Source organism: Candidatus Eisenbacteria bacterium (assembly GCA_035712145.1).
In the GTDB taxonomy this organism is placed as follows: Bacteria; Eisenbacteria; RBG-16-71-46; order RBG-16-71-46; family RBG-16-71-46; genus DASTBI01.
Window position 1 is genome coordinate 1 of record DASTBI010000065.1, and the last position, 47,771, is coordinate 47,771.

General features: G+C 68.0%; 38 protein-coding genes. 2 read left to right on the forward strand and 36 right to left on the reverse strand.

Annotated elements, in window-relative coordinates; translation table 11 throughout:
- Window positions 1–678: 678 nt before the first annotated feature.
- From pyrF to VFQ05_03860, 16 genes are all read right to left on the reverse strand, one after another.
- Entirely contained in the window at window positions 679–1,419 is a 741-nt protein-coding gene (gene pyrF, locus VFQ05_03785) for an orotidine-5'-phosphate decarboxylase (protein ID HET9325870.1), read from the reverse strand.
- Window positions 1,419–2,420, reverse strand: coding sequence for a dihydroorotate dehydrogenase (locus VFQ05_03790; GenBank protein HET9325871.1), 1,002 nt, complete (start codon window positions 2,418–2,420; stop codon window positions 1,419–1,421). Before VFQ05_03790 ends, pyrF begins: the two co-directional genes overlap by 1 nt.
- Complete coding sequence (locus VFQ05_03795) at window positions 2,420–3,325, reverse strand: hypothetical protein (protein HET9325872.1); 906 nt, start codon at window positions 3,323–3,325, stop codon at window positions 2,420–2,422. The genes VFQ05_03790 and VFQ05_03795 overlap by 1 nt, the downstream gene beginning before the upstream one ends.
- Window positions 3,325–5,055: a tetratricopeptide repeat protein gene (locus VFQ05_03800; GenBank protein HET9325873.1), complete on the reverse strand. Its 1,731-nt coding sequence runs from the start codon at window positions 5,053–5,055 to the stop codon at window positions 3,325–3,327. The genes VFQ05_03795 and VFQ05_03800 overlap by 1 nt, the downstream gene beginning before the upstream one ends.
- A complete protein-coding gene (gene carB, locus VFQ05_03805) occupies window positions 5,052–8,264 on the reverse strand; it encodes a carbamoyl-phosphate synthase large subunit (GenBank protein ID HET9325874.1) in 3,213 nt (1,070 codons plus the stop codon). The genes VFQ05_03800 and carB overlap by 4 nt, the downstream gene beginning before the upstream one ends.
- A 94-nt stretch (window positions 8,265–8,358) precedes the next feature.
- Window positions 8,359–9,561, reverse strand: a complete 1,203-nt coding sequence (carA, locus tag VFQ05_03810; protein HET9325875.1) for a glutamine-hydrolyzing carbamoyl-phosphate synthase small subunit — start codon at window positions 9,559–9,561, stop codon at window positions 8,359–8,361.
- Window positions 9,558–10,856 carry a dihydroorotase gene (locus tag VFQ05_03815; protein HET9325876.1) on the reverse strand — a complete coding sequence of 433 codons (1,299 nt, stop codon included), beginning with the start codon at window positions 10,854–10,856 and terminating at the stop codon, window positions 9,558–9,560. Before VFQ05_03815 ends, carA begins: the two co-directional genes overlap by 4 nt.
- Window positions 10,853–11,851 carry an aspartate carbamoyltransferase catalytic subunit gene (locus VFQ05_03820; GenBank protein HET9325877.1) on the reverse strand — a complete coding sequence of 333 codons (999 nt, stop codon included), beginning with the start codon at window positions 11,849–11,851 and terminating at the stop codon, window positions 10,853–10,855. Before VFQ05_03820 ends, VFQ05_03815 begins: the two co-directional genes overlap by 4 nt.
- Before the next feature lie 128 nt (window positions 11,852–11,979).
- Window positions 11,980–12,528, reverse strand: coding sequence for a bifunctional pyr operon transcriptional regulator/uracil phosphoribosyltransferase PyrR (gene pyrR, locus VFQ05_03825; protein ID HET9325878.1), 549 nt, complete (start codon window positions 12,526–12,528; stop codon window positions 11,980–11,982).
- 40 nt (window positions 12,529–12,568) lie between these two features.
- Window positions 12,569–14,818 carry a glycine--tRNA ligase subunit beta gene (gene glyS / locus VFQ05_03830; GenBank protein ID HET9325879.1) on the reverse strand — a complete coding sequence of 750 codons (2,250 nt, stop codon included), beginning with the start codon at window positions 14,816–14,818 and terminating at the stop codon, window positions 12,569–12,571.
- Entirely contained in the window at window positions 14,815–15,714 is a 900-nt protein-coding gene (locus tag VFQ05_03835; GenBank protein HET9325880.1) for a glycine--tRNA ligase subunit alpha, read from the reverse strand. The genes glyS and VFQ05_03835 overlap by 4 nt, the downstream gene beginning before the upstream one ends.
- Before the next feature lie 23 nt (window positions 15,715–15,737).
- Window positions 15,738–16,526 (reverse strand): DNA repair protein RecO, encoded by a 789-nt coding sequence (gene recO, locus VFQ05_03840; protein HET9325881.1) that lies wholly within the window; start codon window positions 16,524–16,526, stop codon window positions 15,738–15,740.
- Window positions 16,507–17,181, reverse strand: a complete 675-nt coding sequence (locus tag VFQ05_03845; protein ID HET9325882.1) for a DUF502 domain-containing protein — start codon at window positions 17,179–17,181, stop codon at window positions 16,507–16,509. The genes recO and VFQ05_03845 overlap by 20 nt, the downstream gene beginning before the upstream one ends.
- 53 nt (window positions 17,182–17,234) lie before the next feature.
- Complete coding sequence (gene ybeY / locus VFQ05_03850) at window positions 17,235–17,648, reverse strand: rRNA maturation RNase YbeY (GenBank protein HET9325883.1); 414 nt, start codon at window positions 17,646–17,648, stop codon at window positions 17,235–17,237.
- A 47-nt stretch (window positions 17,649–17,695) separates the two neighbouring features.
- Window positions 17,696–18,550: an energy transducer TonB gene (locus tag VFQ05_03855; GenBank protein HET9325884.1), complete on the reverse strand. Its 855-nt coding sequence runs from the start codon at window positions 18,548–18,550 to the stop codon at window positions 17,696–17,698.
- 23 nt (window positions 18,551–18,573) lie between these two features.
- On the reverse strand, window positions 18,574–19,341 hold the full coding sequence (locus tag VFQ05_03860; protein HET9325885.1) for an energy transducer TonB: 768 nt from the start codon (window positions 19,339–19,341) through the stop codon (window positions 18,574–18,576).
- A 219-nt stretch (window positions 19,342–19,560) separates the two neighbouring features.
- Between VFQ05_03860 and VFQ05_03865 the strand changes: the two genes are divergently transcribed.
- Window positions 19,561–20,391, forward strand: coding sequence for a class I SAM-dependent methyltransferase (locus VFQ05_03865; GenBank protein ID HET9325886.1), 831 nt, complete (start codon window positions 19,561–19,563; stop codon window positions 20,389–20,391).
- Window positions 20,392–20,401: 10 nt separating this feature from the next.
- Here the strand turns inward: VFQ05_03865 and VFQ05_03870 are convergent, their stop codons facing one another.
- The 13 genes from VFQ05_03870 to VFQ05_03930 form a co-directional block, all read right to left on the reverse strand.
- On the reverse strand, window positions 20,402–22,627 hold the full coding sequence (locus VFQ05_03870; GenBank protein ID HET9325887.1) for an HDIG domain-containing protein: 2,226 nt from the start codon (window positions 22,625–22,627) through the stop codon (window positions 20,402–20,404).
- A gap of 27 nt (window positions 22,628–22,654) precedes the next feature.
- Window positions 22,655–23,722: a PhoH family protein gene (locus tag VFQ05_03875; GenBank protein HET9325888.1), complete on the reverse strand. Its 1,068-nt coding sequence runs from the start codon at window positions 23,720–23,722 to the stop codon at window positions 22,655–22,657.
- A 267-nt stretch (window positions 23,723–23,989) separates the two neighbouring features.
- Window positions 23,990–25,054, reverse strand: coding sequence for an AI-2E family transporter (locus VFQ05_03880; GenBank protein HET9325889.1), 1,065 nt, complete (start codon window positions 25,052–25,054; stop codon window positions 23,990–23,992).
- 8 nt (window positions 25,055–25,062) lie between these two features.
- The gene (locus VFQ05_03885; GenBank protein ID HET9325890.1) at window positions 25,063–25,557 is read right to left on the reverse strand and encodes a biotin/lipoyl-containing protein; all 495 of its coding nucleotides are present in this window, start codon (window positions 25,555–25,557) and stop codon (window positions 25,063–25,065) included.
- A 1-nt stretch (window position 25,558) separates the two neighbouring features.
- Entirely contained in the window at window positions 25,559–27,058 is a 1,500-nt protein-coding gene (locus VFQ05_03890; protein HET9325891.1) for a biotin carboxylase N-terminal domain-containing protein, read from the reverse strand.
- A gap of 57 nt (window positions 27,059–27,115) precedes the next feature.
- Entirely contained in the window at window positions 27,116–27,898 is a 783-nt protein-coding gene (locus VFQ05_03895) for an enoyl-CoA hydratase-related protein (protein ID HET9325892.1), read from the reverse strand.
- A 9-nt stretch (window positions 27,899–27,907) separates the two neighbouring features.
- Entirely contained in the window at window positions 27,908–30,124 is a 2,217-nt protein-coding gene (locus VFQ05_03900) for a glycosyltransferase family 39 protein (protein ID HET9325893.1), read from the reverse strand.
- A 92-nt stretch (window positions 30,125–30,216) separates the two neighbouring features.
- Entirely contained in the window at window positions 30,217–30,987 is a 771-nt protein-coding gene (locus tag VFQ05_03905; GenBank protein ID HET9325894.1) for a formyltransferase family protein, read from the reverse strand.
- Window positions 30,984–31,862, reverse strand: coding sequence for an XrtA system polysaccharide deacetylase (locus VFQ05_03910; protein HET9325895.1), 879 nt, complete (start codon window positions 31,860–31,862; stop codon window positions 30,984–30,986). Before VFQ05_03910 ends, VFQ05_03905 begins: the two co-directional genes overlap by 4 nt.
- A gap of 176 nt (window positions 31,863–32,038) precedes the next feature.
- Complete coding sequence (locus VFQ05_03915) at window positions 32,039–33,019, reverse strand: hypothetical protein (GenBank protein ID HET9325896.1); 981 nt, start codon at window positions 33,017–33,019, stop codon at window positions 32,039–32,041.
- 95 nt (window positions 33,020–33,114) lie between these two features.
- Window positions 33,115–34,869, reverse strand: a complete 1,755-nt coding sequence (locus VFQ05_03920; GenBank protein HET9325897.1) for a L,D-transpeptidase family protein — start codon at window positions 34,867–34,869, stop codon at window positions 33,115–33,117.
- Window positions 34,870–35,046: 177 nt separating this feature from the next.
- Entirely contained in the window at window positions 35,047–36,660 is a 1,614-nt protein-coding gene (locus VFQ05_03925) for a carboxyl transferase domain-containing protein (GenBank protein ID HET9325898.1), read from the reverse strand.
- Window positions 36,661–36,723: 63 nt separating this feature from the next.
- On the reverse strand, window positions 36,724–40,701 hold the full coding sequence (locus tag VFQ05_03930) for a S8 family serine peptidase (protein ID HET9325899.1): 3,978 nt from the start codon (window positions 40,699–40,701) through the stop codon (window positions 36,724–36,726).
- A gap of 123 nt (window positions 40,702–40,824) precedes the next feature.
- Here VFQ05_03930 and VFQ05_03935 point away from each other — a divergent pair, with 123 nt between their 5' ends.
- Complete coding sequence (locus tag VFQ05_03935) at window positions 40,825–42,642, forward strand: DUF4153 domain-containing protein (GenBank protein HET9325900.1); 1,818 nt, start codon at window positions 40,825–40,827, stop codon at window positions 42,640–42,642.
- Window positions 42,643–42,655: 13 nt separating this feature from the next.
- Here VFQ05_03935 and VFQ05_03940 read toward each other — a convergent pair whose 3' ends face one another.
- The 7 genes from VFQ05_03940 to VFQ05_03970 all read right to left on the reverse strand — a co-directional run.
- Entirely contained in the window at window positions 42,656–43,387 is a 732-nt protein-coding gene (locus tag VFQ05_03940) for a di-trans,poly-cis-decaprenylcistransferase (GenBank protein ID HET9325901.1), read from the reverse strand.
- Window positions 43,388–43,402: 15 nt separating this feature from the next.
- Complete coding sequence (locus VFQ05_03945; protein HET9325902.1) at window positions 43,403–43,696, reverse strand: transcriptional regulator; 294 nt, start codon at window positions 43,694–43,696, stop codon at window positions 43,403–43,405.
- Between the two features lie 91 nt (window positions 43,697–43,787).
- Window positions 43,788–44,411 carry a hypothetical protein gene (locus VFQ05_03950; GenBank protein ID HET9325903.1) on the reverse strand — a complete coding sequence of 208 codons (624 nt, stop codon included), beginning with the start codon at window positions 44,409–44,411 and terminating at the stop codon, window positions 43,788–43,790.
- 89 nt (window positions 44,412–44,500) lie between these two features.
- Complete coding sequence (locus VFQ05_03955; protein ID HET9325904.1) at window positions 44,501–45,469, reverse strand: NAD(P)-dependent oxidoreductase; 969 nt, start codon at window positions 45,467–45,469, stop codon at window positions 44,501–44,503.
- Window positions 45,470–45,648: 179 nt separating this feature from the next.
- Window positions 45,649–46,029, reverse strand: a complete 381-nt coding sequence (locus tag VFQ05_03960) for a hypothetical protein (protein HET9325905.1) — start codon at window positions 46,027–46,029, stop codon at window positions 45,649–45,651.
- A gap of 155 nt (window positions 46,030–46,184) precedes the next feature.
- Complete coding sequence (locus VFQ05_03965; GenBank protein ID HET9325906.1) at window positions 46,185–47,210, reverse strand: FecR domain-containing protein; 1,026 nt, start codon at window positions 47,208–47,210, stop codon at window positions 46,185–46,187.
- A partial coding sequence (locus tag VFQ05_03970; GenBank protein ID HET9325907.1) for a sigma-70 family RNA polymerase sigma factor occupies window positions 47,207–47,771 on the reverse strand: 565 nt, incomplete at its 5' end. The genes VFQ05_03970 and VFQ05_03965, both read right to left, overlap by 4 nt.

Sequence of the window (47,771 nt, forward strand, 5' to 3'; positions counted from 1 at the left end):
CCGACATGCAGTCCCGAGCCCGAGGGATACGGGAACATGTCGAGGCAGTAGAACTTGGGCTTGCCGGGATCGGTGCGGGTGACGAACGTCCCTCGCTCCTCCCAGTAGGCCTGCCACTTGGGCTCGACGTCTGCGAATGGAGAGCGGTTCATTGGGGCGAGGGAGGATAGCAGATCACGATTCCGCCGCTGCACGTGGCTGCTTCGCCACGTTGGCGTCGGAGCTGCTCGTCTCGGGCGTGTTCGCGAATTCGGAGCGTTTCTACGGTCGGGCAGCTCGTTTTGCTCCTCGCGCTCCGATCGCAAACACGCTACTCCGCGCTCGTCGCAAAACGACTGCCCGACACGCTTCTTGGCTCTTCGGTCATCCCCGTCTCACCAGTTGGGTCCCGTGCATCTAGCCAACCACCAAGAACCATTGCTCAAGTGGTGAGACGAGTAGAGATCACCGCAGACGAAGCACTGGTTCTTGGTCGGGAGGTAAGAGCACTTACCCGATGTTTGGTAAGGCGGACACTGAAGAACCGACAAGCGGGCGGGCATGTCGTTTTGCGACGAGCGCGGAGTAGCGTGTTTGCGATCGACGCGCGAGGAGCAAAACGAGCTGCCCGCCCGTGGAAACGCTGCGAGTTCGCGAACAAGCCCGAGATGTGCTCCCATCAGCCGCCGGAGTCGAGCTTCAGCGCTTCTTGGCGGCCTCGTCGCGCTCGGCTCGCGCGATCTCGAGCGCTTCGTGCGGATCGCTGGCGGAGGTAATGGCGCGGCCCATCACCAGAAGGCTCGAGCCCATCGCCACCGCTTCGGCGACGGTGGTGACACGAGCCTGATCGTGGGTGGCAGCGCCGGCCGGTCGGATGCCCGGCGTCACGGCGTAGACCGGGCGGCGGCGGAAGCCCATGACCGGCGGCAGGTCCGAGGCGGCGCACACGATCCCGTGAGCGCCCGCCGATTCCACCAGATCCGCGAGCTGCGCGATGACGATCATGGCGTGAAACGGCTGCTCGAATCCCGGCGGGAGCTGGAAGGCATCCAGGCTCGTGAGCACGGTGACCCCGACCACGCGCGTCGAGCCGCCCCCCTCGCCCACACCCTGGACGGCCGCCGCCACCATGCGGTGGCCTCCCATGGCGTGGACGGTGAGCAGATCCGCGCCGAGCCGCGCCGCCGAGGCCGCGGCGCCGCGCACGGTGTTCGGGATGTCGTGGAGTTTGAGATCGAGGAATACGCGCCGTCCCCGATCTTTGAGCGCGCGCACCACGTCCGGGCCCGCGGCGGTGAAGAGCTCGAGCCCCACCTTGGCGATCTCCGGTCCCTCGCCGAGCCGGCGGTCGAGGGCCAGCGCTTCATCGAGATTCGGGACATCGAAGGCGATCGCGATCTCGGGAATGGTGCGAACCGTTTTCTCGACCATGGTCTCCATCAGTGCTTCCCCCTTCCCGCGCCGGCCTCGCGACGCTGCGCCGCCGGCTCTCCGTCACCGAGGAGTCCGCCACGCCAATCCTGGAGGCGCTTGACGCCGCGCGCCGAGAGGAACGCGGCCATCTCCTCGAGCACCTCGGACGCGCCTCGCGGACGAATGAAGCTGAGGGTCCCGACCTGCACCGCGCTCGCGCCCACGGCCAGGAATTCGAGCGCGTCACGGCCGTTCATGATGCCTCCGGAGCCGATCACCGGAATGCCGACGGCGCGAGCCGCCTCGTGGCAGCGCGCCAGCGCGAGCGGCTTGATCGCCGGTCCCGAAAGGCCGCCGGTCGTTCGGTTCAGCTTGGGCCGCAGCGGCTCGAGATCGATGGCCATGCCGACGAAGGTGTTGACGGCGGTGACCGCGTCGGCGCCTCCCTGCTCGCACGCGATCGCCAGGTCGCCGACCGACGTCACGTCGGGCGAGAGCTTGGCGATCAATGCCGTGCGGGTGAGCGGGCGCAGACGCTCGAGCGTCTTTTCCAGGCGTCGCGGAACCGCCCAGTAGCGCGCGCCACCCTTGGATACGTTGGGACACGAGAAGTTGATCTCGAAGCCAGCGATGCCTTTCTCCGATCCCAGCGCATCGAGCAGGCGCTCGAGCTCGTGCGGCGTCTCGCCGCCGATCGATGCCACCACGGTCGCGCCCAGGCTGCGGAGCTTGGGCAGCTTCTCGGAGATGAAGCGCGCGAGCCCGACGTTCTCGAGACCGATCGAGTTGAGCATGCCGCTCGGCGTCTCGGCGATGCGGACCGGAGCGTTGCCGATGCGCGGCTCGAGCGTGACCGTCTTGGTGATCACGCCACCGAGCGCCGCGACGTCCACCACGTGCGCGTATTCGTCTCCGTATCCGAACGTGCCCGAAGCCGTCAGCACGGGATTGGCGAGCGTCATGGGACCGATCCGCACCGACAGATCGACCGACGTCTTCCTTGGCTCCGGTGATTTGGGCTGCGGCATCAGTCCACTCTCTCCCAGTCGAGGTCCCCGGCGGAGAATACCGGTCCTTCGGTGCAGCACATCGCATATTCCGCGTTCCCGAGCAGCGAAGGCGCGTCCCCGCGCGTCTCGAGGTAGCGAGCCTTGGCCTCCGGGCTTCGCGGCATCGGGCATCCCCGGCACACGCCGGTTCCGCACGCCATCACCGACTCCATGGCCAGGAATGCCGGTGAACCGCGCCGCATCGCCCAGAGTCCGACCGCTTCGAGCATGGCGTGAGGGCCGCAGGCGTGGATCACGAGCGGCGGCGGCAGACGGCCGGCGGCGCGCTCCAGGAGATCCACGACCGTGCCCCGCATTCCCTTCGAGCCGTCGTCCGTCGCCAGGTGGAGACGTCCGCCGTGACGATCCAGCTGACGATGCGCATCCTCGAGGCCGACGAGCGCGGCCTTGTTGCGAGCGCCGAAGAAGAACTCACAACGCCGGCCGGCGGCGCCCAGCGCCTCGGCCGCGAAGAGCAACGGCGCCACGCCGCGGCCACCCGCGACCAGCACCGGCGTGCCCGGCGTCTCGAGCGGATACCCTTGGCCGAGCGGCCCCAGCACTTCGAGCCGGTCGCCTTCCGCATGCTGGGCGAGCGCGCGAGTTCCGCTGCCCACTGGCCCGTAGAGGAAGCCCAGCACGCGGCGATTCCCTCGCTCGCCGACCGCCGCCACGCTCATCGGTCGCGGCAGCAGCACCGGCGCGGGAGCACGAAGCAGGAGCTGGACGAACTGGCCCGGGACCGGACGCCCGAAAGTGCGCGGCACCTCCAGATCGAGCCACCGATGGCCGGCGCCGTAGTCCTGATGCCTCACCACTTCGGCGGCCACCTGGGACCAGCCCGACCGGAGTGGCTTCTTCGCGGCGGCCTGTGCGCGGCTCATCACCGCTTTCCGGTCGAATCCGGCTGAGGCGGCGGGACCGCCAGACTGTCCGTGACCACGCGTTGCGTGTCGGAGGGCGCGGGACTGATCGGCGGGGGTGGCGGCGGAACGGGAGTCACCGGGGCGGCCTGCGGAGCCACCACCGATGGAGGCGCATCGCCCGCGCGAATCATGCCGTATCGGAACAAGGAGTCCATGGTGGACGCCCGGTGACGGATCCCGATGGAGTCCACCTGCGCGGGCGGCTGCGTGAGCGTCACCGAATCGCGGGTGGCGATCGCCGGTGGATCGGGAGGCTGGATCATGTCGGACGGTACGGCATGACCGAACCGCTCGAGATAATCACGCGCATTCATCTGCGCTTCGGTCTTGGGATAGTTCCGCACCACCGCCCACAGGAGGGAATCCGCCTCGGCCTTCTGCTGGAACTTGTTGCGCCGCACCCACGCTTCGGCGTTCAAGGCCTTGGCCGCGTGCTCGGTGCCCGGGAACTCCCGCGCGACGGCCTGGTACTGCTCGATCGCGCGGTCCGGCTTGTCGAGCTGGAAGAGGTACTGCTCGGCGAGCAGGAAGCCGGCCTCCGCCTTCTTGCTCACCGAGTCACCCCCGGCCTTTCGATACTGAGCGAGCCGGTCGAGGCTGGCCAGGCGGAGCGAAGCCTGCGCCCAGTACTGGGAAGATGACGACTGCGTCTGCACCTTGCCGTACTCGGTGCGGGCTCGCTCGAAATCGTCCATCGACGTCTCGTACGCGTACGCGATGCGATACTGCCCCTCGGCCGCCAGGGCCGTGCGCGGGAAGAGCTCGATCACGTCCTTGAATGTCTGCAGCGCGCGGTCGGTGCGGCCCGCCAGCTGATCGACGGCGCCGATCCGCAGCATGAGCCGGCCCCAGCGCTCGTTGCTCGCCGTCGATTGCGCGAAGCCCGTGGCCACGGCGGAAGGCGCGCTCGGCTTCTGCTCGTGGCCGGCCGCGGCCTGCAGGAGTGCGCGCTCTTCGTCGTAGCGCCGCGCCGCCTCGAGGCAATCCGCCTCCTTGAGCAGGTAACCGAATCGTTCCTCGTCATTCGCCGCCCGGAGACCGAGCGTCCGGTAATCCGCGCGCGCCAGCTCGGCCTGCCCCTGCTCCAGCAGCGCTTCGGCGCGCATCTTCAGTGCGCGATCGGCCAGCTTGCTCTTGGGGAAGCGCTCGAGCACCTGACCGGCCGAAGCCGCCGCCTCGGCGGGACGCTCGAGCGTGAGCAGGAGCGCGGACCGCTCGAGCAGCGCGTAAGGCGCGAGCTCGTGCTTGGGACTCTGCTTCAGGAAGTCATCGAATGCGGCCAGCGCGTCGGTGTGCTTGCGCGCGCGCCGCGCGCCGACGCCGAGATAGAAGAGCGCCTCGTCCTTGAGGCCGCTCTGCGGATACCGCGTGGGAAAGTCCTTCAGCATGTTCATGGTCTGGATCGGGTCGTCCTTGCCGATCAGCGAGCGCGCCCATAGCAGATAGGCATCGTCTACCCACTTCGACTTCGGATAGCTCGCCAGCAACTTCTTCGAGTATTCGATCGACTTGTTGAAGTTGGGCACCGCCGAGCCGTCGGGCTTGTCCGCAAGGTAGGGCGCGCCAGCCGTCGCCCGGTCGTAATACTTCCGCGCGAGATAGAAGGTGTTGTAGTAGGCGCACGAGGTCGTGACGGCGGCCAGCAGCACGATCGCGCAACCCTGAACGAATCGGCGGTGTCCCCTCACACGATCTCCTGGAGCGATGTCACCTCGAGCGGGCCGCGGCTCAGCGCCTCGAGTCCAGAAACCGCGGCGAGTGCACCGGCCACCGTGGTGATCACGGGCACCCCGTAGGTCACCGCGCTCTCGCGGATCGCCTTCTCGTCGTATTTGGAGGAACGCCCCAGCGGGGTATTGATCACCAGATGGATCTCGCCGGCCTCGATCAGATCAGCGGCGTTCGGGCTGCCTTCACGAACTTTGAACACTTCGCTGCATTCCACGCCATTGCGACGCAGGAAGCGCGCCGTGCCCCGGGTGGCTATGAGTTCATACCCCAGCTCGACCAGCTTCTTCGCCATAAAGGTGATCGCCCTCTTGTCGTCGTCCCGAAGGCTGAGGAAAACCCGGCCCTGGCTCGGAAGCGGTTCCCCGGAGCCAAGATGGGCCTTGGCCAGCGCCCTTCCGAAGTCCAGGTCGCGACCCATGACTTCACCGGTCGATTTCATTTCCGGCCCGAGCACCGCGTCCTCGCCCGGGAAGCGGGAGAACGGCAGGACCGGCTTCTTGACGCTCACCAGCGTCGGCTCGGGGGCGAGTTCGGGGGCGATGTCGGCGAGCTTCTCCCCGGCCATGACGCGGGCTGCGAGCCGCGCGAGCGACAGGCCCACGGCCTTGCTCACGAAGGGGACCGTGCGCGAGGCGCGGGGATTGGCCTCGAGCACGTAGACCTGCTCGTCGCGCACTGCGAGCTGCACGTTGATCAGTCCGCGAACTCCGAGCGCCTGTGCGAGCGTCTTGGTGATGTCGATCACTTCCTGAACCGTGCCTTCGCCCAGCGTGAAAGGCGGAATGACGCAGGTGGAGTCTCCGGAATGGATCCCCGCCTCTTCGATGTGCTCCATGACGGCGCCGACCAGGACGCGCTCGCCATCCGCGACCGCGTCGACGTCGACCTCGAGCGCGCCCGACAGGAACTTGTCGATCAGCACCGGCTCGTCGGCGGCGATCACCACTTCGCGCTCGAGCCATTCCGTCAGTTCCTGCTCGTCGTAGACCACGCGCATGCCGCGGCCGCCCAGCACGTAGGAGGGACGCACCAGGACGGGGTAGCCGAGGGTCTGCGCTTGACGCAGGGCCTCGGCGGCCGACGTCGCGGAAGCGCTCTCCGGTTGACGCAGACCGAGCTCGCCGATCAACACGCGAAAGCGCTCGCGGTTCTCGGCTAGATCGAGCCCGTCGAAGGGCGTCCCCCACAGCGGAACGCCCGCCTCGTGGAGCGCCCGCGCCAGCTTGAGCGGCGTCTGGCCACCGAGCTGAACGATCACCCCCACCGGCTTCTCGGCATCGATGACGTTCAGCACGTCCTCCGCCGTGAGCGGCTCGAAGTAGAGCCGGCTCGAGACGTCGTAGTCGGTGCTCACCGTCTCGGGGTTCGAATTGATGAGCAGGACGTCGAAGCCTCGCTCCTTGAGCTCGAGCGCCGCCTGCACGCAGCAGTAGTCGAATTCCAGACCCTGGCCGATGCGATTGGGCCCGCTGCCCAGGATCACGACGCGCGGGCGCGTCGACTCGGGCACTTCGCTCTCCTCTTCGTAGGTCGAGTAGAAGTAAGGCGTCACCGCTTCGAATTCCGCTCCGCAGGTGTCCACTGCCTTCATGACCGGCTTGATGCCGTAGGCCAGCCGGCGCTTGCGCACATCCTGCTCGGTGAGACCGAGACGTTGCGCCAGATGCCGGTCGGAAAGGCCCATGCGTTTGGCGTCCCGGATCATGGCTTCGCGCCACGGCGCCTCGGGATCGCGCTTCACGCGTTCCATCAGCGCGCGATCCATGTCGACGATGCGCTTCATCTGATGGAGGAACCACGGGTCGATCCCGGTCAGCCTGGACAGCCCTTCGGGTGGCTCGCCCCCGGCGAGCGCGCGGAACAGGTCCCGCAACCGGTCAGCCTGCGGGATGGGCAGCGTCTCGCGCAGCGACGCGAGCTCCGCGATCGACGCCCCGTCGGGCAGGACGTCCGTTTGATTCTCGAGCGCGCGCCACCCCTTGAGGAGCGCTTCAGGGAACGTGCGGCCGATGGCCATCACTTCGCCCACCGACTTCATGCGCGTGCCGAGCCGCGGATCGGCGGCGCGGAACTTCTCGAACGCCCAGCGCGGGATCTTGACCACGCAGTAGTCGAGCGAGGGCTCGAAGCAAGCCGGCGTCTTCTTCGTGATGTCGTTGGGGATCTCGTCCAGCGTGAGGCCCGCGGCGAGCAGCGTGGCGATCTTGGCGATCGGGAACCCGGTGGCCTTGCTCGCCAGCGCGGAGGACCTCGACACGCGCGGGTTCATCTCGATGACCCGCATCTCGCCGGTCTTCGGATGCACCGCGAACTGGATGTTGGAGCCGCCGGCTTCGACTTTGATGGTGCGCATCACCCGTAGCGCGGCGTCCCGCATCTCCTGGTAGCAGCGGTCGGTCAGCGTCTGGGCGGGAGCCACGGTGATGCTGTCGCCAGTGTGAATGCCCATCGGATCGAAGTTCTCGATCGAGCACACGATCACGCAGTTGTCCGCGCGATCCCGCATGACCTCGAGCTCGAACTCCTTCCAAGCCAGCAGGCATTCTTCGATCAGGATCTTGCCGGAGCCGCTCTGCGACAGCGCCAGACGCGCGACCTCGCGCAGCTGACGCATGTTGTGCACCACACCCGAGCCCTGGCCCCCGAGCGTGAACGAGGAGCGGATGACCAGCGGGTAGCCGAGCGACTCACCGAGCGCCACCGCCTCGGCGACGTTCCCGACGTAGCCGCTGCGCGGCAGCTTGAGCCCGGCGCTCTCCATCGCGATCTTGAAGCGCTCCCGATCCTCCGCGGTTTCGATCGCCTCGAGCGACGCGCCGATCAGCTGGACGCCGTGGCGCTCGAGCGCGCCACGACGCGCGAGCTGGACTGCCAGGTTGAGCCCGGTTTGTCCGCCGAGCGTCGGCAGCAATGCGTCGGGCTTCTCGCGCTCCAGGATGCGCTCGGCAATCTCGGGGAGGAGGGGCTCGATGTAGGTGCGATCGGCGAACTCCGGGTCGGTCATGATGGTGGCGGGATTCGAATTGAGCAGCACGACCTCGATCCCCAGCGACTTGAGCGCGCGGCAGCCTTGCGTGCCCGAGTAATCGAACTCGCAGGCTTGGCCGATCACGATCGGACCCGCCCCGATCACCATCACCTTCTTCAGATCGGAACGCACCGGCATCAGGAAACCTCCCCTCGAAGCGAGAGCACGGGGGCGGCGATCGAGAGACCGAGCACCACTCCGCGAAGCAGCGTGGATCCGATGAAGACGCCCGTCATCGCCGCGGCTGGCCCGCGGACGCCGGCTGCGCTCCGGCCTGGACCGGCTGTGGCGCCTCTGGCGCTTCGGCCACCGGGCGCTTCGTGCCGATCGCCTGGCGAAACGCGCGGAACCAGGGACGCGAGTCGTGGGGCCCGGGACTGGCCTCCGGATGGTACTGGCAGGAGAGCACCGGGAGCCGGCGATGGATCATGCCCTCGAGCGTCTGGTCGTTGCCGCTCACATGGGTGAGCTCGAACTCGCCCGCGGGCAGCGACTGGTGATCGACGAAGAAGCCATGATTCTGGGAGGTCACCTCGACCACGCCCGTGCGCCGGTCGATCACCGGATGATTCGCGCCGCGGTGTCCGAACTTGAGCTTGCCGGTGCGTCCTCCGAACGCGAGCCCCAGCAGCTGGTGACCCAGACAGATGCCGAGTGTGGGCACCACGTGCGCCACCTCGCGGGCGGCCGCGATCGCGAAGTCGAGAGGCTCAGGATCCCCGGGACCGTTCGAGAGCACGACGCCCTGCGGCTCGAGGGCCAGCACGTCGCGCGCCGGCGTGCGGGCCGGAACCACGCGGACGCGAAAGCCTTCGGCTCTCAGGCGGCGCAGGATGTTGTACTTGACCCCGAAGTCGTAGACCACGGCCAACGGCTGGTCGCGATCCGCCGAATCGGCCGCATCGCCGGGACCTGTCTCGTTCCACCAGTACGCCTCGCCGCAGGTCACGAGGTCGGCGAGCGCCAGACCCTCCATGCGTGGCGCCGCGCGTGCCTTGTCGACCAAGGACGCAGGATCCAGGTCGACCGCCGAGAGACACCCCCGCATCACGCCGCGGTCGCGCAAGTGGCGGGTGAGCGCGCGCGTGTCGATGCCGCAGATCCCTGGCACGTTCTTGTCTGCCAGCAGATCGTCGAGCCGGCCCGTCGAGCGCCAGTTGCTCGGCCATTCGCAGACCTCGCGGCACACCATGGCCTGCGCGCGGAAGCGATCGCTCTCCCAGTCCTCGGCGTTGACTCCGTAGTTGCCGATCAGCGGATAGGTGAAGGTGACGATCTGTCCGCAGTAGGACGGATCGCTCATGATTTCCTGATAGCCGGACATCGCGGTGTTGAAGACCACTTCGCCTGTCGTCTCCACCGGCGCGCCAAAGGACTCGCCTTGGAAGACCCGTCCGTCTTCGAGAGCCAGAATCGCGGGGGGGCGACGGATCACCGGGCGGGCGCCTCCATCCAGGACTCCTCCATGTGGGTGATCTCGCCTCCGCACCATGTGGCGAGGACTTTCCCGTTCACTTTCCAACCATCGAACGGCGTGTTGCGGCCCTTGGAACGGAAGCGGGAGGCGTCCACCGTCCACTCGTGCTCGGGGTCGAGCAGAGTGAAGTCCGCCGGCGAGCCGGGCTCGAGCGTCACCGCGGGGAGCTCGAAAAGCCGTCGCGGCGCGTCGGTCCAGAGCTCGAGCGCGCGTGCCAGCGTCAGATGGCCGGGCTTCACCAGGAACGTGATCGTGAGAGCGAGCGCGGTCTCGAGCCCAACGATGCCAAAAGGCGCCAGGTCGAACGGCTGACGCTTGTCCTCGAACGTGTGTGGCGCATGGTCGGTCACGAAGCAGTCGACGATGCCTTCGCGAATCGCCTCGATCACCGCGGCGCGATCCCGCGCCGACCGCAGCGGCGGATTCATCTTGGCGTGGGTGTCGTACTCCGCCGTGGCGTCCTCGGTGAGCGTCCAGTAATGAGGGCAGGTCTCGCCGGTCACCGGGAGACCGCGCCGCTTCGCGTCGCGCAGCGCTTCGAAGGAACCGCTGGCCGAAAGGTGCGCCAGATGGACGCGCCCGCCAGTCAGCTCGGCGAGCTCGATGTCCCGCCGCACCATCACCACTTCGGCGGCCGCGGGGATGCCACCGAGCCCCAACCGGGCCGCGACCGGGCCTTCGTTCATGTGGCCGTGACCGCGCAGCGTGAGGTCTTCCTCGTGGCAGACGATCGGCCGGCCGGTGGGCTTGGCGTACTCGAGCGCCCGCCGCATCACCTCCGCCGACATCACGGGGTGTCCGTCGTCCGAGAAAGCCACGGCTCCGGCCTCGGCCAGCGCGATCAGCTCGGCGAGCTGCTCGCCCTTCTGTCCCATCGTCACCGCCGCGATCGGATGGACTCTGCAGTGTCCGACCTGGGTCGCGCGCTGGAGCACCCAGGCCACCCAAGCCTGGTTGTCGATCACCGGATGGGTGTTGGGCATGCAGGCCACCGCCGTGAATCCACCGGCGGACGCCGCGCGAGTGCCGGTCTCGATGGTCTCCCGACCTTCGCCTCCGGGCTCGCGCAGATGGACGTGCAGATCGACGAGCCCAGGGCTCAGCCAGGCACCCGCGGCATCCACGTCGTTCTTTCCCGAGCCGGCGGCGCCGGGTCCGCCGGAAGCAACCACGCGCCCGCCCTCCACCGCGAGCTCGAAGGGCTCACCCGTCTTCCAGTGACGAGCATTCCGCACCACCTGCCGGGCGGTCATGGGCGCACCTCGCGCGCGCGAGCGGCGGCGCAGCGCAGGAGCACCGCACAGCGCACCGCCACCCCGTCCGTCACCTGCTGGAAGATGACCGATCGCGGACCGTCGGCGACGTCGGGAGCGATCTCGACGCCCCGGTTCATCGGCCCAGGATGCATGACCACGCCACCGGGCTTGAGCAGATCGACCCGCCGGGCGTTGATGCCCCAGACTCGCGCGTACTCGGAGGTCGATGCCAGCAGGCCTTGCTCCATGCGCTCGCGCTGAAGTCGCAGTGCCATGACCGCGTCGGCGCCGCGCATCGCCTCGTCCACCGTCTCTGCCCAATGGACACCCAGCGCCTCCAGCCCCGCCGGGATCAGCGTGCCGGGACCGGCCACCGTCACCGTCGTGCCCAAGGCCTTGAGGCCATGGATGGCCGAGCGTGCGACGCGAGAATGGGCAATGTCCCCCACGATCGCGATGCGGCGGCCCTCGAACTGCCCCTTCCACGCCTGGCGAAGCGTGAGCAGGTCCAGGAGTCCCTGAGTGGGATGCTCGTGGGGGCCGTCGCCTGCGTTGATCACGCCGGCAGAGTCGAGATGACGGGCCAGGTAGGCCGCCACCCCGGCCGAGGGATGGCGAACCACCACGAGATCCACGCGCATCGACTGCACCACGCGCAGCGTGTCGAGCAGGGTCTCCCCTTTGGCGGTCGAGGAGTCGGAAGGGGAGAACGAGACGTGGGTCGCTCCGAGGCGCTGCTCCGCGAGCTCGAAAGAAACTCTCGTCCGCGTGGAGTTCTCGAAGAAGGCGTTGCAGACCGTGACACCCCGAAGCTCCTGGCTCTGAATTCCGGCTCCGTCCAGCAGGTCCCGGAAACGCTGAGCCCGCTCGAGGATGTCGGTCAGGTCAGCCCTGCTAATGCCTTCGAGTCCTAGGAGATGGCGGGACGAGGCAGGGCGTGAAAAAACCCCCGCGCCGGTGGGCGCCGGGGCAGACACAATGGTGGCGGGCATTTCGACCTCCCCTTTGCCACCTCACAGGGCGGCGTTAAAGGATGTCCTGGCACGACGTGGTCGAAGGAGGAATCTATCCGATCCGGGACCGGGGTTCAAGGCTCCGCGCGTTCGCCGACCACGGAACTTCAGTCGGCCAGCTCGTTGATGACCACGCTGTCGACACCGTCGAGCTCGGCGAGCTTCACGCTGATCACCTCGCGCCGCGAGGTCGGGACGTTCTTGCCCACGTAGTCGGCGCGGATCGGCAACTCGCGATGCCCTCGGTCCACCACCACGGCGAGCTGGATGGAGCGCGGACGCCCGAAGTCGATGATCGCGTCGAGCGCCGCCCGCACCGTCCGGCCGGTATAGAGGACGTCGTCGACCAGGACCACCACCTTGCCGTTCACGTCGGGCAGCGCCTCGTTGTTCCCGACCACCGGCTGATGGGACACGGTGGTGAGATCGTCGCGATAGAGCGTGATGTCGAGGCTTCCCTGCACCGGAGGGCTACCCTCGAATTCCTCGATCTTGCCCGCGATCCGCGCCGCCAGCGGGACCCCGCGACGGCGGATGCCGACGAGGACGAGATCCTCCAGGCCGTGGTTGCGCTCGACGATCTCGTGGGCGATCCGGATGATGATTCGGCGCAGCCCCTCGGCGTCGATGATCTCGGCCTTCTCCTTCAGCGTCATCGTTTTCTCCTCCAGCTCGGGCCTCCTCGTGTGGAGCACTTTATCGCTTCTCGCCTTCGACGACGACCCGCGAGAGGTCCCAGCCGCGCATGAACAGAGCATGCACGTCGGAGAGGAGCCGCAGGCGGTTCAGCCGAGTCGGCGCATCGTCCACGTTGACCATCACACCGTCGAAGAACTCATGAATGGCCCTCTCCATGTCGAGCAGCACGGGCAGGATGTCCGTGTAGGCGCGACGATCCCAGAGTGAGCCGGTGGAGCGCTGCGCCTGATCGAAGGCCGCGGCGAGCGCTCGCTCGGGCGCTTCACTCAGCCGCTCCCGTTCCAGGGTTCCGGGCAACGGTTCACTCCCGGCCTTGAGGATGTTCCCGACTCTTCGGAACAGGATCACGAGCGGCTCGAAGCGCGGGTCTTCACGGAATGCCTTGAGGACCTGAGCTCGCAGCAGACAGTCGGTGGGATCGATCCATCCCGGCCGCGATCGCTCCGCGCCGTTCATGATGATCTGCGCCTCGAGCGCCGCCTCGCGGATGTCGTAGGGAATTCCGCGCTCTTCGAGCGCGGCCTCGACGCGCCCGCGCCAGAACTCGCCCAGCTTCTTCATGATCGCCGCCTGCGGGAGGTCCGCGCCTTTGGCGAAGAACGCTCGCGTCATCTCCATGCTCGCTTCGCGCAGGTCGAGATGGCGTGAGGACTCCATCAGGATGCGGACCACGCCATTCCCCGCGCGGCGCACGCCGTAAGGGTCCTCGCTCCCGCTCGGCACCTTGCCGGCCACGAACGCCCCGGCCACGTGGTCGAGCTTGTCGGCGAGCGCGAGCGCCGTTCCGGCGTCGGTCAGCGGAAGCTGATCCGATGCTCCGCGCGGGCGGTAGTGCTCGCCGATCGCCGCGGCTACCGCTTCAGGCTCGCCGGCCCTTCGCGCGTAGTAGGCGCCGATGATGCCCTCGAGGCTCGCGTACTCCTTGCCGCTGCCGATCATCTCGGAGAGCAGGTCGGTCTTGCACAGGAGCGCGGCTCGGCGCGCCGTCGTCTCGGCCGAAGGCGTAAGCCTCCCCGCGAGCCAGCCAGCCAGTCCTTCGAGCCTCGCCGCCTTGTCGCGCAGCGTTCCGAGTCCTTCCATCCACACCACGCGCGACAGCGCGTCCACCTGCTCCGCGGGCGGATGCCGGAGATCGGTCTCCCAGTAGAAGCGAGCATCGGCCAGACGCGCGGCCAGCACGTCCTCCCCTCCCTTGCGCACCACTTCGAGCCCACGGGTGTCGCCGTTCCGCACCAGCAGGAAGGCGGGAAGCAGGCGGCCGCCGGCGTCTTCGACGGCGAAGAACCGCTGGTGCTCGCGCAGCGCGGTCACGATGACCTCGCGCGGCAGGTCGAGAGAGCGCGCATCGAATGTCCCGGCCACGACCGTCGGCCACTCGACCATGAAGTTGTTGATCTCGACCAGATCCGGATCGGCGACCACCCGGCCACCGGCCTCGCGCGCGGCGACGGCGAGCTGCGCCTCGAGCCGCATGGAGCGGGCGCGGTGATCGGCGATGACTTTCGCCGCTTCGAGAGCCTCGAGGTATTGCGCGGCGCTCGGCACTTCGACCTCGCGGCCATGGAGGAAGCGATGTCCCTGCGATCTCCCCCCGGCCTGGAGTCCGAACGCGGAGACCGGCAGCACCTGGTCCCCGAGGAGCGCCAGCAGCCAACGCACCGGGCGCGCGAATCGCGTGTCGTCGCCCGTGATCCATCGCATCGACTTCGGGAATTGGAGGCCGGTGGAGAGTCGCGCGAGGAGAGCCGGCAGCACCTCGGCCGCCGGCCGTCCGCGGTGGTGCAGCGTGACGGCGACGTATTCGCCCTTCGGGGTCTCGACACGCCGCACCTGCGACGGATCGACGCCTCGTCCCTGGCAGAATCCGAGCAGGGCGCGGGTGGGGTTCCCATCCGCGTCGTAGGCCACGCGCACCGCAGGACCCATGACTTCCTCGTCGACGTCGGTCTGACGCGCGGCGAGTCCACGAACGTGGAGCGTGAGCCTCCGCGGAGTCGCCCAGGTCTCGATCGACTCCGCGGTGAGCCGCAGCTCCGCGAGGCCCGCGCGAGCGCCGCGCTCGAGCTGCTCGAGCGCGGGCAAGATGTACGGCGTCGGCAGCTCCTCGACACCGATCTCGTAGAGCAGCTCGCCGGCGTCGCTGGTCACGCCCGATGAGCGCGCGAGCCTCGCCGGCTTGGCGGTGCCGCGAGGCGCACCGGGCGCCTTGGACCGCGCCGTAGTCGCGGGCTTCTTCGCCGGGCTCACGTCTTGGCCTCGGCGGGCTGGATCCATTTCGCGCGCTCGGACTCGTCGGTCAGCATCGGGAAGCCGAGTGCTGAGCGCTGCTCGAGATACGACTGTGCCGCGCGGCGAGCCAGCTTTCGGACCCGCCCGATGTAGCCCACGCGCTCACTCACCGAGATCGCGCCGCGCGCGTCGAGCACGTTGAACAGGTGCGAGCACTTGATGACCGCGTCGTAACCGGGCATCACGAGTCCGAGATCGAGCAGTCGCAGCGCTTCCCTCTCCCAGACCTTGAACATCTCGAAGTGCGCCGCGACGTCCGCTTCCTCGAAGTTGTAGCGCGAGAACTCCTTCTCGTTCTGCATCCACAGATCGCCCCACGTCACCCCCGGCGCCCACACCAGGTCCTGCACGCGATCCTTGCCCTGCAGCATCATTCCGATGCGGTCGAGCCCGTACGTCAGCTCCGCGGACACCAGGACCACCTCGATGCCGCCGATCTGCTGGAAGTAGGTGAATTGCGAGATCTCGGTGCCGTCCATCAGCACCTGCCATCCCAGCCCGGCTGCGCCGAGCGTGGGCGACTCCCAGTCGTCTTCCGAGAGCCTCAGGTCGTGACGCCGCGGGTCGATGCCGAGCGCCTCGAGCGATGCGAAGTACTGGGCGACCACATCGGGGGGCGACGGCTTGAGCAGCACCTGGTACTGGTAGAACTGCTGGAAGCGATGAGGGTTCTCGCCATAGCGACCGTCCTTGGGGCGGCGCGACGGCTCGACGTACGCCACCCGCCACGGCTCCGGTCCGAGCGAGCGCAGGAACGTCGCGGGATTGAAGGTGCCGGCGCCTACCTCCGAAGGATACGGCTGCTGGATCACGCACCCGCGGCTCGCCCAGTAGGTCTCGAGCGCGAGCATCATCTCCTGGAGCGAGCGTTCGGGCTTCAGTTGGGACACGGCGTCCTCCCCGCGGCCAACGGATCCAGTGAGCGCAGGATCTCGAGCGAGCGCAGACCATCGAAGCGCTGGAAGTGGTGGCGCAAGAACGCCTCGACCACCTTGTGGATCTCTCCAACCCGCTTGAGCTCGAGGTACTCGCCGGCTTCCGCCACCGGGCGCGAAAGGAGCAGCGTGAGCCCGGCGAGCGCGTCGGCGGAGAGCAGGATGGCGCCGGCTTCCGCGGCGGCGCACCGGTCGCACAGCATTCCCCCGCGGGCCGGCGAGAACACGCGTCGCGACGAGATCTCTCCGCCGCAGGTGACGCAGGCATCGAACCGCGGACGATAGCCGAGCAGGCTCGCGACCTGCAGCTCGAAGGCCAGCGTCACGGCGGAGAGCGAGCCGATCGGCGCCACCGACACGGACTCGATGGCCTTGAGCAGCAGATCGAACAGCGCCTCGTGCGGCTCTTCGCCCCAGACCAGGCGATCGATCAGCTCCACCGCGGCCTGCGCGTGCGCGAGACGCGAGAGGTCGGCCAGCTCGCTTCCCCAGGCGCGCAGCGTGTCGCCCTGCGACAGCAGCTGCAGATCTCGATCCGGCTTCAGATAGAGCACGAATCGCGAGCGTGACAGCGGCTCGAGCGCGACGCCGAAGCGGCTCGGCGACTTGCGCGCGCCCTTGGCCACCATCTTCACCAGTCCATGCTCACGCGTGTAGGCCACGACGATGCGGCTGGTCTCTCCCAGCGCGTACGTCTTGAGGACCACGCCCTCACACCGCGCGAGCGCCATCGGGAGCTTTCGCGGCCACGGGAGGAGCTTCGGCAGGCTGGACCACGCCGCCGGAGACCACGACCCGCAATCCGTCCTCGACCGGCCAGTCGAGATACATGACCGACGACTTCGGGACGTAGTGGACGAATCCCGAAGCGGGGTTGGGGGTGTGCGGCACGAACACGACTTCGACGTCTTCGTCGAAGCGCGCGCGCATCGCCGCCGTCGCGGGGCCGGTCAGGAAGCCGACGCGCCACATGCCCGGATGCGGCCACTGGATGAGCACCACCTGACGGAACGCATCCTTGCGGCGACTGAGGAAGGCCTCGCCGAGCGATTTGGTCGAACCGTAGAGGATGCCGAGTCCCGGAATCCGGCTGAGCATTCCATCCCACACCACGAACAGCGACTTCGACCCGAGCCAGCTGGCGAGCGCTCCCACGATGGTGAGCAGGAGCAGCGTCGCGACCAGGCCGATCCCTGGAATGCGGTGGTAGTCGAGCGCGGCGAACCGGAAGTACTGGCCGAGCAGGTTGTCGACCCAGTTGAGCATGCGAAAGAAGACCCAGAAGGTCACGGCCGTGGGGGCCAGGACGAGCAGGCCGGTGATGAGGTAGTTGCGAAGGCGGCCCGCGAAGCTCGGGCCGACACGCGTCGGGTCTTGGGCGGTCATGGGCTCTTGGGGTTGGGCTTAGCGCCGCAGAATCCCCGATGCGCAGGGAGAGGTCAACTTGTCAGAGTCCGACTCCACGCCGCGTCGAGAGCCAGGATTCCGGCGCGCGCCGCACGCATCGCCCGCGCCTCGGCGCGCCGCATCCTGACGCGCTCGCCGGGCTGGTGATGGTCATGCCCCGCGAGATGAAGCGTGCCGTGGATCGTGAGTCGCGCCAGCTCGCGTCCCACGCTCACCCGGTAGCGCCGCGCCTGAGCGACCGCGCGGTCCATCGAGATCACGAGGTCTCCGGAAACCCGGCCATCGTCCTCCCCTGAATATGGAAAAGAGAGCACGTCGGTCGCCCGATCGATCCCTCGCCACTGCCGGTTGAGCGCGCGCAGCTCGGCGTCGTCGGTGAGTCGAATGCCGATCTCGCCGGCGCGCGCGCCTTCGGCAGCCAGGGTGGCGCGGATGATCGCCCGCAACGGAGGTCCGAGGCGCGCAATCCCGCGACGGCCTGTGTTCGGCATGGTCAGTGCAGTCTGAACCGGACCGGAACGGCGATCCACACGGCGTACGCCTGTCCCTTGGAAAGCGCGGGACGGAACCGCCACTGCCACACCGCCTCCAGCGCGGCATCGTCCAGCATCGCTCGCGAATGGCGCACGAAGGCGTCCTTCACCGTCCCGTCGGCACCGACCAGTGCGTTGATCTCCACCACGCCCTCGACCTCGGAAGCGACGGCCTGTTGCGGATATTTCGGGGGCACCTTCTGGAGGACGACCGGCAGCGAGTCGATCCCGACGATGAGACGAATGGATTCATCGGTGCTCGGACGCGTGACCGGGGGCGTGCGCATCGCCGCGACCAACGAATCGTTGGGCAGGGCGCGCTGAAGGAGCGCGAACAAGGTGTCTGCTCGATCTTCGAAGTGAATCGTCCCCAGAGGCCGATCGGCGAGAAAGAGCTGCGCCGATCGGGTCTCGAAGCTGAGCAGCGCCCAGGTCTGGGGTCCGCTGCCCTGAAACGAGACGATGAAGAGCGGGACCTGGTGGGTCTCGTTGCAAGGCTTGCTCCGCCCGCGAAACTTCTCGACCGTATCCCAGTCGGCGGCGCGCATGAGCGCGTCCGCGAAGCGGCTCGCCCAGCGGGCATCGGTCTCGCCTTTCCGGTAGGCCTGGAGGGTGAGGGCCTTGCCCCTCTCCCCGCGGTAGGCCCACGGCGAGATCGCCGATCCGCACGCCGAGCTCACCACGGCCTGCTTGGCCTCGAGCAGACGCTTGCGCAGCGGCTCGAAGGGAGCCTTGGCGTGTCCTTCGGCGGCCGGTGTGGCGGTGGCCGCAGCGAGTCCCGCCAGCATCCCGACCAGAACAAGCAGGAGCGGCATGATTCCCGTGGGGATCTGGCGTTCTACTCGGCTTCCCATGTTGGAGCGTCGATCTCCCAGGGTAGATCGCGGGCTGGGCCATGGAAATCCACCGTGACGCTGGTCCAGGCCCACACCACCTTGCCGTCCTTGAGCGGCGGTCGGAATTGCCACTGGAGGACCGCGGCCCTCGCCGCGTCCGTGGCCCTGGCCGCGTCATAGAACATTGCGAATCCGTTGCTGACTTCCGCTCGGTGCACTCGGCCGTCAGGACCAACCAGGGCTCGTACGCGCAACACCCCTGTCGCCGAATACTCGGGGGGCACTCGTGTCACCGGCACGAGTGGAAGCTCGAGATTCGTGTCCGGTCCGCGATCGAGCGGGTCCAGCCCGGGAAACGCACCGTCCGGAGGGCTCATGAAAGTGTAGAAATCGGAGCGCTGGAGTCCGGGACGGAGCAATGGCCTCATCGCCTCCCACCATGCATGGTCGCCTTTGGCCGAGAGAACGACTCGAGCGCCCAGACCGTTCGCGAGCTCCATCTCCACTCCCTGGTCGGGTGCAAAGAGCACGAGGCGGACTCGCTCGCTTGCTGAGGAGAACTCGTAGCCGATCTGGACGTCCGGCAGCGCCGCATCCGCCTCACCGAGCTCGTCCGCGCAGCCGTAGGACTCGGCCTGTCCCAATGCGTGCGCGACCCGCTTCGCTCCCTCGCCCGGAAGCTCCATGGACTCGAGCACTTCGAAGCCCAGGAAGCTGGATGTGTCCAGCGGGCTGATCCGACCGCTCGGAGTGGCTGACAGACGAAGCACGCTGACCCGCTCCGAGCTTCGGATCGCTTGCAGCAGGTGTGCCGGTGGAGAGCACTTCGCCGCGCTCTCACCCGCCATCAGGAGAAGTGCACACCCCAGGAGCAGCCACCGCATGGCATCAGTATACGGCCATCAAGGACTCGCCAAGTCCTGCTTCCATGAAATTCGGCGGCTGGTTTTCGGTGGCGTATGAGGCGTCCTACAGGCACTGTGCAGCCCATGAGCACGGAGATCCGCGAAGGCGATCGCGACTACGTCCTGGGGACTCACGACGAGGAGATTCAGCGTCTCGGCCTCCAGCATCGGGTGTGGCGGCCGCGCGCCACGGCAGCATGGCGCCGGGCCGGCTTCGATGTCGGACAGACGCTGCTCGATGTGGGCTGCGGTCCCGGCTATGCCTCGATCGACCTGGCGGAGATCGTGGGGCGCGAGGGGCGCGTCGTCGCCGTCGACCGCTCGCGGCGTTTTCTCGACACGCTCGAGGCTCGCGCCCGCGTCCACGGCATCGAGCACATCGAGATCCACGAGCGCGACCTCGACGAAGGCAAGCTCCCGCTCGTCGACGCCCACGGAGCATGGATCCGCTGGGTCTTCTCGTTCGTGCGCCATCCGCGCGAGCTGGTGAGCGCGGTGCACAAAGCACTTCGGCCCGGCGGGACGCTGGCGCTGCACGAATACGTCCACTACAAGACCTGGCGCATCGCGCCGCGCTGTCGCGAGCACGAGGCGTTCGTGGAGCTGGTCGAGGAAAGCTGGCGTGACAGCGGAGGCGAGCCCGACATCGGCATGGACCTGCCGCGCTGGCTCGAGACCCAGGGCTTCGAGATCCTTCACCTCGAGCCGATCATCGACGTGGTCCGCCCAGGTGATTTCGCTTGGCGCTGGCCGATGGCGTTCATCGGCTCGGGTCTGCGGCGGCTCATAGCACTCGGCAAGCTCACCCGCGAGCGTGGCCGCGAGATGGAGCAGAAGATCCTCGCCGCCTGTGCGGAGCCGCACACCTGTCAGGTGCTGCCGACGGTGCTGGAGATCGTGGCCCGGCGGATCTAGGTGTGTAAGCCTACGTCGACTCGCGACGCAGGTCGGCGTCCGCTCTCTGGCGCCGGCGCGGATCCTCGGGATACGGCGCGCGCACGTGGAAGATCGCGGTCAGCACCGGAATGAAGGCCTCGCGGATCTTCGCCAGCTCGGAGAGCGTGAGACCGCACTCGTCGAGCTGGCCGTCCTGGACGCGCTCCTGGATGATCCGCGTCACCAGTCCGCGGATGCGGCTCGGGGTCGGCTCCTCGAGCGCGCGCGAGGCGCCTTCGACGCCGTCCGCCAGCATGAGTATGGCCGTTTCTTTGGAGCGCGGCTTCGGCCCTGGATAGCAGAAGTCCTCACGCCGCGCCATCGGATCCTGCTCGAGCGCCTTGTGATAGAAGAAGGCCATCACCATCGTGCCGTGGTGTTCCGGGATCGCGTTCTGGACGGCGCTCGGCAGCCGGTCCTTGCGCGCCATCTCGAGACCTTCGGTGATGTGGGACTTCACCACCAGCGTGCTCATGCTCGGCGTGAGCCGCTCGTGGCGGCTGCGCGCGAAGGCCGGCTCGTTCTCCGCGTAGTACTCGGGCTTCGAGAGCTTGCCGATGTCGTGGTAGTAGGCACACACGCGAGCCAGCAGCGAGTTGGCGCCGGTCGCTTCCGCCGCCGCCTCGGCCAGGCTTCCCACGATCATGCTGTGGTGATAGGTGCCCGGGGCCTCGAGCTGGAGACGCTTGAGCAGCGGGCGGTTGAGATCCGAGAGCTCGAGCAGCGTGATGTCGGACGTGAGTCCGAACAGGTGCTCGACCAGGGGCAGCAGCATGAAAGCCAGCGACACCGAGAGGAACGCGCTCAGCCCTCCCCACAGCGCGTCGCGCGCGAGCAGCTGGGGCGACGTCACACGGCCCAGATCCCACGCCAGGATGGCGGCCAGATTGGCGAGCGCGATGGTGAAGAGCGCCAGCGCGAAGTGCCAGCGATGGCGCAGGCGTGAAACCGAGTAGACCGCGGTGACGCCACCCATGACCGCGACCGGAATGAACGTGCTGCGCAGCTCCACCACGGTGACGGTGGCGCCGGCGAGCAGCAACGTGAACACCAGGGCCGGGCGCTTCTCCATCAGCGAGGCGGCCACCAGCGGCGCCAGTGCCAGCGGCACCGTGAACTCCGTGAGCCCGAAGGTTCCGACCAGGAGCTGAGCCATGCCCATCACCACCGCGGTGAGCAGGGTGAACATCGCGAGCATGGCGTTGTCCCGGAAGACGCCGGGCAGCTCCATGCGCAGGTAGCTGCCGAACACCGCGAGGAAGAGCAGCATCAGCAGCATTCGGGCGACCGGCGGGTAGAGGAATTGGGAGCGGTTCTGGCGCGCCAGCTCGAGATTGCGCAGCGAGCGCAGCTTCAGCAACGCGTTCCCCTCGACCTTCTGATTGGCATCGACGATCAGCTCGTCCTTCTGGACGAAGCCGACCATCGTCGGCACGGCGCCCTGCGCCTGCACGCGGCGGTAATCCGTCTCGGCCCGGTCGTAGACGACGTTGGGCACGATGAAAGGGCCCACCATCTCGCCCAGGAGGCGAACCCCCGCCGGATCACCGGGGAACGTGGCGCGCGCACGCTCGTCGATGCGGGCGACCACTTCGTGACGGTCGTACAGGATGCTCGCGGAACGTGGAGTCTCGACATCGCCCTCGCGGACGGTGACGTTGCGGTAGCCGAGCAGAAGATCGTTCCGCTTCTCGGCGACCACTCCGGCTCTGTAGATCTCGTTCAGCACCGCCCCGAGCTCGCGCAGCGCCCGGCGCGCGCGGGCCGGAACCGCCAGGGCCTGCGCCGCGTCATCGGAGAGCGGCACGCCGAGGCCCTTGAGCTGGCGCGCCCGCTCGGCGGACGGAATCTCCGTCTCCGACACCGTCTCCAGGACCCTCTCCTGGAAGGTGGCATACCGAGTCAGCGTCTCGGTGGAGATGCGGCTGTCCACGACCATGACCGGGGGGACGGCGGCGGCGGCCTGCTGCTGCTGCCGCCGCAGCTCGCCCTCTTCCTTCTGGACGCGGAAGTCGAAGGGTGCGACCACGCGCTCGCGGGCGATGTCACCCGCGTTGTAGCGGTACTTGTCTCGGATCCGGCCGCTTCCCGGGATGCTCGCGGCCACCGCCAGCAGCGCCAGCACGAGCAGCACGCGAACGCCATGGAAACGCCAGCGCAACGTGCGCGGGCGACCCGGTAACGGAACGACCGAGGGTCCCTCCTGAACCGTCATTGGACCTCTATGCGTGGTGCGTTCGAATCAGCGAGACGCGTCTTCGGTCGACGCGCTCTCGCCCGAGGCTTCCGCCGCAGGCAGCGGGGCTTCGGCCTCGGCTTCGGGGTCGAGGCTTTCGCCCACGCCATCTTCCTGTTTCCCGTTCTGGCGCGCGTGGTAGGCATCGAACGCGCGGATGATGTCGCGCACCAGGCGGTGACGGACGACGTCCTCGGGATGGAAGTAGATGAACCTGATGTCGGCGACCGAGCCGAGGATGGATTGGATCCTCACGAGTCCCGAGTGATCGGGATCCTTGAGATCGATCTGGGTGATGTCTCCGGTGATCACGGCGCGCGAGTTCACGCCCAGGCGCGTGAGAAACATCTTCATCTGACGCACCGTCGTGTTCTGGGCTTCGTCCATGATCACGAACGAGCTGTGCAACGTACGCCCGCGCATGAAGGCGAGTGGCGCGATCTCGATGACGCCCAGCTCGATGTAGCGCCGCATGCGGTCGTACGACATCATGTCCGCCAGCGCGTCGTACATCGGACGCAGATAAGGATCGACCTTCTCCTGCATGTCGCCCGGCAGGAAGCCCAGGCTCTCGCCGGCCTCGACCGCGGGACGCACCAGGATGATGCGGTCCACCTTCTTGTGGCGGAGTGCGTGGGCCGCTGCGGCCACCGCCAGGTAAGTCTTTCCGGTGCCCGCCGGACCGATCGAGAACACGATCTCGTGCTCTTCCATCGCCTTGAGGTATTCCGCCTGCCTCGGCGTGCGAGCCCGCACGGTCTTGCGGTCGAAGGTGAATCCCGGCGCCCCTTCATAGGCGTCGGCCAGCCGGGACGCCTGTCCATTGCGGCGACCCAGAGCGGTCGCGACGTCCGCCTCTTCCACGACCTTGCCGCGCTCGGCCAGCTCCACCAGCTCCTTCAGAGCGCGGGCCGCGGTGCCGACCGCGTCCTCTTCGCCGGAGACGGTGATGGTTCCGTCCCGGAGCGTGATGCGTACCGGCACCTCCCGCTCGATCTGGCGGAGATTGGCGTCGTTACGGCCCAGCAGCGCGACCGGATCGAGATGCTCGATGGGAAGTTTCTTGATGTTCACCGATAGAACCTCGGGTCCTGAAAAGCACGAAACTCTTGACCGATCCGGCCCCGGAAGGGACCTGGTCAAGAGTCAGAGAGACCGACGATGTAGTTTCGGAGCCGTCTAACAATCCTTTGAGGTCCAGTCACTTACAGCGTCCGGTTTGTCCCCCGGCAAGGTGCCGAGGGCCGCGTCGCCGAACCGCCTGGACGCTAGCATGCGTCCGGGGGCCGGTCAATCGCGGCTGCCCGGATTATCGGTTCCATCACAGAGTTTCTGGAGCCGCTAAGCCGCACCCCGTCGGGACTCGCGAGGAGCGGCCGCGGTGAAGGTCTGGACCAGCGACTGAGCGATCGCCGCCAGCGGGAGCGCGAGCAGGACGCCGGGAGGTCCCAGCAGCTCCCCTCCCGCCAGCACGCTGACCGTCACCACGAAGGGATGCATCTTGAGGTGGCGTCCCATCACACGCGGCGTCACCAGCAGGGCAATCAGCCCGTTGCTCACCGCGTAGGCTCCGAGCGCAAGAGCGGCGCGGCCCGGTCCTTCGCCAAGGCCGACCAGACCGATCGCCACGGCGGCTATCCAGAATCCGACGAAGGGAAGGATCTCGGCGACCGCGACCAGGAACCCGAGCAGCAGCGCGTGCGAGATGCCGATCGCGGTGAGCGCCATCGTCATGACCGTCCCCGAGACGAGGCAGACGATCGCCTGACCGCGCACGTAGCTCGCGAGCGCACGGTCGATGGCGCGGCCTGCTTTCTCGAGCTGGACGTGAGCATCGACGGGCACGAAGCGCAGGAGGCTCGCGCGCACGGCGCCGCGCTCGGCGAGGAGATAGAAGGCCAGCAGCGGAATCACCAGCGCGCCGGCGAGCTGGACGACGTTGCTGAACATCCGCCCGAGCCAGCCGATGAGCCAGGTCTGGAGCTGCGGCAGCGCATCCTGCAGATGGTCCATCGTCGGCCCCACCGCACCACCGTAACCCGCGTCGGCGGCGATCTGCCCGAACTGGGCCATCAGCGTCTGCAGGCGCTCCGGAAGACCCGTGAAGAGCGACGCCGCCTCGCTCAGGAGCTGCGGCGTGATGACCACCGTGGCCCAGATGGTGACGGCGACCAGGGCCGCCATCACCAGCCCCGCGGCGGCGGGCTGCGGGATCCGCGCACCGCGCGGCAGAGGGATGCGCGTGACCCGGGCGACCAGAGGGTCGAGCGCATAGGCGAGCAGCGTGGCGAACACCACCATCATGACGATGCTGCGCAGCATCCACATCAGCGCGACCGCGACCATTCCCGCCACCACCAGCAAGGCCGTGCGTCCCGCGTCTTCCGAGGTGCCTTGGCGCGGCATCGGCGCGCTCAGCTTTCCACCGCCGCGAGCTCGACGAGAGGAACGCCGCCGTTCACCATCTCGCCCGCCCGAGCGCGGACCTGGGATACCCGGCCGTCGCGCGGGGCCCGGATCAAGTGCTCCATCTTCATGGCCTCGACCGCCAGCAGGGCCTGGCCCTTTCGGACGTCCTCGCCCTCGGCGACCAGCACTTTGGTCACCACCCCGGGCATCGGCGACTCGAGGCGGTCTTCGTTCGCCCGCGAGCGCGAGGCGCGCGCGACGTCCGCGCGCTCGAGCACGAAATCGGAGCGGCCCACTCGGACGAAGCGGCGCCGATCGCCGCGCGTCACCTCGATGACCCATGCGCCCTGCTCGTTCGTCAGTCGGAGCCGTCCCTCCTCGAGGACCTCGACGCCGACGTCGAAGGTGCTCTGATCCACGGTCACGCGGTACCGTCCGTCGCCGAGCGGAACGAGCTCCACCTGGCGCACGCGCGGTCCGTCGAGCCAGGCGGATTTCATGTCAATCGAGGCCCGGAAGTCGCCATGGCCCCACGGCGCGAAACGGCGCTTCGCCGGCGGTCTCGTGGCCGGCGGGAGCATGGCGCCGGTGAGCGCCATCTCCGTCGGTGAGCGCGGCCGCGACGAGCGCGAGCTCGGGCGCCGGCGCGCCGGCCATCGCCGAGAAGACCGCCATGAACTCGCGCTCGATCCACTCGGTGTCGGCGCGCGCCTGCTCCACCTCGGGAGCGCGCACCAGGGCGCGAAGGAACGGCAGGTTGGTGGTGACGCCGTGCACGAGCGCATCGTCGAGCGCGCGCGCGAGCCGCGCGAGGGCCAGCGAGCGATCGGGCGCGACCGCGATCACTTTGGCGAGGATCGGGTCGTAGTGAACCGGCACGGCATCGCCCGACTCGATCCCCGCGTCGACTCGAATGAACGGACCGCGTGGCCAGCGCACCCGAGTGGCGACGCCCGCCTGGGGCAGGAAGCCCGCGGCCGCATCCTCGGCGTAGACGCGCGCCTCGATCGCGTGCCCGTGGCGGACGATCTCCGAACCGCCGAACGGAAGCTCGTTCTGCGCCGCGATCTCGAGCTGGAGCCTCACCAGGTCGATCCCGGTGGTCAGCTCGGTCACGGGGTGCTCGACCTGGAGCCGGGTGTTCATCTCGAGAAACCAGAATTCCTCTCCCGCGACCAGGAACTCGACGGTGCCCACGCCGCGGTAACGGACCTCGCGCGCCACGTCCATCGCCGCGTTCAGCATCCGGGTGCGCAGCCGTTCGCCGAGCGCCGGCGACGGAGATTCCTCGACGACCTTCTGGTGGCGCCGCTGCAGCGAGCACTCTCTCTCGAACAGGTGGATGACCGCGCCCGCGCCGTCGCCGGCGACCTGCACCTCGACATGGCGCGCGCGCTCGAGCCTCTTCTCGACGTAGACGGCGCCGTCCCCGAATCCGGACAGCGCGACGCGCCGGGTGCTCTCGAAGGCATCGCGCAGCTCGGCCTCGCTCGCCACCACCCGCATTCCCTTGCCCCCGCCGCCGAGGGCGGCCTTGAGCAGCAGCGGATAACCGATCTTCCTGCCCGCCGCGGCCAGCGCTCCCGGATCTTCCCCCTCGGCGCCCGGCACCACGGGGACTCCCAGGCGCCGCGCGATCGCCCGCGCCGCGCGCTTGTCGCCCATGGTCCGGATCTGCTCGGCCGTCGGACCAAGGAACACCATCCCGGCCGCTTCGACGGCGGCCGCGAAGTCCGCGTTCTCGGCCAGGAACCCGTAGCCGGGGTGGATCGCCTGCGCATCACTCGCTCTTGCGGCGGCGAGAATGGCTTCGGTGTTCAGGTAGGACGCGCGCGGCTCGGCGGGACCGAGGAGCTGGACCTCGTCCGCCGTACGGACGTGGAGGGCGTCCACGTCGGCCTCGGAGCACACGGCGACCGCACGGAGCCCCATCTCGCGCAGCGTGCCCGCGATGCGGCATGCGATCTCGCCGCGGTTCGCGATCAGGACCTTGCGGAACATGAAACCGATCCTACAGGAGCGCTCGACGAGGGCGCGAACCCGGCCCCGCGGAGCGGCCTAGACCTGCCAGCGAGGCTTGCGCTTCTCGAAGAACGCGGCCAGGCCGTCCTTCGCCTCGTCGCCCGAGCGGACCTCCGCCAGCGTCCGCGGCAGCGCCGCCCGGTACTCCTCCCACGGTGAGTCGGCCCACAGCTCGAGCAGGGTCTTCACGCGCCGCTGCGCCATGGGGGCTCCGGAGAGCAGCTGATGGACGCGCTCCTCGACCTTGGCGTCGAGCCCCGCGTCCGGGACGACGTGACTGACGAGCCCGATACGCTCGGCCGTCGCCGCGTCGAAGCGCTCGCCGGTGAGCATGTATTCACGAGCGTGGCGATCGCCGAGCCGCCGGATCACGTAGGGGCTGATGACCGCGGGCAGGATGCCGAGACGCACTTCGGTGATCCCGAATCGCGCGTCATCGGCCGCCACGGCGATGTCGCAGGCGCAGACCAGCCCGACGCCGCCGCCGTAGACGTTGCCCTGGATGCGTCCGACCACCGGCTTGGGAAAGTCGCCGAGCGCGGCGAACATGCGCGCGAGCTTCTCGGCTTCCGCCATGTTCTCTTCGAAGGTCAGGTGGGCGGATGCCTTCATCGCCCCGATGTCGGCGCCGGCGCAAAAGGAAGGGCCCCGCCCGCCCAGCACCACCACGCGCACCGAATCGTCGTGCGCCAGCTCGTGCATGACGCCGGCCAGCTCGGCCCCGAGCTCGGGAGAAAGGGCGTTGTGCTGATCCGGGCGGTTGAGCCAGACGCGGGCCACACCGCCGTCGCGAATCGACTCGATGAGCGGCACGATCATTCCCTCAAGTCATCGTTCGGAATCGAGCGCCTGCAGCATCGCGCGGGCGCGGCGCTGGGTGTCGCCGACGGTGAGTGGTGCTCCGAGCACGCGATTCAACTGCCGACGCGCCTCGTCGCGGTCGCCAGTCTGCGCCAGAAGTCGCGCGTACTCAAGACGGATGTCCGGCAGCGAGCGTCGCTCCGGATCGCGCAGCTCGAGCAGCCGCGCCACCGCATCGCGCGCCGCGATCCAGTCGCCTCGCGCTTCGGCGCAGGTGGCGACCAGCCCGGTCGCCTGCACGTGCGCGGGATCCATCTTCAGGATCGACCTCGCCAGCGCCTCGGCCGGATCGCAACGGGAGAGCTCGTGGAGCTCCAGAGCCAGCGCGTAGGCGAAAGGCTGGATCTGTTGCTCGTAGATCACGCCGAGCGCCAGCACCCACGAAGGCGGTGGATCGAGCTCGGCGCGCGGCACGCCCATCGGGCTCATCGCGGAGGCGAGCTCGGCGCGCGCCCCCGGCGGGATGTCCCTCGTCCACCACAGAGGATCCAGAGGCGTCGTGACGGTGGAACGGAACCGCGCGCCGAGCCGGTAGATGCGGATCTCCGGTCCGGTCACGGTGCCTCCCGAGCGCAACACGATCACGCTGTCGGCGGCGCTCTCGAGCAATCGATAGAAGCGGTGCTGAACCGCATAGCGCGTGGAATCCGATTCGTACCGCCCGCGCACCGCGTCGCTGGTGAGCACCCAGTCCACGCCGATGAAGAGCGCGGGCTCATAGAAAACGCGGTTCAGGTCCGCGCTGCTCGGGAAGAGCTCGATCTCACGGCGCCCCCGCTGCGAATCCGGAGCGACCACGACCGCGCGGCCCGCCACGAGCAGAGGCAGCCGCACCGAGCGAGCCACCGGCAGCCCTTCGAAGCGTCGCCGCCATGAGGAATCGCTGGCCGCATAGGCCGGCGTCGCCACGATGCGAAGGAGCTCCCTGCGTTCGCGCACCGCGGCGCCGTGAGCCTCCTGCACCAGCAGCTGATCGGCGCCGACCATGCGTTCCACGAACCGCCGTGCCTGTCCCTGGGTGGTGTCGCCTCCAACCGAAGCGGCGGTGAAGGCCGACGCGCATGCCGGCGCGGCCACCGCGAGCATCAGCAGCAGGCGCACGATTCCGCGAGCGCGGGCGTCGAGCCGCGGGAGAAGGTCGGGAAGCTCGAGGACGGTCGCCGCGAGGAGCAGCGCGATCGCCGGCACGACGGGCGCGAGATAGCGCTCGAACTCGACACGACCGAGCAGGATCGGCAGGAGGAATGCGACCAGATAGAGCCAGACGATCGAGATCCCGCGCGTCCCCTGGGTTCGGCGCCGGAGCCACAGCAGCGAGGCCGCCAGCGCGAGCGGCGCGATCCAGCCGAAGTCCCGCGCGAGCAGACGCACGTAATAGAGGGCACCGGGCTTGCCGAAGCTGCCGAGCTGGCCCTCGCCGACCAGGTTCGCGATCCGCAGCCAGTCGAAGCGCGCCTGGGCGAAGTTCGAGATCAGAAAAGGCGAAGTGGCCGCGAAGACCAACCCCGCGAGGACGACCGCGTAGAGCGTCCGGATCCCGCGCCGCGGCTCGGCGCGGGCGAAGATCGTCCACAGGAGCGGCAGCGCGAGGAGCGCGGCCGGATACTTGGTGCCCGCCGCCAGCCCGGTGAGCATGGCCGCCAGAACCCACGCGCTCCACCGCCCGCTCGAGCGATAGACGACCATGCGCTCGAGCGCCCACGCCGCGAAGGCCGTCATCAGGCCGTCGGTGACGATGGCGTGCGACTGTCGGATCAGGATCGCCGACAAGGCGACGAGCAGCGCGGCGAGCAGGCCCGCGCCCCGCCTCAACCGCTCTCCGATGCGGGCCACGGCCACCACGGTCGCCAGATCCGCCGCCACGCCGAGCGCACGTCCGGCCAGCGCCATCGGCGTGGGATCGATCTGATACGCGACGAAGAAGTCCGCGGACTTCCGATACTCCCCGGCGATCTGACCCGCGAGAAAGAGCGCTTGTTGCACCACGAGGTGGAGATAGAAGGAGAGCGACGGGTAATGGAATGCGCGTGGATTCCAGTCCGGACGCGCGCTTCCAAAGCCCGCCATCTCGAAGGCGCGCCGAAATGGGAAGGCTTCCTCGAAGAAGTCGGGCAGCCCTTCCGCCACGTGCCAGAGCCGCAGCCCCAGAGCGAGCAGCAGGATGCCCCAGAGCGCCGCGGACATCGATGGAGCGGGCGCGCGCGCGGTCGAGGATGGATCGGGTCGCGGACGCTCCGCGTGCTGGGCCCGGCCGCGGCGACCGCCCCGTGACACGGCTAGATGAAACGCCGGCCGCGAGCGCGGAACTCGGCGATCGCCGCCGGATCGGGATACGAAAAGTAGCTGGCCTTGGAAAGATCCATCGGCTGCCGGGGCGCCACGCCGCGCTCGATGAGATCGATGGCTCGCAGCAGCAAGTGTCTCCCCAGCTCCACCTTCGATCGCAGCACCAGGGAATGCACCGTGTCGGCCGGCTCGATCGCGAGATGCTCCTGCAGGAGCACATCTCCGTGATCCAGCTTCTCGTCCATCCAGTGCACGGTCACGCCAGTCTGTTGCTCGCCTTTCGCCAGCACCCAGAACGACGGCAGCATGCCCTGATAGCGGGGCAGCAGAGCGCCGTGCAGATTGATGCATCCACGCGAGGGCAGCGCGAGCAGCCGGGCGCCAATCTTCTGCGGGCAGGCGATCGACACGATGAGATCCACCCCCAGCGACTCGAGCCGCTGGGAGAACTCGGGATCGTTGACCTTGGGGACCACTTCCGAAGGCACTCCCGCTCGTCGCGCCGCCCCGGTCACGGAATAGCTTCGCGCGCCGGTCGTGAAGCGCCCCCACAAGTCCATGAACCGATGGAACGCGAGATTGCCGAGCTGAAGCGCGAAGTCCCGCGGGCCCATCATGCTCAGATACTTGAGCGCATGTCCGCGCCGCAGCTCGCCGGGAACGATCCCGACCCCGACGATGTCGCGGCGTCGCTCGAACATCAGGTCGAGGATGCGCGGAATGTAGAAGGCGTCTTCCTGGGTGAGGACGAAGATTTTCACGAAGAGGGAGGCTTCTCGAGAACGTCCGCGAAGGCGCCCGCCATGGTCGTGAACGCGAAGTCGGCGAGCAGTCGGCGCGTCTTGGATGCGGTGGAGCCGAGGTTGAAGTAGTGCGTCATCTCGGGGACCTTGCGTGGCATCTTCACGTGCGGCTGATCGGGATCGTATTCCCAGGGATGCACGTAGAAGATGAGGCCCTTGCCCTCGCGCTGGCGCAGGTGCCGCGCGAGGCCTCGGGTCACGGCGTAGGGATAGAGGCGGAAGTAACCGCCTCCGCCGAGCGGCAGGTTGATCCCGGACCGCGCGTCGCGCCCAGGGAAGCGCACGGTGCTGAGCGGAATCTCGTAGAGCCAGGCTCCGGAAGGCGTGCGGATCCAACCCGGGTAGCGGTCGGCTCCTGGGATCCCGTAGCGATAGTTGAGCGTCGGGAAGATGCTGGAGTCGTAACGGATGCCTTCCTCGGCCAGGATGTCGAGCGCCCACAATGAATCCGCGGTGATCGAGAAGTAAGGAGCGCGGTGCCCGATGATCTTCTGCCCGGATTGCTGCTCGAGAACATCGATCGATCGCCTGAGCTCGCGGCGGAAGTTGTCGGGCGTCATTTGGTAGACGAACCGGTGCGAATACCCGTGGGTGGCGATCTCGTGCCCTCGGGAGACCAGGCGCGGAACCAGGCCGGGGGTCTGCTCCGCCTGCCAGCCCAGCGTGAAGAACGTGGCTCGGACGCCAGCCTGCTCGAGAAGATCGAGCAACACGTCCAGACCGGTATCGATGCGCGGCCGGAAGGGACCCCAGTCATCCATGTCGAATTCGAGGCCCTGATACCAGTCCTCGACGTCGACGCTGAATACGTTGGGGATGCCGTTGTGGTGCACGCCAACTCCATGGCCTCTTCCGGCGAAACCGGAAGCATGGGCTGAACGAGGATGTCGGGGAAACGAGATCAGACTTCCCGGAGCACCCGCACCGGGAAGTCCGACCGAGCAGTCTCGACGATGATGGGCCGGGAGGACAAGCGGGAAGGCCGCCCCTCGCCGGTTCCGCGGCGAGGCTATGCGCCCCAGCGCGCCTCGAATCCTCTGACGTCCACGTGAACGAAGGCCCCGTGGGCCGACGTCGGCTGGTAGGTGCCGAGCCCGCCGATCAGGTCGTCGGAATCGTTCTGGACGCTCTCGACCAGCCGCCCGAGCCAGCGGGCGTCCGCCAGCGTGTGACGGCCGTCGCGATTGAGGTCGTCCATCCGTCCATCGCCGTCGGCGTCGACGAAGATGTCGGCGGCATCCCCGTAATGATGGCGGCTGAAACTGGTTTCGTTGCCGATGGCCGCGTTGTACGACGGCGTCCGATACGCGCTGAGCAGCGTGAACGTGTGAGCCTCGTGCCCCTGGCTGTTCACCCGCGCCAGCACCTCTTCGAGCTTCTGCAGCAGCGGCTGCCGCAGGACCAGGTACTCGGGAGGCCCGCCGGCCTGCTTGCACAGGAACTGTCCGAGCTGGAAGTGCGGAGAGACGGCGACGTCCTTCATGTCCGGCGTCACCCGGACGAATCCTCGGGGCCGCACGTAGAATTCCGACCGCGGGCTGGGATAACGCCCGATGCGGTAGTCGCCGATCGAACCGCGGCGCGCCGCGGAGAAGGGCACCATGACGAAGACGTTGAGCGTCATGGACTGATCGGTTCCGCGCTCACGGATCTCGATGGGATAGAGCCCCGGCTTGGTCGGCGCCGTCCACTTCCACGCCCCGCGCCCGACCGACGCCGCCAGCCCTTCGGCCGTCGCCAGGTCGTACTCTCGAGCCGAATTCGTCACCGTGACCGGAACGGCTTCGTTCGGCAGCACGAACATCGCCATCACCCGGTAGTCGTTCTCCACGTCTCCGAAGCGGACCGCGAAGGTGCGCTGCGGTGAGTAGGCTTCGACGGTGATCGAATCGACGACCGGAACCGAGGGGACTGCGAGGGCTCCCGGATCCTGCCCGGGGGCGAAGTTGGCATAGGGCAGCAAGAGGCCGACAAGGAATTCCCAGAGCATGCGTTCTCCCAGCACGAGGCGAGCGATCCTCGCTGATCAGACGGTCTTGGGTACAGCGTGGGTTTGGGATGCGGAGTGGTTGGTTCGTGGGGTTTTCAGGACTCGACGACTGTCGGGGTGATCGCCGCCCGCACCGGGGTTTTGATGTCGGGTCGCTTGCTGCGGATCACATTGTCGAGAAGATGATCAAAATCATAAACATCTTCACGGAATTGCAAGCCTTGGCTCTCGTCCGTGAAAGCCGTCCAATAGAAGATGTGTACGGGAATGGGGCGGGGCACCTTGACGCTCGTGTTGTCGGCGGTCCCGAACTCCTGGACGACCCGGGCATCGTCCCAGCCCTCATCCTTCATGAGGTAGGCAGCCAGATCGATCGGCTTCTCGACCCGGATGCAGCCGTGGCTGAAACCTCGCTCCCGGGCCGCGAACAGCTGGTTGGCCGGAGTGTCATGGAGGTAGACGTTGAATTGGTTCGGACACATGAACTTCACGTGACCGACTGGGTTCTCGGGTCCGGGGTCCTGCCGGAAGTTGTAGTGGAAGTCCTCGGGTGACATCGACGCCCAGTCGATCTGCTGGGGATCCACCTCGACCGCACGATCGGATTCGTTCTCGAAGACCCGGATGTTGTTCCGCTGGAGGTACTCCGGGTCCTGCTGGACTTCGGCAAGGATCTCCTGCGAGGCGATCGACGAGGGAACGTTCCAGACCGGGTTGAACACCATGTAGGAGATCTCGTCGGTGAACATCGGCGTCCTCGAGTAATCCTTGCCGACCACCACGCGCATGCCGAGCACCGTGCGGTCGTTCTCGACCACCTGGAGCGAGTAGTTGGGGATGTTGACCATCAGGTAGCGATCACCGATCAACGAGTCGGGAAGCCAGCGCCAGCGCTCCATGTTCAGCTCGATCTGACGAATGCGGTGCGTCACCGGCAGGTTGAGGGCACGCAGGTCTTCGGGTCCGGCCACGCCGTCTGACTCCAGTCCATGGCGCGCTTCGAAGCGCTCGAGCGCCGCTTCGGTCGCGGCATCGAATTGCCCAGCGCGATAGCGGCCGCCCAGATCCCCGGTCACCTTGAGCCGCCGCTGCAACGAGTCGACGCGCGCGCCGGAGCCGCCTCGGCGAAGCGTGGCGCCCGATGGGATTCTGGGCCAGCCTCCTTCGGCTTCGATGCGGCGGTAGTCGGCGAGCGCCTTGCGCAGCTCCTCATACTGCGGAAATCCCGGCGTCAGCGACTCGAGCGACGACTCGACCTGGTGGCGCGAGATCGCATGTTCGAGCACTTCCACCATGTCGCGCCTGCGCGGCTTGATGTGCCAGTCGGCCGGAAGCTGCACCGGGTTCACCTGCCCGCTGTAGAGATGCGATGCGTGCTTGAGGAAGTTGCGGGTCAGCTCGATGTCGAGCGCCGCGGCCTGCGCGATGCGCGCTTCGGTGGCAAGCCCCGGCGCTCCGCTCTTCCCGATGGCCTTCTGGAGCCGTTCGACGTCGTACTGCGCGGGGTTCAGTCCTTCGGCTCGAGCATTCGTGAGGGCTTCGAGCAACGCACCGGCATCGCGCGTGGGCCCGTCGATGTGCGTCCAGGCCGGCAGGTACTCTCGATTCTTGTAGAAGCGCCTCACCAGCGGCTGGATGTCGTCGTCGTCCACCGTCGCGCGCTTCTGGAACCATCCGGCCGGCCCTACGCGCTGGCGAATGACGCGCGCGATCTCACCGTCCGACTCACTGGAGCGGCACGAGAGCGCCGTGAGGGCGAGAACGATCCACAGGAGTCCATGTGAGATGAGCGACGGTCGGGTCATGCGCTCCCCTGCGATGGGATGCTGGATGAATGCGAGCCGTGACACGGCCGCTCTCGCAAGGAGCGAGCCTTGACAGTCACCGAACCCGAGGACGTGAAATCATGCGGTGAATATGCTGCGAACGCTCGAGGCGCGAACGGCAAGCGAGCACGTCCTGCACAAATGTTGAAAACCGTGGAGCGACTCGGGGTCGGTGGAGGTTCGCGCGGTCGAGGATCTCGGCTACATCCGAAACACGCCGAAGCGCATCGCGGGAATCGGTGCGTTGAGCGTCGCGGCGAGGGCGAGCGCCATCGCGGTGCGCGTCTCGGCCGGGTCGATGATGCCGTCGTCCCAGAGTCGCGCCGTGGAGTAGTAGGGACTGCCCTCCGTCTCGTACTTCTCGAGGATCGGCTGCTTCACCGCTTTCTCGTCGGCCGCGCTCATCTTCTTGCCGGCGGACACGAGCTGGGCCTGCTTGACCTGCGCCAGAACGGACGCCGCCTGCTCGCCGCCCATCACGCTGATGCGGCTGTTGGGCCACATGAAGAGAAAACGCGGCTGGTACGCGCGCCCGCACATGCCGTAGTTGCCGGCGCCGAAGCTGCCGCCGATCACCACGGTGAGCTTCGGCACCGGGGCGTTGGCGACGGCGTGCACCATCTTGGCGCCGTCCTTGGCGATTCCGCCGTGCTCGTACTGCTTGCCGACGATGAAGCCGCTGATGTTCTGGAGGAAGAGCAGCGGCACGCCGCGCTGCGACGCAAGCTCGATGAAGTGCGTGGCCTTGAGCGCCGACTCGCTGAACAGAACCCCTTGATTGGCGAGGATGCCGACCGGCATGCCGTGCAGGTGCGCGAACCCGGTGATCAGCGTCGCGCCGTAGCGCGCCTTGAATTCGTGGAAGCGCGAGCCGTCGACGAGACGGGCGATCACCTCGCGGACTTCGTAGGGCGTGCGCAGATCGCGCGGCAGGAGACCGTAGATCTCCTGGGGATCGTAGCGCGGCGGCTCCGGTTCGCGGAAGTCGAGCCGTGGGCGCTTTGACGTGGCTCCCGAGAGGTGGGCCACGATATCGCGCGCGATCTCGAGCGCGTGCCCATCGTCGTCCGCCAGATGGTCCGCAACTCCGGAGATCCGCGTGTGGACGTCCCCGCCTCCGAGCTCTTCGGCGGTCACCTCTTCCCCGGTCGCCGCTTTCACCAGCGGCGGACCGCCCAGGAAGATGGTGCCCTGGTTGCGGACGATCACCGCTTCGTCGCTCATCGCCGGCACATAGGCGCCTCCCGCGGTGCACGATCCCATGACGATCGCGAGCTGCGGGATGCCGAGCGCAGACATGCGGGCCTGATTGAAGAAGATGCGGCCGAAATGATCGCGGTCCGGGAACACTTCGGCCTGGAGCGGCAGAAATGCCCCGCCCGAGTCCACGAGGTAAACGCACGGCAGCCGGTTCTCGAGCGCGATCTCCTGCGCGCGCACGTGCTTCTTGACGGTCATCGGGTAGTACGTGCCGCCCTTCACGGTCGCGTCATTGGCCACCACCATGACCGCGCGGCCGTGGACCATGCCAATGCCGGTGACGAGCCCGGCGCACGGCGCATCCCCTTCGTACAGACCGTGCGCTGCCAGCGGTGACAGCTCGAGGAACGCGGTGCCGGAATCGAGCAGGCGCTCGATCCGCTCGCGCACGAACAGCTTGCCACGCGAGCGATGGCGGGCTACGGAATCGGCGCCGCCTCCCAGCTTGACGGCTTCCAGGTGCCGCCTGAGGTCGGCCGCGAGTGCGCGGTGATGTGCGGCGTTGCTCTGGAACTCTTCGCTCTGGGTATCGAGATGGGACTCGATCAGCTCCATGCGCTCCTCGGGCCGTAAGGCCGGCAAGGTATAGCAGAGGAGCGAAGCCGCGCCCAGGAAGCGCTACGGCAGCAGCACGAGGCGCGTGACGGTCCGCCTGGACGGCGTGGAGAGCACGGCGAAGTAGAGACCCGCCGGCATGCGCCGGCCATCGACATCGTCGCCGTTCCACGCCACCTGTCCCGATGAGCCAGTCTCGATTGGAATGTCGCGCACACGGCGTCCGGTCACGTCGTGGAGCACCAGGCTTCCTCGAGTTTCCGTTCCCAGATTCCACAGGAAGCGCACCGGAGAGCGGGACGGGTTGCTCGCCAGCTCGAGTCCGAAGTGGGGTGCTATGAGCTCGAACACATTCGAGAGCGCACTGACATGAAGGGCGGCGTCCAAGGACCGCAACGCATAGAAGCGCCGGCCCGAGGTCGGCGGCTGCACCCACAACGTCTCCGCGGCGCCTCCCGGACGTGGCCAGGCTGGCGTGGGCACCACGGTGCCGAACGCAAAGGTGTCTTCGGCGAGGGGTGCCATCGACCAGCGCAACTCGTAGCGAACGGCTCGATCCAGCGCCGCGTCATCGGTGGGAGCCGTCCAGATGAGCCTGGCCGTGTTCGAAGTGACCAAACCGCCGCGAAGATCGGTGACCGCCGCGGGAGGCAGGACGTCGTCGACATGAGCGCCGATCGCCTCCGTCGAAGCCTGCACCCGATCGGTGATCTCGGAGCGGTTCCCTTCGTCGTCCACCGCGCGCACCGCGATCCAGAAGCGCGTGTCCGCAGGCAGTCCGCCCATGACCGTCGCCTCCGTGGCTCCGGCGTTCACGGTCGCCACCTGTGTGGTCGCGAACGGGGTGCGGTCGAACTCCTCGGGGGTCAAGAAGAGAGGCGATGCGGCGATCTCGTAACGGGCGGGCCGCCCGACTGGGCCGTCGTCTCCCGTTGCGGTCCACCGCAGTTGAATCTCTCTCGAGCTGGAACCGGTCACCTCGAGGCCGGTCACCGGATCCGGCGTCGCCGAGACCTCGCCGCCCGTGGTCTGGTTGGAGACCGCGCCCCAGTTCCCTGAGCCATCCTGCGCGCGTATTCGGAAGTAGCGCGTGTCGCCGGCGGGGATGAAGACGTTCAGGGTCTCTGCCTCGCCTGCCACCCGCACGAAGCGCGGCACGCTCACCGCCGGCAGCAGATTGAACTCGCCCGGCGAGATTGGCCCCGGCGAGTACCGGAGGTCGTAAGCCACCACCCGACCCACTCCACCGGGATCCATGGGCGTCGTCCAGATCAATCGGACCATCGATGCGGACGTCGCCTCCGATCTGAGATCGGTGATCGCGACTGGCGGCGTTTCGTCCGCTTGGCTCATGGGGGGCGCTCCCACCGTGCACCCCGTGCGCGCGAAGTTCCCGCGGGCGACGGGCCACGTCGCAGACTCGGATCCCTCGATGTCGAATAGGACCAATCCCGCGCTGGTCGGAGTGCAAATCGTCGAGCGACCTCCGGTCGGCGAAAGCCATGTCAGTCGACCCAGGGGACTGCGGATCGGGCTTCGAATCCTCGAACCATCGCTTCGGAACGCCAGCGGAAGGCTCGTCGTGGGTTGAAGAACTTCCGGGCCGGCATCCGCGATGAGCGGGCCCACCAGCGGCGGCTCGGTCATGGCGGTCTCGGGCGTTTGCGGCCAGAAGGCCGACGGTGCGGCCGCGGGGCCGAGGTACCAGGCGTCGAGCGAGGAGCTGGTGGCAACCAGCAAGTCTTCGGTTCCATCCTGGTTCAGGTCGGCCAGCACGGGATCCATGGCGCCGACATCCGCCGGGAAATCGCGCTGCAGCGCCATCTGCCCGTTCGCTCGAAGGCCGTACCAATTGCGCCGGTTGAACACCAGGACGAGGGGCTCGCCATCGAGGCGCGTGACCACGGGCGAAGCTTGCGCCACCCCCGGCGTGGAAGCCGGCCACCCCGGCAGCGCCCGGCCGTCATGGCGGAGCGCCCACGTGTGCTGGTCGGCGTCTTGCACCACGATCTCGAGCCCGGGGGCGCCATCGAGATCCGCGAGCGCCGGCGAAAGATTGGTCCTCTGACCCAGAGATACGGGAAAGCCCTGTCGCAGACGTCCTTCGCAATTCCATGCATACACCGACTGGAAGCCGTATCCGTCGTTCACCACGGATACGATGTCCAGCTCACCATCGCCATCCAGATCGCCCAGTACGGGGGTGGTGACGATGCCAGACGCCAGGACGGGCCATCCCGGGAGCGCGGCTCCACCCCCACCGAATCCGACGATCCTGTATCCATCGGCCGCGAAGAAGCCCAGCCCCCGGCCTCCACCGAGGTCTCCGGCCGTCAGCTCAGGCAGCGTACGGCCGTTGAGATCGACTTCCCGAAATGGCGTCAGCGTCTCGGCGTCCAGGAAGAGCAGGAGGTCCCGCCACGGAAGCGACAGGGCGCGAACCGAAACGCTCGCGGCCAGCGCACGTCGTCCGTTCGACCGCGTGAACTCGATCACGTGTCCGTTCACGACGCCGGGAAGCTTCGCCAGCCGGACTTCAGATTCACTCGTGAGCGTGCGCTCGAGGTTGAGGCGGCCCGCACCGTAGTAGTTCGAAGAAGCCCCTGGATTGGCGGCCGAGATGTCGTCGCAGCCGGACATCAACGATAGCTTCAACAGCATGGGGTCGAGCAGCGGCTGCCCTTTCTGCAACCGCACGGACTGGATCAGAGCCACCGCCCCGGAAGCGATCGGCGCCGCGAACGACGTGCCGTTCGCGTCCGCGACGTATCCGGACTGCCGCATCCCGAGGCTGTCGGGTCCGGTTCGGCGCAGGTTCGTGGTCGGGATCGCCGCTCCCGGCGCCATGAAGTCCACGTACGCGCCGACGTTGGCCCAGGGGGGGATGACGTCGTTGCGATCGGTCGCGCTCACGTTGATCAGCCCGGGGAAGTCGGGGATCCCGTTCGTCGAGCCGTTGTTCCCGGCCGCGACCACCACGCTGACGCCGGATTCGAGCGCGGCGGAGACGGCGAGCGAGAGCTCGGTGAGGGGCGTGGTGGAGAGCGAGATGTTGATCACCCGCGCCCCGTTCAGGGTCGCGTAGCGGATGGCTTGCGCGATGTACGACATGTCGACGACGCCCGTCGGATTGAGCACCGTCGCCCATCCCACACGGAGCGGCAGGAGTCGCACCTTCCACGCGGTGCCGGCAACGCCGATTCCGTTGTCGGTGATCGCGCCCACCAGGCCCGCGACGCTCGTGCCGTGACCGACGAAATCGTTGGGGTCGTTGTCCTCGTCGCGCCAGTCCTCCCCCACGGCATAGTCGCCACCGAGCGGCAATGCCACGAAGTCCCATCCATGCCGGTCATCCACGTAGCCGTTTCCGTCATCGTCAACGCCCTCGAGGCCGTTGGCCTCCTGGGCGTTGGTCCAGATCTGTCCGGAGGATCCGGGTGTGACACCCCCCAGATCGGGGTGGTAAGGGATGACGCCGGTGTCGATGATGGCGACCACGATGGAGGTGTCGCCCTGCGTGATGTCCCACCCCTCCGGCGCATGGATGTCGCGCCGGCTCTGCTGATAGAAATGCCAGGAGCCGGCCCAGAGCGAGTCGTTCGGGATCGCGGCCACGGAGGCGACGCCAACCGGGCTCGCCCCGGCGACCTCGGGAAGACTCGCGAAGTGGTCGAGGGCCGAGGACAGCTCGACGTCGGGAGGAAGATCGACCAGATAGAAGGCGGTGAAGTCCGGTGCGGACGAACCGGCCGGAGGCGGCGTCTCGCCGCGGAACTCGGGACGGATGGTCGCGCCGAGCGCCGCGAGGGCCCGGTCGATGGCCGAAACGCCGAGGGCTCGCGCCGAGCCACGAACGGCGCCGGACCGCGCAGCCCGGGCGGCTTCGGGCGAGAGGCGGAGGCTCAGCCGGTCCGCGCGATAAGCGGGGACTGCCTGGAGCGGGGAGGCGGGGCGCCAGACCGGGAGGTCCAGGCTCGCGGGCCGTGCCGAGGGCGCCGACCACAGCGCGAGCAGCACGGTAAGAAGGAAAGACCGCTTCATCGAAGGAACAGAGGACCCGAAATCCAGAGATGGCCGGCCAGCGGAGGAATGATGCTACGCCTGTCCCCGGTCCCGACACCATCATGATTTCATGTTCGGTCACCCGACCCCTGTGCTGATCCGATGAGGCGCCTTCCCTCGCTCGACGAGCTGACGCTCGCCGCCCGGGCGGCCTTCGGCCGTTTCCCGGAGACCGTGTCGGCCGGGATGATCTGCGCGCTGGTGGGCGTGATCGCCATTCGTCCGGACAAGCAGGTCCAGGGCCATTGGATCGAGCTCCTGGTCACGCTGGCGCTCGCCATCCCGCTGACCTTTGCCATCGCGACCGCGTCCGAGAACGGCGTCCTCCACCGGCGCGCGCGTCGCATCTCGATGCTGGTCGTGGTGTTCGTGCTCACGCTCGTCTTCCTCTCCTCGTACGCGCAGAGCACGGAGCTCTTCACCATCCATCTGGCGCTCGCCGCATTGGCGTCGCACCTCCTCGTGGCGTTCCTTCCCTATCTCGGCCGCGGGAGCGATGACGCCTTCTGGGATTACAACCAGGGTTTGTTCATCCGCTTCCTGCTCAGCGTCGTCTACTCGGCGTTCGTGTTCGTCGGGATCGCGGTGGCCATGGCCACCGTCCAGTATCTGTTCTCGCTGAAGATCCCCGGCACCGCGTACTTCCGGCTGTGGATCGTGGTGGCATTCGCGTTCAACACCTGGGTGTTCTGCGGCGGCATCGACGATCCGCTTCCGGGCGGACCGTCGCCGGTGTACCCGCGGGCGCTCCGGATCCTGACCCAGTACATCCTCATCCCGCTGGTGACGCTGTACCTCCTGATCCTCTACGGCTACCTGATCCAGATCGTGATCCAGCGTGAGTGGCCGCGCGGCACCGTGGGCTATCTGGTGAGCGGCTTCTCCGTGCTCGGCATGCTCGCGCTGCTCTTCGTCCATCCCATTCGCGAGGCCAGCGAGAGCCGCTGGGTGCGTGCCTACGCGCGCAGCTTCTATCTCTCGCTGTTTCCGCTCGTCGCGCTGCTGATCCTGGGCACCTGGCGGCGACTGTCGGAGTACGGGCTCACCGAGAAGCGCTATCTGCTGCTGGGGTTCGGGCTGTGGATCGCCGGCGTCGCTCTGTACTTCCTGCTGTCACGGCGGCGGGACATCCGGGTGATCCCGGTGTCGCTGTGCGCGGTCGCGGTGCTGGCGTCGTTCGGGCCGTGGGGCGCCGCCAGCATGTCGCGCGGGGATCAGCTCGCTCGCCTGCGATCGACCCTGGAGCGCCATGGCCTGTTGCGCGGCGGGAAGGCGCAGATCGCGAAGGCTCCGGTCGGCTTCGTCACCCGGAAATCGATCAGCGCCAGCCTCGACTACCTCACGCGCGTCCATCGTGCGGCCGGATTGACCGGATGGTTCAAGCCCGAGGCGTTGCGGGAGCTGCCGCCGCGGGGCGAGATCTCCGCGGCCCAATTGATGAGCGCGATGGGACTGGTCTACGTCGCGCCATGGCAGAGCCAGCACGAGGGTTTCTCGTTCTATCCGCACACGCGGGTCAGCGACACGCTGACGGCGGTCACGCTGGGCGGGTACCACGCCATGACCACGATCAACTTCTTCCGTTCCATCGCCAACTCGCCTTCGAAGACCCTGTGGCTGGACGGACGGCGGTTCGAGGTGACGTTCGACCGGGAAGGGGTGCTCGCCATTCGCGGCGACTCCGTCTCGGTCTCGCTGCCCGTCGCTCCGCTGGCCTGGCGTCTGCGCTCGCGTTACCCGTCGATGCAGGTCCCCCCATCGATCGCCGAGATGACCGTCGAAGCCGAGGGCCAGGGGCTGGATGCCCGGCTCGTGGCGTGGGGAATGAACGGCACGGTGGAGGTCGACTCGACCTCGCTCGGCGATTCGAAGATCGAGGTCAACCAGCTCGAAGGCGCGCTCTTCTTCCGCCTGCGCTAGTTCGGATCTCCGCTCATCCGCGGGCGCGGCGGGGGCTGGAGCCGGATTCGGAGCTGAGACCTCCGAAGCGCCGATCCCGGTCCTCGAAGCTGCGGATCGCTTCGGCGAGATGGGCCGCCTCGAAGTCCGGCCAGCACACCGAGGTGAACCACAGCTCGGCGTAGGCGCACTCCCACAAGAGAAAATCACTCAGACGCTGCTCGCCGCCGGTGCGAATGATCAGATCGACCTCGGCGGGGCCGTCCCCGGCGAGGCGGCGCGCGAGCTCTTCGCGCGTCCTCGGCGGTTGGTCCGAGCAGGCCGCGGCCACGATCGCGTCGCGTGAGGAGTAGTCGAGCGCCAGGCGCAGGTGCAGGCGACGGCCCTGGGCGGTGGCCGCCTCGGCCTGCTCGAGCGCTCGCAGGACGCTGGCCGGGAGACGATCCCGGCGTCCGATCGCGGTCACGCGCACGCCGTTTTGCACGCAGCGCGCGACTTCATTCCTCAGGTATTCACGCAGCAGCGCCATGAGGCGCCGGACTTCCTCGCGCGGGCGGCGCCAATTGTCGGCCGAGAAGGCGTACAGCGTGAGGGCGCCGATGCCGAGACCAGGAGCGGCTTCGACCACCCGCCGGACGGCGGCGGCGCCCGCCGGATGACCGGCGACACGCGGCCAGCGCCGGCGCTCCGCCCACCTTCCGTTCCCGTCCATGATGATGCCGACGTGAAGTCCTGCGCGTCCGACGACCGAGAGATGATGGGCCATGGGAATAGAGCACCGCTAGCGGGCGCGAGTCGCCCGGATCAGGGCCTCCATGTGCTGCAGGTAACGCTCGAGCGCCTTGCGGCCGCTGGCGGTCAGGCGAAAGCGGGTCTTGGGAAGGCGGCCTTCGAAGGACTTGTGACACTCCACGTACGATGCTTCTTCGAGCTTGCGCGCGTGGACGCTCAGGTTGCCGTCGGTGGTTCGCATGAGGTGCTTGAGCTCGTTGAACGTGAGCCACTCGTTCACCGCGAGCGCGCTGACGATGCCGAGCCGAAGCCGCTCGTGGATGACGCGATCCAGGTCGGGCATTCCACCGTCGGGCGCGCCGCCGATCCGGCCCAGCGGCGCCTTGCGGGGAAGGCCGCGACGATCGGTGCGCATGGCTTTTTCCGCTCCTCCCCTAGCCACCGTACCTCCGCGCGATCGTCACGCCGAAGCCGATCAGGAGCGCGCCGAAGCCCAGGGCGAGGATGGCGTCGCCCCATGCGGGATCCATGAAGAGCGCCGCGGCGCCGAGCGCCATGAAGCAGATGCCCATGACGGGAACGATCCGCACCGAGAACGCGCCTCCGCACGCCACCGCGGTGCCAAACAGAAGCAGCCAGGTTCCCGGGAGGACCTGGTGGAGACCTGCGCGATCGAGCGCGATCGTCAGCAAGCCGCCGGCTCCGAGCGGGAGCAGGAAGCTCATGGCGAATCGCCTCGCCGGCCCTGCGAACACGGAGGCTCCTGCCGCCCTGGACTTCCTCACCATGCCGATGGTCGCGATGACGATCGAGAGCGCGAGCGCGCCCACCCACACCGCGAGCCATGCCGACCTCGTCGGCTGGTGGTGCGCCAGCCAGGCGGCCCCGAGCGCCGTGAATCCGATGGCGACTTGTGCCCAGCCGGAGATCGCCGTGAACGAGCCGGCTTCTTCCATCGTGCGCCGGATGTAGCCCAGGTTCTCGAAGGCGCGGGCCTGCAGCTCCGGGGACCGGGTGCGCTCGGGCGGGATCAGGGGTGACACGGATCGCATGGCCATCACTGTAGAGGCTCGGCGGGCTCGCTGCCAAGGACTTTTCACTGCAAAGTAGCCTTCGCGCGCCAGGGCCTGGAGATCGGCGGTTCGCGTCAGGCGGCCTGGGTCTCCACGTACCAGCGGTAGGTGTCCACCATGGTGTCGGTGTCGTGGCGTCGCGCCTCGAAGCCCAGCGCCTCCCGCGCCGCGGAGGTGTCGAGGACGTAATCCACCGGGGCGATCAGGTACTGCTCGGGGTTCATGGGCGACAGGCGAACGCTCCACAACAGACTCAGGGCGAGCTGGAGCGGAGCCGTCGGCAGCGAGACCAGCTTCGACGAAGAGCCCGCGCGGCGGCACAGCTCGGACAGCATCTGGCGCGTGGTGGGCGGGTTCTGTGAAGCGATGTTGTAGGTGCCGTTCGTGGTCTTGTCGAGCGCCAGGATGCTGGCGCGCGCCAGGTCGTCGACCGCGATCATGTGATGGCGATTGTTCCCGGGACCGAACATCGGCACCGACCGGCCGGTGCGGACCATGTCGAAGAGCTTCTTCATGAGTCCCAGCCGGCCCGGACCGATGATCACGCTCGGTCTCAAGACGGTGACGTCCTCGAACTTCCCGCGCGCCGCCCTGCAGTGCGCCTCGCTTACCACCTTGCTGCGGCCATAGGGCCCCACGGGACGCGTCGGCGCGTCCTCGCGGAGCAGCACCGGAGGGACAGGCGGGCCGTACACCATGTCGCTGGAGACGAAGACGAAGCGCTTCACCCCTGCCTCGTGCGCCGCGTCGAGCAGCGCGCGCGTCATCGACGCGTTGCGCTGGAAGAAGGGCTCGATGCGAAAGCGCGGGCAACCGGGCGTGTGGAACTGCACCGCGGCCGAGTGGATGACCGCACGGGCGCCGGCCACGACGCTCCTGCAGAAGGCCGGATCGACCAGGTCCCCCCGCATCCGCTCGATGCCCCGTGGCGCCTGGGTGGGATCCTCGACGATGTCCACGGCGCGGATGGGCTCTTCGCGCTCATGGAGCTGGCGAACGATTTCGCGACCGAGAAAGCCTGCCGCTCCCGTGACCAGGATCAATGTGGAGTCCGCCCGCGGTGCCGTAATGCGTCCTCATCGGACATGGGTCGCCTGGCCGCCCGAACGCGGGACCAGGGCGAGCGAGACTAAGGAGCGAGGCATGGTTTCGCAAATCCACGCGCGACGACGCGGGGCCATCCGTCTGGCTTCGAGCCCCGCGTCGATCGCGATCGATTGGATCAGCGCTTCGCGACCGCGGCCAGGGCCTGGATCTCCACCGGCTTCATGACGGTCTCGCAGTACCGGCTGTCCACGCGGACCTTCCAGGCGCCCGCCGAGGGCAGCTTGAGACTGGCGCGATAGTGATTGGTCTGCGCCAGCGCCACGGCCGATGACGTCACCTTGAGATCGCCGCACTGCGCGACGACCAGGGGCTCGATGTTGCGCTTGTGGCTCCAGCTCTCCGGCACGACCTTGATCGCGAGGTCGAAGCTCTTGCCGGCCGTCACCTGCCTTGGCGCCTGACTCAGCTCGACTCGCGCCCGGCCTCCCGCCTCCGCGGCGGCCACGAATGCCACCATCGCCGCCAATGCCATCAGCATCGTTCCTTGCTTGCGCATCGCTCGCTCCTTTCGCGAGGGCCGTGACGGACCCCGCCCGTTCGGACTGGTGGACGTCGCTCACGGCGGCTCGAGTCCGCCGGGACATCCTCAAGGACGAGGCGCCGAGTCCTGCCGTTAGCGGGAGCAGTCGGATGGGCGCCAGGGGCGGTCCCTCACGACCGGCGCTGGCCCGGATCGGCGCCTTTCCACCGGCGCCAGTCCTTGGTGAGGCCGAGGCCGAGCGCGTCCCACCAGGCATCGAGCATCGCGCGGTCGCCGCCGATCACGCCTTCCCGGGTGATCATCCGGGGAGGCGGGACCAGGACGGCGAGACGGTCGTAGACGGTGGAACGATCGGCCGGAGCCAGCCGCACGAGCAGGTGCCAAAGCGTGAAGGCATCCTCGCGGCGCGCGCTCGAGAGCACCCGCGACAGCGCCGAGTCGGGCGCGTCGGCTTCCGCGCGATCCACGTCGAAGAGCGCGTTCTTGAGCGCGGGCGGGGCATCCGTGAAGTGAGGCGTGCCGGGGCCCCGGCCCGGGCGAGTCGTGCAGCGCGCCCCTGCCGGGACGAACGATTCCCGTCCGTGGCTCTCGAAGCTCACCCATCCCGCCACCACGGTCAGGCTGCCCGCGCCCGTGGGATCCACCTCGAGCTCGTAGACACAACCGAGATCGACCGCGGTGGCCGAAGGCGTATCGACGACGAAGCGGCGCGGCGGCGCCAGGATGTAAGCCTCGAGCGCCCCGCGCTCGAGCGCAAGACGGTGAACCTGACCCTGCCGGCGCAGCACGCGCAGCCGGCTGTTCGGGGCGATCGACACGAAGCCGATCCGCCCGATCTCGAGTCGCGCGCTGGAGCCCGCGTTGGTCTCGATCCACGAGCCGAGCGCGATGCGGCCCCGGCCGCGCAGCTCGCGCTCGCCCACCTGCGGCGCCCCGCTCGTCGCCGCCACCCGCCAGGTGAACGTGTCGAAGAGCCAGAAGCCGGCGAGCACCGGGACGGCGATCAGCGCCGCCGCGACCAGCCACCGCATCGGTCGCGACACCGGACGCCGCCGGGTCTTCGGGGTCGTCACCGGCATCTCCTCGGGAAGGCTCAGCGGCCGCTCATGGTGGCCGTACCTGGACAGCAGCTGCTCGAGCTTCTGCACTTCGGGATCGGGAGGCCCGCCCTTGTCCCAGAGGTAGCGATCGCTCACGTGGCTTCTCCGGTCAGCCGTTCCCTCAGCATTCCGATCCCGCGGTGAAGATTCACCCTCACCGAGCCCGCGGTCATTCCCGTGCGCTCGGCGATCTCGGGACCGCTCATCCCTTCCACCAGACGCAGCATGAGGGTCTCGCGATAGGCTTCGGGCAGGTCGCGAATGAGCCGCAGCACTCGGCGCGCTTCATCGTCATGAGACTCCGGAGCGGCCATCTCGTCGCTCAGCTCGACCACGTCGTGGCGGCCCCGAGCTCGGTCGATCGCGGTATGCCGGGCGATCATCGCGATCCAGGCGCCGAAGGCGCGCGAGTCCCGCAGCGAGCCGAGCTGCCCCAACGCCTTCAGGAAGACCTCCTGGACCAGATCGTCGACCTCGTGAGCCGGCGCGCGCGCCAGCAGCACCCCGTGCACCATGCGGCCGTAGAGCTGATAGAGGCGCCCGAACGCTCCTCGGTCCCCGTTCTGTGCGGAAGCGACCAAGGCCGGGATCGAGTCGCTCGATTCCGCGGGTCTCACTCTCCGAGTGACGATCCAGGAGGCACGACCGTTAGCGTGA

Bases quoted from the DNA above. Each gene is read 5' to 3' on its own strand.
- pyrF (HET9325870.1), bottom strand. From the start codon at position 1,419: ATGGAGACCATGGTCGAGAAAACGGTTCGCACCATTCCCGAGATCGCG.
- VFQ05_03790 (HET9325871.1), bottom strand. From the start codon at position 2,420: ATGCCGCAGCCCAAATCACCGGAGCCAAGGAAGACGTCGGTCGATCTG.
- VFQ05_03795 (HET9325872.1), bottom strand. From the start codon at position 3,325: ATGAGCCGCGCACAGGCCGCCGCGAAGAAGCCACTCCGGTCGGGCTGG.
- carB (HET9325874.1), bottom strand. From the start codon at position 8,264: ATGCCGGTGCGTTCCGATCTGAAGAAGGTGATGGTGATCGGGGCGGGT.
- VFQ05_03815 (HET9325876.1), bottom strand. From the start codon at position 10,856: ATGACCGCCCGGCAGGTGGTGCGGAATGCTCGTCACTGGAAGACGGGT.
- VFQ05_03820 (HET9325877.1), bottom strand. From the start codon at position 11,851: ATGCCCGCCACCATTGTGTCTGCCCCGGCGCCCACCGGCGCGGGGGTT.
- pyrR (HET9325878.1), bottom strand. From the start codon at position 12,528: ATGACGCTGAAGGAGAAGGCCGAGATCATCGACGCCGAGGGGCTGCGC.
- VFQ05_03835 (HET9325880.1), bottom strand. From the start codon at position 15,714: ATGATGCTCGCGCTCGAGACCTACTGGGCGAGCCGCGGGTGCGTGATC.
- recO (HET9325881.1), bottom strand. From the start codon at position 16,526: ATGGCGCTCGCGCGGTGTGAGGGCGTGGTCCTCAAGACGTACGCGCTG.
- VFQ05_03845 (HET9325882.1), bottom strand. From the start codon at position 17,181: ATGACCGCCCAAGACCCGACGCGTGTCGGCCCGAGCTTCGCGGGCCGC.
- VFQ05_03855 (HET9325884.1), bottom strand. From the start codon at position 18,550: ATGCCGCTCCTGCTTGTTCTGGTCGGGATGCTGGCGGGACTCGCTGCG.
- VFQ05_03865 (HET9325886.1), top strand. From the start codon at position 19,561: ATGAGCACGGAGATCCGCGAAGGCGATCGCGACTACGTCCTGGGGACT.
- VFQ05_03870 (HET9325887.1), bottom strand. From the start codon at position 22,627: ATGACGGTTCAGGAGGGACCCTCGGTCGTTCCGTTACCGGGTCGCCCG.
- VFQ05_03880 (HET9325889.1), bottom strand. From the start codon at position 25,054: ATGCCGCGCCAAGGCACCTCGGAAGACGCGGGACGCACGGCCTTGCTG.
- VFQ05_03885 (HET9325890.1), bottom strand. From the start codon at position 25,557: ATGAAATCCGCCTGGCTCGACGGACCGCGCGTGCGCCAGGTGGAGCTC.
- VFQ05_03890 (HET9325891.1), bottom strand. From the start codon at position 27,058: ATGTTCCGCAAGGTCCTGATCGCGAACCGCGGCGAGATCGCATGCCGC.
- VFQ05_03895 (HET9325892.1), bottom strand. From the start codon at position 27,898: ATGATCGTGCCGCTCATCGAGTCGATTCGCGACGGCGGTGTGGCCCGC.
- VFQ05_03900 (HET9325893.1), bottom strand. From the start codon at position 30,124: ATGTCCGCGGCGCTCTGGGGCATCCTGCTGCTCGCTCTGGGGCTGCGG.
- VFQ05_03915 (HET9325896.1), bottom strand. From the start codon at position 33,019: ATGCTCTGGGAATTCCTTGTCGGCCTCTTGCTGCCCTATGCCAACTTC.
- VFQ05_03925 (HET9325898.1), bottom strand. From the start codon at position 36,660: ATGGAGCTGATCGAGTCCCATCTCGATACCCAGAGCGAAGAGTTCCAG.
- VFQ05_03930 (HET9325899.1), bottom strand. From the start codon at position 40,701: ATGAAGCGGTCTTTCCTTCTTACCGTGCTGCTCGCGCTGTGGTCGGCG.
- VFQ05_03935 (HET9325900.1), top strand. From the start codon at position 40,825: ATGAGGCGCCTTCCCTCGCTCGACGAGCTGACGCTCGCCGCCCGGGCG.
- VFQ05_03940 (HET9325901.1), bottom strand. From the start codon at position 43,387: ATGGCCCATCATCTCTCGGTCGTCGGACGCGCAGGACTTCACGTCGGC.
- VFQ05_03945 (HET9325902.1), bottom strand. From the start codon at position 43,696: ATGCCCGACCTGGATCGCGTCATCCACGAGCGGCTTCGGCTCGGCATC.
- VFQ05_03950 (HET9325903.1), bottom strand. From the start codon at position 44,411: ATGGCCATGCGATCCGTGTCACCCCTGATCCCGCCCGAGCGCACCCGG.
- VFQ05_03960 (HET9325905.1), bottom strand. From the start codon at position 46,029: ATGCGCAAGCAAGGAACGATGCTGATGGCATTGGCGGCGATGGTGGCA.